At 69.5% G+C, this 56,681-nt stretch carries 47 protein-coding genes and 2 pseudogenes (2 of these 49 running past the window's edge); 13 read left to right on the top strand and 36 right to left on the bottom strand.

Going from position 1 to position 56,681, the window contains the following annotated elements:
- The 12 genes from ACZ3H8_RS03375 to ACZ3H8_RS03320 all read right to left on the bottom strand — a co-directional run.
- Window positions 1–35, bottom strand: partial view of an SCO3242 family prenyltransferase gene (locus tag ACZ3H8_RS03375; protein WP_467396787.1) — the 5' end (the start) only. Its footprint begins 1,105 nt before the window's first position; 35 of the gene's 1,140 nt are visible here — the first part of the coding sequence; it begins with the start codon at window positions 33–35; its stop codon lies beyond the left edge, outside the window.
- Window positions 36–76: 41 nt separating this feature from the next.
- Entirely contained in the window at window positions 77–1,213 is a 1,137-nt protein-coding gene (locus ACZ3H8_RS03370; protein WP_467396785.1) for an inositol-3-phosphate synthase, read from the bottom strand.
- A gap of 70 nt (window positions 1,214–1,283) precedes the next feature.
- On the bottom strand, window positions 1,284–4,982 hold the full coding sequence (locus ACZ3H8_RS03365) for a ThuA domain-containing protein (RefSeq protein ID WP_467396783.1): 3,699 nt from the start codon (window positions 4,980–4,982) through the stop codon (window positions 1,284–1,286).
- Window positions 4,983–5,322: 340 nt separating this feature from the next.
- On the bottom strand, window positions 5,323–6,327 hold the full coding sequence (locus tag ACZ3H8_RS03360; protein WP_467396781.1) for a sugar phosphate isomerase/epimerase family protein: 1,005 nt from the start codon (window positions 6,325–6,327) through the stop codon (window positions 5,323–5,325).
- A 9-nt stretch (window positions 6,328–6,336) separates the two neighbouring features.
- Window positions 6,337–7,575, bottom strand: coding sequence for a Gfo/Idh/MocA family protein (locus ACZ3H8_RS03355; protein WP_467396779.1), 1,239 nt, complete (start codon window positions 7,573–7,575; stop codon window positions 6,337–6,339).
- Between the two features lie 46 nt (window positions 7,576–7,621).
- Complete coding sequence (locus ACZ3H8_RS03350; RefSeq protein WP_467396777.1) at window positions 7,622–8,668, bottom strand: substrate-binding domain-containing protein; 1,047 nt, start codon at window positions 8,666–8,668, stop codon at window positions 7,622–7,624.
- Window positions 8,669–8,741: 73 nt separating this feature from the next.
- Entirely contained in the window at window positions 8,742–9,776 is a 1,035-nt protein-coding gene (locus ACZ3H8_RS03345; RefSeq protein ID WP_467396775.1) for an ABC transporter permease, read from the bottom strand.
- Window positions 9,773–11,296, bottom strand: coding sequence for a sugar ABC transporter ATP-binding protein (locus ACZ3H8_RS03340; RefSeq protein WP_467396773.1), 1,524 nt, complete (start codon window positions 11,294–11,296; stop codon window positions 9,773–9,775). Before ACZ3H8_RS03340 ends, ACZ3H8_RS03345 begins: the two co-directional genes overlap by 4 nt.
- Before the next feature lie 118 nt (window positions 11,297–11,414).
- The gene (locus ACZ3H8_RS03335) at window positions 11,415–12,596 is read right to left on the bottom strand and encodes an ROK family transcriptional regulator (protein WP_467396771.1); all 1,182 of its coding nucleotides are present in this window, start codon (window positions 12,594–12,596) and stop codon (window positions 11,415–11,417) included.
- Window positions 12,597–12,877: 281 nt separating this feature from the next.
- Window positions 12,878–14,107, bottom strand: a complete 1,230-nt coding sequence (locus ACZ3H8_RS03330) for an XdhC family protein (protein ID WP_467396769.1) — start codon at window positions 14,105–14,107, stop codon at window positions 12,878–12,880.
- Window positions 14,108–14,146: 39 nt separating this feature from the next.
- A complete protein-coding gene (locus tag ACZ3H8_RS03325; protein ID WP_467396767.1) occupies window positions 14,147–15,121 on the bottom strand; it encodes an FAD binding domain-containing protein in 975 nt (324 codons plus the stop codon).
- The gene (locus ACZ3H8_RS03320; protein WP_467396765.1) at window positions 15,118–17,703 is read right to left on the bottom strand and encodes a molybdopterin-dependent oxidoreductase; all 2,586 of its coding nucleotides are present in this window, start codon (window positions 17,701–17,703) and stop codon (window positions 15,118–15,120) included. The genes ACZ3H8_RS03325 and ACZ3H8_RS03320 overlap by 4 nt, the downstream gene beginning before the upstream one ends.
- Before the next feature lie 395 nt (window positions 17,704–18,098).
- Between ACZ3H8_RS03320 and ACZ3H8_RS03315 the strand changes: the two genes are divergently transcribed.
- Together ACZ3H8_RS03315 and ACZ3H8_RS03310 are read left to right on the top strand one after the other, a co-directional pair.
- A complete protein-coding gene (locus ACZ3H8_RS03315) occupies window positions 18,099–18,647 on the top strand; it encodes a TetR/AcrR family transcriptional regulator (protein WP_467396763.1) in 549 nt (182 codons plus the stop codon).
- 76 nt (window positions 18,648–18,723) lie between these two features.
- The gene (locus tag ACZ3H8_RS03310; RefSeq protein WP_467396761.1) at window positions 18,724–21,498 is read left to right on the top strand and encodes a LuxR C-terminal-related transcriptional regulator; all 2,775 of its coding nucleotides are present in this window, start codon (window positions 18,724–18,726) and stop codon (window positions 21,496–21,498) included.
- 23 nt (window positions 21,499–21,521) lie between these two features.
- On the opposite strand, the gene ACZ3H8_RS03305 is transcribed toward ACZ3H8_RS03310, so the two are convergent.
- The 3 genes from ACZ3H8_RS03305 to ACZ3H8_RS03295 form a co-directional block, all read right to left on the bottom strand.
- Complete coding sequence (locus ACZ3H8_RS03305; protein ID WP_467397927.1) at window positions 21,522–22,196, bottom strand: GntR family transcriptional regulator; 675 nt, start codon at window positions 22,194–22,196, stop codon at window positions 21,522–21,524.
- A 92-nt stretch (window positions 22,197–22,288) separates the two neighbouring features.
- On the bottom strand, window positions 22,289–22,765 hold the full coding sequence (locus tag ACZ3H8_RS03300; protein WP_467396760.1) for an NUDIX hydrolase: 477 nt from the start codon (window positions 22,763–22,765) through the stop codon (window positions 22,289–22,291).
- Window positions 22,766–22,804: 39 nt separating this feature from the next.
- Window positions 22,805–23,752 carry a beta-ketoacyl-ACP synthase III gene (locus tag ACZ3H8_RS03295; protein ID WP_356220528.1) on the bottom strand — a complete coding sequence of 316 codons (948 nt, stop codon included), beginning with the start codon at window positions 23,750–23,752 and terminating at the stop codon, window positions 22,805–22,807.
- Window positions 23,753–23,909: 157 nt separating this feature from the next.
- Between ACZ3H8_RS03295 and ACZ3H8_RS03290 the strand changes: the two genes are divergently transcribed.
- Complete coding sequence (locus ACZ3H8_RS03290) at window positions 23,910–25,010, top strand: 2-dehydropantoate 2-reductase (RefSeq protein WP_467397924.1); 1,101 nt, start codon at window positions 23,910–23,912, stop codon at window positions 25,008–25,010.
- A gap of 54 nt (window positions 25,011–25,064) precedes the next feature.
- A complete protein-coding gene (fdhD, locus tag ACZ3H8_RS03285; RefSeq protein WP_467396757.1) occupies window positions 25,065–25,904 on the top strand; it encodes a formate dehydrogenase accessory sulfurtransferase FdhD in 840 nt (279 codons plus the stop codon).
- 77 nt (window positions 25,905–25,981) lie between these two features.
- Here the strand turns inward: fdhD and ACZ3H8_RS03280 are convergent, their stop codons facing one another.
- The 4 genes from ACZ3H8_RS03280 to ACZ3H8_RS03265 form a co-directional block, all read right to left on the bottom strand.
- Window positions 25,982–27,661 carry a PHP domain-containing protein gene (locus tag ACZ3H8_RS03280; protein WP_467396755.1) on the bottom strand — a complete coding sequence of 560 codons (1,680 nt, stop codon included), beginning with the start codon at window positions 27,659–27,661 and terminating at the stop codon, window positions 25,982–25,984.
- Window positions 27,662–27,693: 32 nt separating this feature from the next.
- Window positions 27,694–29,598 carry a LamG-like jellyroll fold domain-containing protein gene (locus ACZ3H8_RS03275; RefSeq protein WP_467396753.1) on the bottom strand — a complete coding sequence of 635 codons (1,905 nt, stop codon included), beginning with the start codon at window positions 29,596–29,598 and terminating at the stop codon, window positions 27,694–27,696.
- Between the two features lie 139 nt (window positions 29,599–29,737).
- Window positions 29,738–30,145 carry a (2Fe-2S) ferredoxin domain-containing protein gene (locus tag ACZ3H8_RS03270; RefSeq protein WP_467396751.1) on the bottom strand — a complete coding sequence of 136 codons (408 nt, stop codon included), beginning with the start codon at window positions 30,143–30,145 and terminating at the stop codon, window positions 29,738–29,740.
- Window positions 30,146–30,201: 56 nt separating this feature from the next.
- Window positions 30,202–31,272, bottom strand: coding sequence for a bile acid:sodium symporter family protein (locus tag ACZ3H8_RS03265; protein ID WP_467396749.1), 1,071 nt, complete (start codon window positions 31,270–31,272; stop codon window positions 30,202–30,204).
- A gap of 124 nt (window positions 31,273–31,396) precedes the next feature.
- Here ACZ3H8_RS03265 and ACZ3H8_RS03260 point away from each other — a divergent pair, with 124 nt between their 5' ends.
- Complete coding sequence (locus tag ACZ3H8_RS03260) at window positions 31,397–32,269, top strand: LysR substrate-binding domain-containing protein (protein WP_467396747.1); 873 nt, start codon at window positions 31,397–31,399, stop codon at window positions 32,267–32,269.
- 322 nt (window positions 32,270–32,591) lie between these two features.
- Window positions 32,592–34,391 (top strand): AMP-dependent synthetase/ligase, encoded by a 1,800-nt coding sequence (locus ACZ3H8_RS03255; RefSeq protein WP_467396745.1) that lies wholly within the window; start codon window positions 32,592–32,594, stop codon window positions 34,389–34,391.
- A gap of 121 nt (window positions 34,392–34,512) precedes the next feature.
- On the opposite strand, the gene ACZ3H8_RS03250 is transcribed toward ACZ3H8_RS03255, so the two are convergent.
- The 12 genes from ACZ3H8_RS03250 to pqqA form a co-directional block, all read right to left on the bottom strand.
- The gene (locus ACZ3H8_RS03250) at window positions 34,513–35,631 is read right to left on the bottom strand and encodes a PQQ-dependent sugar dehydrogenase (protein ID WP_467396743.1); all 1,119 of its coding nucleotides are present in this window, start codon (window positions 35,629–35,631) and stop codon (window positions 34,513–34,515) included.
- A gap of 44 nt (window positions 35,632–35,675) precedes the next feature.
- Window positions 35,676–35,888 carry a hypothetical protein gene (locus ACZ3H8_RS03245; RefSeq protein WP_467396741.1) on the bottom strand — a complete coding sequence of 71 codons (213 nt, stop codon included), beginning with the start codon at window positions 35,886–35,888 and terminating at the stop codon, window positions 35,676–35,678.
- 103 nt (window positions 35,889–35,991) lie between these two features.
- The gene (locus tag ACZ3H8_RS03240; RefSeq protein ID WP_467396739.1) at window positions 35,992–37,725 is read right to left on the bottom strand and encodes an alpha-galactosidase; all 1,734 of its coding nucleotides are present in this window, start codon (window positions 37,723–37,725) and stop codon (window positions 35,992–35,994) included.
- Window positions 37,726–39,897: a discoidin domain-containing protein gene (locus tag ACZ3H8_RS03235; protein ID WP_467396737.1), complete on the bottom strand. Its 2,172-nt coding sequence runs from the start codon at window positions 39,895–39,897 to the stop codon at window positions 37,726–37,728.
- Window positions 39,894–41,897 carry a glycosyl hydrolase family 28 protein gene (locus tag ACZ3H8_RS03230; RefSeq protein WP_467396734.1) on the bottom strand — a complete coding sequence of 668 codons (2,004 nt, stop codon included), beginning with the start codon at window positions 41,895–41,897 and terminating at the stop codon, window positions 39,894–39,896. The genes ACZ3H8_RS03235 and ACZ3H8_RS03230 overlap by 4 nt, the downstream gene beginning before the upstream one ends.
- Window positions 41,898–41,907: 10 nt before the next feature.
- On the bottom strand, window positions 41,908–42,690 hold the full coding sequence (locus ACZ3H8_RS03225; RefSeq protein ID WP_467396732.1) for a heparin lyase I family protein: 783 nt from the start codon (window positions 42,688–42,690) through the stop codon (window positions 41,908–41,910).
- A 6-nt stretch (window positions 42,691–42,696) separates the two neighbouring features.
- A complete protein-coding gene (locus tag ACZ3H8_RS03220; protein ID WP_467396730.1) occupies window positions 42,697–44,241 on the bottom strand; it encodes a glycoside hydrolase family 88 protein in 1,545 nt (514 codons plus the stop codon).
- A complete protein-coding gene (gene pqqE, locus ACZ3H8_RS03215) occupies window positions 44,238–45,359 on the bottom strand; it encodes a pyrroloquinoline quinone biosynthesis protein PqqE (RefSeq protein WP_467396728.1) in 1,122 nt (373 codons plus the stop codon). Before pqqE ends, ACZ3H8_RS03220 begins: the two co-directional genes overlap by 4 nt.
- A complete protein-coding gene (gene pqqD, locus ACZ3H8_RS03210) occupies window positions 45,356–45,610 on the bottom strand; it encodes a pyrroloquinoline quinone biosynthesis peptide chaperone PqqD (RefSeq protein ID WP_467396726.1) in 255 nt (84 codons plus the stop codon). Before pqqD ends, pqqE begins: the two co-directional genes overlap by 4 nt.
- Window positions 45,607–46,305 carry a pyrroloquinoline-quinone synthase PqqC gene (gene pqqC, locus ACZ3H8_RS03205; RefSeq protein WP_467396724.1) on the bottom strand — a complete coding sequence of 233 codons (699 nt, stop codon included), beginning with the start codon at window positions 46,303–46,305 and terminating at the stop codon, window positions 45,607–45,609. Before pqqC ends, pqqD begins: the two co-directional genes overlap by 4 nt.
- Complete coding sequence (gene pqqB / locus ACZ3H8_RS03200) at window positions 46,302–47,198, bottom strand: pyrroloquinoline quinone biosynthesis protein PqqB (protein ID WP_467396722.1); 897 nt, start codon at window positions 47,196–47,198, stop codon at window positions 46,302–46,304. The genes pqqC and pqqB overlap by 4 nt, the downstream gene beginning before the upstream one ends.
- 11 nt (window positions 47,199–47,209) lie before the next feature.
- Window positions 47,210–47,320, bottom strand: a complete 111-nt coding sequence (gene pqqA / locus ACZ3H8_RS03195) for a pyrroloquinoline quinone precursor peptide PqqA (RefSeq protein ID WP_307660192.1) — start codon at window positions 47,318–47,320, stop codon at window positions 47,210–47,212.
- A 274-nt stretch (window positions 47,321–47,594) separates the two neighbouring features.
- On the opposite strand from pqqA, the gene ACZ3H8_RS03190 reads away from it, so the two are divergent.
- The 3 genes from ACZ3H8_RS03190 (at window position 47,595) to ACZ3H8_RS03180 (ending at window position 49,697) form a co-directional block, all read left to right on the top strand.
- Window positions 47,595–48,431 carry an aldo/keto reductase gene (locus ACZ3H8_RS03190; protein ID WP_467396719.1) on the top strand — a complete coding sequence of 279 codons (837 nt, stop codon included), beginning with the start codon at window positions 47,595–47,597 and terminating at the stop codon, window positions 48,429–48,431.
- Window positions 48,432–48,697: 266 nt separating this feature from the next.
- Window positions 48,698–49,126 carry a hypothetical protein gene (locus ACZ3H8_RS03185; RefSeq protein WP_467396717.1) on the top strand — a complete coding sequence of 143 codons (429 nt, stop codon included), beginning with the start codon at window positions 48,698–48,700 and terminating at the stop codon, window positions 49,124–49,126.
- Between the two features lie 112 nt (window positions 49,127–49,238).
- Window positions 49,239–49,697, top strand: a complete 459-nt coding sequence (locus ACZ3H8_RS03180; RefSeq protein ID WP_467396715.1) for an RICIN domain-containing protein — start codon at window positions 49,239–49,241, stop codon at window positions 49,695–49,697.
- Here the strand turns inward: ACZ3H8_RS03180 and ACZ3H8_RS03175 are convergent.
- From ACZ3H8_RS03175 to ACZ3H8_RS03160, 4 genes and pseudogenes are all read right to left on the bottom strand, one after another.
- Entirely contained in the window at window positions 49,687–50,046 is a 360-nt protein-coding gene (locus ACZ3H8_RS03175; protein WP_467396713.1) for a hypothetical protein, read from the bottom strand. The two genes, ACZ3H8_RS03180 and ACZ3H8_RS03175, sit on opposite strands and share 11 nt — an antisense overlap.
- Before the next feature lie 20 nt (window positions 50,047–50,066).
- A complete protein-coding gene (locus ACZ3H8_RS03170) occupies window positions 50,067–50,930 on the bottom strand; it encodes a class I SAM-dependent methyltransferase (RefSeq protein ID WP_467396711.1) in 864 nt (287 codons plus the stop codon).
- 27 nt (window positions 50,931–50,957) lie between these two features.
- Window positions 50,958–51,077 (bottom strand): annotated as a pseudogene (locus tag ACZ3H8_RS03165) (AraC family transcriptional regulator); the annotation flags it as partial.
- 100 nt (window positions 51,078–51,177) lie between these two features.
- The gene (locus ACZ3H8_RS03160) at window positions 51,178–51,483 is read right to left on the bottom strand and encodes a 4a-hydroxytetrahydrobiopterin dehydratase (RefSeq protein ID WP_356220472.1); all 306 of its coding nucleotides are present in this window, start codon (window positions 51,481–51,483) and stop codon (window positions 51,178–51,180) included.
- An 85-nt stretch (window positions 51,484–51,568) separates the two neighbouring features.
- Between ACZ3H8_RS03160 and ACZ3H8_RS03155 the strand changes: the two genes are divergently transcribed.
- Window positions 51,569–52,075, top strand: coding sequence for an FBP domain-containing protein (locus ACZ3H8_RS03155; RefSeq protein WP_467396709.1), 507 nt, complete (start codon window positions 51,569–51,571; stop codon window positions 52,073–52,075).
- Window positions 52,076–52,089: 14 nt separating this feature from the next.
- Here the strand turns inward: ACZ3H8_RS03155 and ACZ3H8_RS03150 are convergent, their stop codons facing one another.
- A complete protein-coding gene (locus ACZ3H8_RS03150) occupies window positions 52,090–53,625 on the bottom strand; it encodes an ATP-dependent DNA ligase (RefSeq protein ID WP_467396707.1) in 1,536 nt (511 codons plus the stop codon).
- 188 nt (window positions 53,626–53,813) lie between these two features.
- Here ACZ3H8_RS03150 and ACZ3H8_RS03145 point away from each other — a divergent pair.
- The 3 genes and pseudogenes from ACZ3H8_RS03145 to ACZ3H8_RS03135 form a co-directional block, all read left to right on the top strand.
- Window positions 53,814–54,369 (top strand): annotated as a pseudogene (locus ACZ3H8_RS03145) (TetR/AcrR family transcriptional regulator).
- Window positions 54,370–54,580: 211 nt separating this feature from the next.
- Window positions 54,581–55,642: a phosphatidylinositol-specific phospholipase C domain-containing protein gene (locus tag ACZ3H8_RS03140; protein WP_467396705.1), complete on the top strand. Its 1,062-nt coding sequence runs from the start codon at window positions 54,581–54,583 to the stop codon at window positions 55,640–55,642.
- A 253-nt stretch (window positions 55,643–55,895) separates the two neighbouring features.
- Window positions 55,896–56,681: the 5' portion of a helix-turn-helix domain-containing protein gene (locus tag ACZ3H8_RS03135; protein ID WP_467396703.1), read on the top strand. 24 nt of this gene lie beyond the right edge of the window; the window shows 786 of its 810 coding nt (coding positions 1–786); it begins with the start codon at window positions 55,896–55,898; the stop codon falls past the right edge of the window.

Here is a 56,681-nt window from a genome sequence, read left to right as displayed (position 1 = left end):
AGGCGCCCCAGCGCCGAGCCGCGCGAGAGGCACATCGAAAAAGGTGCGCGCAGCAGTTCCCCCCAGGCCCGTAGGGTCACTTGGCCTCCCGCAGCCGGTCGGCAAACGACAGCAGTTGCTCGAACTGCTCCGAGAGCCCCGCCGGGCCGCCGTCCGGGTCCTTGAAGTAGAAGCCGAGTTCGGGCAGCGGTCCCGACAGGCCCACCTCGTGGGCCCGGGACACCAGTCGCGCCAGGTCCAGGACCAGCGGCGCCGCGAGCGCCGAGTCGCAGCCCTGCCAGATGGTCTGCAGGATCATCCGCGAACCGAGGAAGCCCTCGAACGCGATGTGGTCCCACGCGGTCTTCCAGTCGCCCAGCGCCGGTACCTCGTCGATGTGGACCTCGCCCTCCGGGGTGTGGCCCAGCGTGTCGGCGAGGACGCGTTCCTTGCCGGCGTTCTTCGCGGCCGCCGCGGCCGGGTCGGCCAGCGCCGCTCCGTCCCCGCCCCCCAGCAGGTTGGTGCCCGACCATGCCCGTACGGACAGGGCGCGTTGCACGAACATCGGGGCGAGTACGGAACGGAGCAGCGTCTGGCCTGTTTTGCCGTCGCGGCCCGCGTGGGGAAGTCCACTTGCCGCGGCGGCGTCTTTGAGGGCCGCGGTGCGCAGCCCGGTGGAGGGGGTGAAGTTGACGAAGGGGCAGCGGACCCGCAGTGCCGCGGCCGCGTACAGGGAGCTGGGCGGCAGCCGAACGGCGTCCGGCGCGGGCTGCGGCTCGGTGGAGGAGACGTTGACGACGACCACCCGGGCAAGACCCCTCCGCGCCCGGAAGTCGACCAGGTCCGCGGCGAAGGCGGCGATGAGCTCCTCGTCGGGCCGCGTGTCGCCGGACTGCGGCCCACCGGGACGTATCTCACTGTCCGCGGCGGTCAGTTCGCCACGCACCGCCGCCGCCAGACCGTGCGGAAGCACCCCGGCCGCGGTGAGTTCCTCGGCCCGCTTGGGCAGCGGACAGTGCGCGGTGTCGTGACCGCCGAAGACCAGCGACGACAGGGCAGGGAGCCCGGATTCGGCAAACGGCGCCGTCTCGGTGACCATGCCGGTCGGCGGATGCAGCCCGGCGGTGACCGCCGCGCACCCCGCGACAGCCGTGGTGGCCACGGAGCCGCGGCCTCCGACGAACCAGACTCCGGTGCGTACATTCCCATTCGTCACGGGCTGCCTCCCTGCCATGTCGGTGTGGTGGAGGACGGCGGGCGGGGGGTACGGCGCCACCCCGCCCGCCGTCGTCTGACGGGCGCGCCTAGGAGGGCAGCTCCCTGAGTTGGATGTTCCGGAAGGACACCTGGTCCTCGGCACCGTGGTTCTGGATGCCGACGTAGCCGTCCTTCAGGCTGCGTACCGGGTCGGTGTTGGTGAAGTCGTTGATCTTCACGCCGTTGAGGAAGACCTGGAGCCGTTCACCCTGCACCCGGATTTCGTAGCTGTTCCACTGGCCCGGCGGCCGCAGGACGCGGTCGCGGGCCTCGATGTCGGCCGACTTGAAGCCGTAGACGGCGCCGGTGGTGCGGTCGGCCGCATCCGTCGCGTCGATCTGCACCTCATAGCCGTTGTTCACCGCCGACCAGGGGTCGTCGGAGGACGGGAAGCCCACGAAGACACCGGAGTTGTCGTCGCCCGCCAGCTTCCAGTCGAGCTTCAGCGAGTACGACTTCAGCTCCTTGGCCTGGTACCAGAGCATGCCCATGCCGCCCTCGGTGCGCAGTTCGCCGTCGACGACGTTGAACTTTCCGGGCCCGGCCTGCTTCCAGCCGTCCAGCGTCTTGCCGTTGAAGATCGGCCGGTATCCGGTCTGCGGCTTGCAGTCGGCCTTGACCTGGCCCGATGCGTAGCGCAGGCCGCCCAGCAGATGCTGGCGGAAGGCCGGCTCGGCGTACGACTCCTTGGTGTGGCCACCGCCGGTGTAGAAGGCGCGGCCGCCCTCGTATGTCTGGCACCAGGCGATCGGGTGGTCGCCCTTCATCGTGCCGCACTGATAGGTGGTTTCGTCCAGGGTCGCCAGCACCCGGGCCTGGCCACGCGGGTTGGTGCGGTAGTTGTACCACTCGTCGGTGCGCTCCCAGGCGTCGTCCAAGTGCGTGGTCGACGGGTGGGTGTGGTCCTCGACCCGCACGGTGGCGGGCTGGATCTGCGGGTGGGAGGCGAAGTACGCGCCGACGAGCCCGCCGTAGAACTTCCAGTCGTACTCGGTGTCGGCTGCGGCGTGCACGCCCATGTAGCCGCCGCCGGTGGCGACGTAGTTCTCGAATGCCTTCTGCTGCTCGGCACCCAGCACGTCACCGGTGGTGGACAGGAAGACGACCGCGTCGTACCGGGCGAGGTTGCTGGTGGTGAACTGGTCCGCCTCCTCGGTCGCGTCGACCGTGATGTTGCCGTCCTTGCCGAGTTCCCTGAGTGCCGCGACGCCGGCCGGGATGGAGTCGTGGCGGAAGCCGGCGGTCTTGGAGAAGACCAGGACGCGCTTGGCGGTCCGGTCGGGTGCGCTGTTGGAGAGCTCGAAGTCGTCCACGTCGTAGAGCGCTCCGTCGCCGCCCTTGAAGACCAGGAACAGTTCGGTGGTCCGCTTCGGCACCGCCCGCAGCGGTACGTCGATGTCCTGGAAGTTGTCCCAGCTGCCGGTGACGGGCACCGGTGCGGAACCGAGGATCTGGCCGTCCGCCGATCCGGTGCGCACCTCGAGGAAGCCGCCGACGCCGCCGACGCCGCCGGAGGAGATACGGGCGGTGAGCTTGGTGGATCCGGTCAGGTTGTAGGGCTTGAAGGAGATCCAGTCGTTGTTGTGGATGTCGCCGACCGTCTTGCCGCCGTGGGCACTGCCCTTGTTCTGGAGCGTGACGCCCGAGGAGTTGTTGTAGTGCTCGGCCTGCCGGTGGCGCGGCTGGAGCTGCGCCTGGTCGTGGCTGGTGAGCGCGGCCTGGCCGCCGCCCCCGCCGTCGGTGTACTCGGCGTCGAAGACTCCGAAGATATTGGCGTTCGGGTCGTGGCCGCCGTCGGCCGAGGTCTTGATGGTGCCGGTGCAGCCGTTGGCCGAGGTGACCGGGTGGCCGTGGCTGTCATGGCCGAGGATGTACGTCACCTTCACCTTGGCGCAGTCGATCGTCCCGTCCTCCGGGTCGGTGACCTTCACCTTGAAGGGGATCTCGTCGCCGAAGCTGAACAGCGCTCCCTCTGCCGGGAGTTCGAGAGTCACCTTGGGGGCGGTGTTGCCGACGACGACATGGACGCCGGCGGAGCCGGTGCGGCCGCTGGGGTCCTTGGCGGTGACGGTCGCGGTGTAGGTGCCGTTCTTCTTGTACGTGTACGTGGGGTTGGCCTCGGTGGACCTGCCGCCGTCGCCGAAGTCCCAGGCGTAGGTCAAGGCGTCTCCGTCGCCGTCGGTGGTGCCTGCCGAGGAGAACGCGACCCGCAGCGGGGCCTTGCCGGAGGTCTTGTTCGCGGCTGCCTCGGCGACCGGGGAGCGTCCGCCGGTGGCATTCTCGATGCGGTAGAGGCCGGAGTTCTCGTCGCCGCCGAACCAGGCGGTGCCGTAGTCGAGTACGTACAGCGCGCCGTCGGGTCCGAAGGCCATGTCCATGATCTGGGTGCCGGTCCACGGCACGGGGTTGATGGACTGGACCGCGCCGTCGGCGCCCTGCTCGATCCGCTTGATCCAGCGGCGGCCGAACTCACCGGCGAAGAAGTCTCCGTCGTACGCCTCCGGGAACTTCACCGGGGATGTGGAGGCCGCGTCGTAGCGGTATACGGGTCCGCCCATCGGGGACTCTGAGCCGGTGCCGAACTCGGGCACGGAGCCGCCGTCGTAGGGGATCCAGGCCGGCTGCGCCGGCGGCAGGTCGACCAGACCGGTGTTGTGCGGCGATTCGTTCTTGGGTGCCGCGCAGTCGAAAGTGGCTCCGGACGTCTTGGTCGCGAAGTCGTAGTCGACGTAGGCGTTGTTGTTTCCGGTGCAGAAGGGCCAGCCGAAGTTGCCGGGCTTGGTGACCCTGGCGAACTCGACCTGTCCGCCCGGGCCGCGCTTGGGGTCGGCCGTGCCCGCGTCGGGGCCGTAGTCACCGACGTAGACGATCCCGGTCTTCTTGTCGACGCTGAACCGGAAGGGGTTGCGGAAGCCCATGGCGTAGATCTCGGGCCGGGTCTTGGCGGTCCCGGGCGCGAAGAGGTTGCCGTCGGGGATGGAATAGCTCGCGTCGTCGTTGACCTTGATCCGCAGGATCTTGCCGCGCAGGTCGTTGGTGTTGCCCGAGGTGCGGCGGGCGTCGTACGCGGGGTTGCGGCCCGGCCGGTCGTCGATAGGCGTGTATCCGTCGGAGGCGAAGGGGTTGGAGTCGTCGCCGGTCGACAGATAGAGGTTGCCCTGCGCGTCGAAGTCGATGTCGCCGCCGACGTGGCAGCAGATGCCGCGGGTCGCCGGGATGTCGATGATCTTCTTCTCACTGGCGTTGTCGAGGGTGCCGTCGGCCTTGAGCACGAAGCGCGAGAGCCGGTTGACGCCGTCGAACTTCGCGAAGTCCTCGGCGGTGCCGTCGTTCGGGGCATCTCCCGCGGGGGTGCTCAGCGGGGGCGCGTAGTACAGGTAGATGAAGCGGTTCTCGCCGAACTTGGGGTCGAGGCCGATGCCTTGGAGACCTTCCTCGTCATGCGAGTAGACGGGGATGGTGCCCACCACACGGGTGTTGCCCGCGCTGTCGGTCATCCGCAGCTCGCCGTTGCGTGAGGTGTGCAGCACGCTGCGGTCGGGCAGTACGGCCAGGGACATCGGTTCGCCGGTCTCCTCACCACCCTTGGCGAGGGTGACCTGCTGGAACTGCTCGGCTTCCGCGGCCGGCCCGGGGTCGGCGGCGGCCGCGATCCGGGGCGCGGTGAGGGCGAGAGAGGTCGCGGCGAGAAGACTGCTGGTGAGGAGTGCGAGTGCCTTGCGGGCTCTGAGCCTTTTCCTGTGCACGAATGTCCTCCGGGATGGGCCGGTCGAACGGGCGGGGCGGTGTTCTGCCCTCAATCGCCGGTCGGGCTGGGGGTGGAGCGCGTTCGTTCCGCTCTCGGGACGGTGCTCGTCCTGCACCGCGCACCGGGCTGATCGCCGTGGGAACCGGAGTGCGCCGTCACGCCGGGGACCACCTATGTCCTGTACACCTCATGGACCGTATCGGGGTTCGTCCGGGACGGAAAGCCCTTGTGCATCAGGGAACTTCAACTTTTCCCTACCGCAGGACAAAGCCGTCACCGGGCAGGCCGAACCGGCCCGGCGGCGGATCCACCACCGGGCTCGGAGCTGGACCGATGCCCTAGTCGCCACCTCCGAAGGCCGCGTCGAAGGAGGCCGTGGGCGGGTCGAAATCGAATCGCTTCAGATCGGCAAGCGCTTGTGGGGCACCCGCCAGGCGGTCCATGCCCGCGTCCTCCCACTCCACCGAGATCGGGCCGTCGTAGCCGATCGAGCGCAGCATCCGGAAGACGTCCTCCCACGGCACGTCACCGTGTCCGGCCGAGACGAAGTCCCAGCCGCGCCGGGGGTCTCCCCACGGCAGATGCGAACCGAGTCTGCCGTTGCGGCCGTCGAGGCGTTTGCGCGCCTCCTTGCAGTCCACGTGGTAGATCCGGTCCCGGAAGTCGTACAGGAATCCGACCGGGTCCAGGTCCTGCCAGACGAAGTGGCTCGGGTCGAAGTTGAGCCCGAAGGCCGGCCGGTTGCCGACCGCCTCCAGCGCGCGCTTGGTGGTCCAGTAGTCGTACGCGATCTCACTGGGATGCACTTCGTGTGCGAACCGCACGCCCTCCGCGTCGAAGACGTCGAGGATCGGGTTCCACCGCTCGGCGAAGTCCTCGTATCCGCGCTCGATCATCCGCTCGGGCACCGGCGGGAACATCGCCAGCAGATGCCAGATCGACGATCCGGTGAAACCGATGACGGTACGCACCCCGAAGGCGGCCGCGGCCCGCGCGGTGTCCTTGATCTCGGCGGCTGCCCGCTGCCGTACGCCTTCGGCCTCGCCGTCGCCCCAGATGCGGGCGGGCAGGATCGCCTCGTGGCGTTCGTCGATGATGCTGTCGCAGACCGCCTGGCCGACCAGATGGTTGGAGATCGCCCAGCACGTGAGGCCGTACTTCTCGAGCAGCGCGTGCCGCCCGTCGAGGTACGAAGGGTCGGCGAGCGCCTTGTCGACCTCGAAGTGGTCGCCCCAGCAGGCGAGTTCGAGGCCGTCGTAACCGAAGTCGCGGGCGAGCCGGCAGACCTCCTCCAGCGGCAGATCGGCCCACTGGCCGGTGAAGAGCGTGAACGGACGTGGCATTCGGACCTCCTAGACCTGTGCCTGTACGGATGTCTCTGCGGATGCTGGTACGGATGTCGGTACGGGTGTGTAGACGGCGCTCTTCTCCGCGCTTTCCTCCACCGCGGCGAGCACCCGCTGCACCTGCAGCCCGTCCGCGAACGACGGCGCGGGGTCGGTACCCGTGGCGATCGCCACGACCAGATCGCGCGCCTGGTGGGCGAAGGTGTGCTCGTAGCCGAGTGCGTGGCCGGGCGGCCACCACGCCTCCAGATACGGATGCTCCGACTCGGTGATGAGGATCCGCCGGAAGCCGGATGAGGCGGCGGGCTCGGTGTGGTCGTGGAAGGACAGCTCGTTGAGCCGCTCCAGGTCGAAGGCCAACGACCCCAGCTCGCCGTTGATTTCGAGTCGCAGCGCGTTCTTGCGGCCGGACGCCATCCGAGTGGCCTCGAAGGAGGCGAGCGCACCCGACGCGAGCCGCCCGGTGAACACCGCCGCGTCGTCGACGGTGACCGGCCCCCGCTCGGCGCCGCCCGAGGCGGAGAGACCGGCCGAAGCGCCGGCGAGCAGCGGACGCTCCCGTACAAAGGTCTCCGAGAGCGCCGAGACCCCGACCAGCGGCTCCCCCGCCAGATACTGCGCCAGGTCCACGATGTGCGCGCCCAGATCGCCCAGCGCGCCCGAGCCCGCGTGCTCGCGCTTGAGCCGCCAGGTGAGCGGGAACTGCGGGTCGACCAGCCAGTCCTGGAGATAGGTGAAGCGCACATGCCGCAGGGTGCCGAGCCTGCCATCGGCGATCAGCCGGCGTGCGTAAGCGATCGCGGGCACCCGCCGGTAGTTGAAGCCCACCATCGCCAGCTGACCGCGTTCCCTGGCGCGTTCTGCCGCCGTGACCATCGCCTCGGCCTCGGCGACGGAGTTGGCCAGCGGCTTCTCGCACAGGACGTGCTTGCCCGCCTCCAGCGCCGTGATCGCGATCTCCGCATGGCTGTCACCCGGTGTGCAGATGTCGACGAGCTGCACATCGTCGCGGGTCACGAGGTCGCGCCAGTCGGTCTCCGCCGCAGCCCAGCCGTGTCTGTCGGCCGCGGCCCGCACGGCTGCCTCGTCACGGCCGCCGATCGCGGCGAGGACCGGCCGCAGCGGCAGGTCGAAGACGCGTCCGACGGTGCGCCACCCCTGTGAGTGGGCGGCTCCCATGAACGCGTATCCGACCATGCCGACGCCTAGTGTCGGCACAGCGGCCTCACTATCCCTCTGTTCCATACGGGTTCCTCCTCTTCGGTCTGCTCGGTGGGGGCGGGCGCGCCGGTCAGCTGAAGCCGGTGGGCAGGTACTCGTCGACGTTCTCCTTGGTCACGACGGCCGAGTAGAGGGTGATCGAGGCGGGGATCTCCAGCTCCGACATCCCGCTGACGCCCTTGCCCTGCCCGAGCACGCGGGCGAGATCGATTGCGGAGGCAGCCATGGTCGGCGGGTAGAGGACGGTGGCCTTCAGGACACTGTTGTCGGCCTTGATGGCGTCCATCGCGGACTTGGCTCCGGCACCGCCGACCATCAGGAAGTCCTTGCGGCCGGCCTGTGCGATGGCGCGCAGCGCGCCCACGCCCTGGTCGTCGTCGTGGTTCCACAGTGCGTCGAACTGACTCTGCGCCTGGAGGAGTTGAGCCATCTTCGCCTGGCCGGACTCGACGGTGAAGTCGGCAGCCTGGCGGGCCGCTTTCTTGATGTTGGGGTAGTTCTTCAGGGCGTCGTCGAAGCCCTGGGTGCGCTGCTTGGTGAGCTCCAGATTGTCCATCCCGGCCAGTTCGATGACCTTGGCGTTCGGCTTGTCCTTGAGCTGCTCGCCGATGTAGTTGCCGGCGTTGAGGCCCATGCCGTAGTTGTCGCCGCCGATCCAGCAGCGGTAGGCCTGCGGGGAGGCGAAGATCCGGTCCAGGTTGATGACGGGGATGCCCGCCTTCATGGCCTGCAGGCCGACCTGGGTCAGCGCCTTTCCGTCGGCGGGCAGAATGACGAGTACGTCGACCTTCTTGTTGATCAGCGTCTGGACCTGGCCGATCTGGGCGGCGGTGTCGTTCGAGCCCTCGGTGATCTCCAAGGTCACCTCGGAGTACTTCTTGGCACGTGACTTGGCGTTCTCGTTGATGGCGTTGAGCCAGCCGTGGTCGGCCTGGGGTCCGGCGAAGCCGATGGTGACGGCCTTGCCGGGCTTGTCGTCGGCGGCCGGGGCATTGTTGGTGGCCGCCTCCGACTTCTTGGGCTCGTTGCTGGTGCAGGCGGTCAGCAGCGCGCCGGCCGAGACGGCGGCGGTGCCGAAGAGCAGGCCTCTGCGGCTCGTGGCCGGGATTTCTGGCATGACGGATCAACCCTTCAGCTGGGCGGTTCGACAGATGGAGAAGTGGAGGGGTGGAGTGGGGGTGGGGCGGGGGTCAGGCCTCGCCGCCGCGCAATGTTCGGCGCTGGACCAGGACGGCGGCGACGATGATCGCGCCCTTGGCGATCTGCTGGACGGCGCTCTCCAGGTTGTTGAGAGCGAAGATGTTGGTGATGGTGGTGAAGACGAGGACGCCGAGGACCGAGCCGACGATGGTGCCCCGGCCGCCGCTGAGCAGGGTGCCGCCGATGATCGCCGCGGCGATGGCGTCGAGTTCGTAGAGATTGCCGTTGGTGTTCTGTCCCGAGCCGGCCAGCACGATCAGCATGAAGGCGGCGATTCCGCAGCACAGTCCGGAGAGCAGATACAGATAGAGCCGCTGGCGGCGTACGTCGATGCCGGCGAGGCGGGCGGCTTCCGCGTTGCCGCCGACCGCTACGGTCCGCCGCCCGAAGGTCGTACGGTTCAGCAGCAGCCAGCCGATGACCGTGACCGCCGCGAAGACCAGGACCAGCGGCGGGATGCCGAGGATGTACGCGTCCTTGATGCCCAGGTCCAGTACGGAGTTCACGGTGACCATCTGGGTCTTGCCGTCCGTGATCTGCAGGGCGAGTCCGCGGGCGGATGCCAGCATGGCCAGGGTCGCGATGAACGGCACCATCCCGCCGTACGCGATGAGCAGTCCGTTCACCAGACCGCAGCCCAGTCCGACGATCACCGCGGTGAAGAGGATGCCCGCGAAGCCGTACTCCTGTGTGGCCACCGTCGTCGCCCATACCGAGGCCAGCGCCACGATCGCGCCGACCGACAGGTCGATGCCGCCGCTGGTGATCACGAAGGTCATGCCGACGGTGACGACGCCGATGATGGAGGCTTGGGTGAGGACGAGCTGAAGATTGCTGATGGCGAGGAATTCATCGGGCTTGGTGATGCCGCCGACCGCGATCAGTACGGCGAGAACGCCGAGCAGCGAGAGATTGCGGACATCGGCGCGCAGTCCGAGCGGACGACGCCAACCTCCGCCTGCCGGTGCGGACTTGGCGGTGGGTATCGGCGCGTCCTGCCGCGCCGGAGAGGCTGGCTGCGTCATGCCGTCGGGCTCCCTTCCATCACAAGGTCGAGTACGCGGTGCTCGTCGAGCTCCCGGGCGTCGGCCGTGTGCACGACGCTGCCCTCGCGGAGCACCAGCACCCGGTCGGCGAGGCCCAGGACTTCGGGCACTTCGCTGGATACGAGAAGTACGGCGAGGCCTTCGTCGGCCAGCCGGCGGATCACGGCGTACAGCTCGGCGCGGGCACCGACGTCGACGCCGCGGGTGGGCTCGTCGAGGAGCAGCACCCGGCAGCCGCGCAGCAGCCAGCGGGCGAGCACGGCCTTTTGCTGGTTGCCGCCGGAGAGGGTGCGGATGCGGGCGTCGGGATTGTCGGGGCGCAGCGAGAGTTCCCTGGTCGCCCGCTGTGCGGCGGTGCGCTCCTGGCTGCGGTCGAGCCAGCCGCCGCGGGAGAAGCGGGAGAGGGAGGAGACGGAGACATTGCGGGTGACGGACTCCAGCATCAGCAGCCCCTGCGCCTTGCGCTCCTCGGGGGCGAGTCCGACTCCGGCGCGGACGGCCGAGCGGACGCTGCCGGGGCGCAGCGGGCTGCCGTCGACGAGGACGCGTCCGGCGCTGGGCTTGCGGGCGCCGTAGATCGTCTCCAGGATCTCGGAGCGTCCGGAGCCGACGAGTCCGGCGAGCCCGACGATCTCGCCGGGGCGCAGTTCCAGGTCGACGGGCGCGAACTCCCCTTCTCTGGCGAGCCCTTCGACCCGCAGCACCGGTTGCTGGTCCGCCGCGCGGGCCGGGTCGGGCCGCTCGGGGAAGACGTACTCGACATTCCGTCCGGTCATCATGGCAACGATGTCGCGGGTGGGAGTGTCGCGTGCGGGCAGGCCGACGGCGACCGCCCGGCCGTCCTTGAGTACGGTGACCCGGTCGCCGATGCGGCGGATCTCTTCGAGCCGGTGGGAGATGTAGACGACGGCGACGCCCTCGGCGGTCAGATTGCCGACGATACGGAAGAGGTTGTCGACCTCGTCGGGGTCGAGGGCGGCGGAGGGCTCGTCCATCACGATGAGGCGTACCTCGTGGGAGAGCGCTCGGGCCATGGAGACGATCTGCTGCTGGGCGGCGGAGAGGTCGCCGACGTGGCGGGACGGGTCGATCTCCGGGTGCCCAAGTCGCTTGAGAATCACGGCAGTTGTCGAACGGGCTTCTTTGCCGCGTACGACGAAACCGGCCGAGGTCGGCTCGTGCCCGAGGAAGACGTTCTCGGCGACGGACAGTCCTTCGACCAGGTCGAGTTCCTGGTAGATGGTGGCGATGCCGAGGCTCATGGCGGCGATGGGAGATTTGAGGGCTACCGCGTCGCCGCGCCAGGTGATCTCTCCGGTGTCGGGCTGATGGGCTCCGGCGAGCACCTTGATCAGGGTGGATTTGCCGGCGCCGTTCTGGCCGAGGAGGCAGTGGACCTCGCCGGCCTGGACCTCCAGGTCCACACCGTCGAGGGCGCGGACGCCCGGGAAGGACTTGGTGATGCCGGACATCGTGAGCAAGGGTGGTTCTGGTGCCATGACGAATCCCCTCGGCGGGTGCGGCCGGTGAGCGGGCAGGGCGCTGTGCTGTGCTGTTGCGGGTGGTGCTCACGCCTTGCGGCGCGCCTGGCGTGGTGCGATCGTCCGGCCCGGTGTGTCAGGCCGGCGAGAACAGGTGGTCGCTGATGAGCCTGGCCGCGCCGATCACTCCGGCGGTCGGCCCCAACTCGCCCAGCACGATGGGGAGATTGCCGGTCGCCAGCGGCAGCGACTGGCGGTAGACCTGGGTGCGTACGCTCGCCAGCAGCGTGTGACCGAGGCCGGTCACCCCGCCGCCGATCACCACAAGACCCGGGTTGAAGAAGCTGACCAGTCCGGCGATGACCTGTCCGACGCGGTTGCCGCCCTCGCGGATGAGGTCGAGCGAGGTGGCGTCCCCGGCGGCAGCGGCGGCCGCCACGTCGGCGGCGGTGAGTCGTCCCGCGCTCTCGAGCCGGGCGGCGAGCTCCTCCGACCGGCCGGTGCGGGCCGCGTCCGCGGCATCGCGGGCCAGCGCGGCACCGCTGAAGTGGGCTTCCAGGCAGCCCTTGTTGCCGCAGGCGCAGGCGCGGCCGTCCGGTTCGACCTGGATATGGCCGATGTCGCCGGCGCTGCCCGTCGTTCCGCGGTAGACCTCACCACCGACGACGATACCGCAGCCGATGCCCGTACCGATCTTGATGCAGAGGAAGTCGCCGACGGAGCGTGCGACGCCCGCGTGCTGCTCCCCCATCGCCATCAGGTTCACATCGTTGTCGACCATGACCGGGCAGCCCAGGTCCTGGCTGAGCGCCTCACGCACCGGGAAGCCGTCCCAGCCGGGCATGATCGGCGGCGCGACCGGCACGCCTTCGGGGTAGCGGACCGGGCCGGGGACGCCGATGCCGGCGCCGTCGAAGCCTTCGGCAAGTCCGGAGGCCCTGAGCTTGGCCGCCATCGACAGCACCTGCTCGAAGACGGCGACCGGGCCCTCGCGTACGTCCATGGGGTGGTTGAGGTGGCCGAGAACTTCCAGCTCGGCGTTGGTGACGGCCACATCGATCGAGGTGGCGCCGATGTCGACGCCGAGGAAGCGCAGCGCGGGGGCGAGGCGGATGTTGTGGGAGCGCCGCCCGCCGCGCGAGGCGGCAAGGCCGTCCGCGACCACGAGCCCGGTCTCAAGGAGCCGGTCGACCTCCACGGCGAGCTTGGAACGGGACAGGTCCACCTGATCGCCCAGCTGGGCACGGGAGTTGGGCCCACCGTCGCGCAACAGCCTGAGCAGTCGCGCCTGGTGCGCGTTCGCGGGTCGAGCGGTCATGCGTCTCACGTGCCCCTCCCCGCCATTCCAGGCCGTCTCCGTCGGGCTTTCGAGGGGAACGTAGCAGCGCTTTCCCCGAGTGGGAAGAACTTGCGCAGTGTTCCAGCACAACTTTCTCCACACTCGGGACAAAGGTCGACGCCTTCTTCAGCTTCTACTCCGACGGCACGCTCGACGAGTCGCGGGTGCTGCCGACGGTACGCGAGGTGACGGGCAGGGAGCCGCGTACGTTCCGGCAGTGGGCGGAGGTCAACACTGCCGCGTTCGCCCGGGTTCTGGCATCAGCGGGCCGCTGTGTACACCGCCTCCGGACCATTCCCGGCGGCGTCGGCATGGACGGCTTCGGCGGCTGTGGGGACATGCCGTACTCGGTGGATGGGGCCGACACCGCCGGTGAGCGGCAGGCAGCCTCCGCCGCGGTTGCGCGCGACGATCTCCGCCGCGATGGCGACGGCGGTTTCCTCAGGCGTGCGGGCACCGAGGTCCAGGCCGATGGGCGAGTGAAGTCTGCCGATCTCGGATTCGGTGAGGCCGGCCTCGCGAAGCCGGTCGAGGCGGTCGTGGTGGGTGCGTCGGGAACCCATGGCTCCGATGTAACCGAGCGGCATCCGCAGGGCCCGCTCCAGCAGCGGGATGTCGAACTTGGGGTCGTGGGTGAGAACGCAAACCACGGTGCGGCCGTCCAGCGTGCCCGCGGCGGCCTCGCGGTCGAGGTAGAGATGCGGCCAGCTGACCACGACCTCGTCGGCGTGCGGGAAGCGCGCCTCGGTGGCGAAGACCTCCCGGGCGTCGCAGATCGTCACCCGGTAGCCCAGGAAACCTCCCAGGCGTGCGACGGCGCCGGCGAAGTCGATGGCGCCGAAGATCAGCATCCGGGGTGCGGGCACGTGGGACTCGACGAAAAAGGTGACGGTCTGTTGCGTGTGCGGGTCGCAGGCGCGGCCGTCCGGGGCGAGCTCGAATGTCGCTGTCTTTCCTGCTCCGAGGAAGGCGCGGGCCTGCGCCACGGCGGCGTGTTCGAGAGCGCTGCGCTGCTCGGCCCGGTCGAGGCCGTCGGGGAGGCTCCCGACGTGACGGCCGGGCTGAACCCCGAGTGCGGCCCCCAGCAGGAGGGTCGGGCCCTGGATGACCCGCAGCAGAGCTACGGGCTCGTCCCCGGTGATGGAGTCCAGTGCGGCGTCGAAGGCCGGCTCCGGGGCCGGCGGCACCGGCTGGACGAAAATGTCGATGATCCCGCCGCAGGTCAAGGCGGCCGCGAAGGCGTCCTCTTCGCTGTATCCGAAGCGCTGCAGCACCGGCTGTCCGGTGCGGAGCGCTTCGAGACACAGCTCGTACACGGCCGCCTCCACGCATCCTCCGGAGACACTGCCCACGGTCTGGCCGTCCGTGCTCACTGCCAGCGCGGCACCGGGCGGGCGAGGCGCGCTGCCCGAGACCGCCACGACGGTGGCCACGGCGAAGCCGCGGCCTGCGGCTCGCCAGGCGTGCAATTGCTGGGCAATGTCGCGCATCGACGAACTCCGGTTCTCCGGGTCGGTTCTGATTGGTTGTCAGGTGCTTTCGGCTCCGATCGGGGTCTCGGCCCCGATCGCCTTTTCCAGTACGTCGAGCACGGTGTCGCGGAGCAGCTCCACCTTGTAGCGGGTCTGCGGAAGGGGCGAGCATCGTTCAGTGGCCGCGGTCGCGGCGGTGAACAGGTTCTCGGGTGTCGGCTCACGCCCGAGCAGGGCCTCCTCGACCTCCGGCAGCCGCAGGGGCGTGTGGGCGATGCCGCCGGCAGCGACCGCGACCGCGGTGACGATGTCGTCGGAGACGGTCACCCGGGCCACCGCTTCGACCAGCGGCCATTCCGCCTTGGCGCGGCTGATGGCCCGGCTGTAGGCGGCCCGTTCGCCGGGGAGCGGAGCCGGCAGGGTGACGGCGGTGAGGATCTGCTGCGGGGCGAGCAGATGGTCGCGGGTGGGGTCGGATCCGTCGCCGTACAGGTCGGCGACGCTCAAGGTCCCGAGTTCATGTACGTCGATCCGGGCGTCATGGCTGAGCAGGGCGATCGCGATCGATGAAGGGTTTGGAGCGATACAGGGCCCTTGGTCGATCACCGCGGCGTGCAGGTGGATCCCGGCGCGTGCGGGACAGTCCTCGCCTCCGTCGCGGTAGCAACTGAAGTGGGTATTGCGGTAGTACCAGCAGCGGTTGTGCTGGAGAAGGTTGCCGCCCAGCGTGCCGGCGGTACGGATCTGCGGCGTCGCCAGGGCACCCGCCGTCTTGGTCAGGGCCGGGTAGTCCGCCTGCAGTCCGGGCGCGGTGGAGATCTCGGCCACACCGGTCAACGCTCCTATCCGCGTGGTCCCGTCGGCTTGGCGGGTGGTGCCGTGCAAGGCGGGAAGCAGTGGAATCTGGACGGAGGCGCTGCGAGTGACTCCGCCGCGTCGGCGGGCGGTGGTGTCGGTGCCGCCGGCCCGCAGTTCCGCGCCGTTGTCGAGAACGACGGCCGCGGCCTCGTCGAGAGTGAGGGGCTGGTTCACGGGCGCAGTCCTTCCAGAAGGCGGTCCGGCCGGATCGGCAGGTGATGGGGGCGCCAGCCGGTGGCGGCGTGGACGGCGTTGCCGACGGACGCGGCCACCGGCATCGTGCAGACCTCTCCCAGGCCGACGCCGCCGCCGTCGACGTGATCGAAACCCTCCTCGTGGAAGTGGATGTCGATCTCGGGAATGTCGCCGATCCCGGGGATGCGGTAGTCCTCCAGGTTGTCGCTCAGCACCACACCGGTTGCCGGGTCGGTGATGCGCTCCTCGTACAGGGCGTATCCGATGCCCTGGACGACACCGCCATGGCACTGGCTGAGGGCCAGAGCCGGCGAGTAGAGGCGGCCGGCGGCGATCCCGCCCCAGACGCGCGTGACGCGTGTCTGGCCGAGGCGGGTGTCGACCTCGACCTCTGTGACATGAACGGCGCCGGTGAAGCCCCTGCCGATGATCACGCCGCCGACCCGTACGGGAGTGGCGTAGCCACGGCGGTCCCGTCGGCGTTTGCCGACAACCCGAAGGCCTTCGGCGTCGGCGAGAAGCTGTTCCACGGCGCCGCCGGTGCCCTGCGCCGGAGCCTTGGCGGCCAGCGCGGAGCGCAGGCGAGCGGCGGCGTCGAGGGCGGCGGGCGCGATCGAGGGGGTGGTCCGGCTGCCGCCCGAGGTGGGTCCGTGGACGGTTCCTGTACGGCCGATGTCGACGCGCACCCGATCCGGAGGCAGGCCCAGTTCGGCCGCGATCACGTCGGCGATGACGGACCGGGCGCCCTGGCCCATGTCCTGGGTGGCCGTGCGGGCTACCACGATGCCCTCTTCGACGGTGAGCTCGACCTGCGTACCCGGGTCGAGGAAGTACATCCAGTTGGCGGCGGCGACTCCCACACCGCGCCGGAAGCGGCCGGTCTGGGAGCCGACGGCGGGCCGCCCGGTCCACAGCGGCAGAGCCGCTGCCACGTCGTACAGGGCTCGCCGCTTGGAGTTGCCGTCCCAGCGGCGGCGCAGCGCGATGGGGTCTTCGCCCCGGCGGTGGGCCGTTTCGTCGACCGCTTGCTCCAGCACCCATGCAAGGGGCGGTCCGCCGGGTCCGCGGAACGGGGTGGCGGGAGGCCGGTTGGTGACGATGTCGAAGTCCCGTAGCCGCCGCGGAGCGTTCCCGTAGATGAACCGTGCCAGCGAGGCGACGCCCGACCCGACGGACACGCCACCGTCTCCGTGCACATCGAGGGTCAGCGCGGCCAGATTTCCGTCTTCGTCGGTGAGCATGGCGATGTGGGCCCGGGTACCGGGGCGGTGGCCGCCGTCGGTGAGTTCCTCGGCCCGGCTCAGGACGACCCGCACCGGGGCCGCGTGCAGCCTGGCCAGTTCCGCCGCGGCGACGATGTCGCTGGTCAAGTTGAGTTTCGAACCGAATCCGCCGCCGACGTGCACCGCGGAGGCATGCACCTGCTCGGGCCGCAGACCGAATCGCTCGGCGGCACGCTCGGCAACCTCGGCCACAGCCTGGGTGGATACCCAGAGATGAAGGTCGCCGTCGCTGTCCCACGACGCCAGGCACGCGTGCGGCTCCAGCGGTGTGTGCACCTGCGGTTCGGCCGTGAACGTGGCCTCGACCAGACGCCGGTCCTCGCCGTGCGCGCGGGCCTGCTCGATCCGCTTCAGAGCGAGAGGGCCACGCCAGTTCATCCGAACAGGGCCTCGTACGTTCCCATTCCACTTGGCGGGCATCACAAGCCCCTCGGCAGAGGCGGGGGCCTGCTTCCGCTCATCCTTGGTGGAATAGACCACCGGACTGTCCGGGAGCTCGGCCCGGCCCAGATCGACGGCAGCCGGCAGAACCTCGTAGTTCACGTGGACCCGCTCGGCGGCAGCCTCGGCTGCCGCCGGAGTCTCGGCCGCGACGGCGGCTATCGGCTGGCCGACGTATCGGACCGTACGGTCCCCCGGCAGCAGGTCGACCAACTTGTCGCCACCGGTCACGGACGTGACGCGGGCATGCGCGTGCCGGGAACGGATGATGACCCCGTCGAGGAGGCCGTCCGGTTGGACGTCCGTCGTGTAGAGGGCCCGGCCGGTGATCTTCTGCATCGCTTCCACGCGGGGTGGCGGAGCGTCATCCGTGTCGTGTGCGCCCGTGCACGCCGCAGCGACAGCCGCGTAAATCCCCTCGTACGCACCGCAGCGACACAGGTGTCCCGCCAGAGCAGCGGCGATCTCGGCCCGCGACGGGGCGGTGTCTGAGTGCTCGGCCCGCCACCGGTCCACGAAACTCGAGGCTTCCATGACGAACCCGGGCGTGCAGTAGCCGCACTGCAGCGCGTCATGGGCCGCGAAGGCCCGTTGCACCGGGTGCTTGCCCTGCAGGCCCTCCACGGTGGTGACGGCCTTGCCCTCCAGGACTGCCGCCGGGGTCAGACAGGCGACCTTCGGGACACCGTCGATGTGGACCGTGCACGCCCCGCACACACCCGCCCCGCAGACCAGTTTCGTCCCCGTGAGGCCCAACGTCTCGCGCAAGAGCTGGACCGCGGTGGCGTCTGGTTCACTCCCGACCTGACGCGCAGATCCATTGACCGTTACATCCATTTGCGAAAATCCTTGGAAGAGGAGCCGGTTACCTGCCGCTTGTCGCTGCCGTGCAGCCCACTTGCTGCAGTCGAGACAACCCTGGTGGCTCAGGAGCGCGACGGGATGAGTAAAAACTGCTCATTTCCGGTTCCGGCGCGGCACCCGCATCAGCTTCGAGTGCCACGTGCTCTTGAGTGTCAGTTTGCTGCCGCAGAGGGTTTCCGGCACGCCGCGCACAAGGCGGGCGACCCCGTTGCACAATCTGACGTTTCATGCATAGAGTGTCAGCATGACAAGTCGGCAGCGGGAACGTCGTGAGTGCCTCACACCGAGGCCGACCGGAACCTGTTCACCTGTCAGAACCCGGCTTCGTCCAGTCCTCTCGCCGATCTGATGCTCAGCACAATGGAGCCATGAACTCCCGACTCGATCAGGTGCTCGACGCGGCGTACGCGACCTTCACCAAGCACGGCGTGCGCCGCACCACCATGGAAGACATCGCCCGGGCGGCGGGCATGTCCCGCGCCGCCGTCTACCAGTACGTACGCAACAAGGACGACGCCTTCCTGCGGCTCACCGAGCGCCTGCACGGGCAGGCGTTGGCCCAGGCCAAACAGGCCGCGGTCGCCGAGGGCACGGCCCATGAACGGGTCCGCGGGATCCTCGGCGCCAAGCTCGACCTCTTCCAGAAAGTCGTCGAGGACTCCCCGCACGCCTCGGAGCTGATCAACACCACCGACCGGCTCTGCGGGCCGACCGTTCAGCAGTTCACCAAGGACCTGCACGACCTGCTCACCGAAGCCTTCGCCGCGGCCGGCACCACGACCGTGACCCCGGCGCAGGCCGCTGACATCGCCATCGCCCTTGTTCTGGGCCTGGAATTGACGCCGGACGGCGCCGCGCTGCTGCGCCCCGCCACCGAAGCCCTCATCGTCGGACTCACCGAGAGAGACACCCCATGAACGCATTGCCCGGGCCGCTCACACCTGATGCGCCACCCCATGCCGCAGTAGAGCGTCGCGGACCTTGAGGGGTGCTGTGACAGTGCATGGTTTTGCGGATGTGTTCGTTGGCCGGGGCGAACAGTTGGGGCTGTTCACCCAAGGGCTGGCGAATCGACGGTGCCAGGGATTCGTCGTGTCCGGGCCGACGGGCGTGGGCAAGTCGCGGCTGGTCGAGGAGTGCCTGGCGCGGGCGGCGGGCAAGGGGTTCCGCGTTGCTCGGGCGACCGCAACCGCGGCGGCAGGGACGGTTCCGTTGGGCGCAATAGCTCATCTGGTGCCGACGGGGGTGGATTTGTCCGATCCGGTGACGGGCTTCGCCACAGTGGCACGGCAGTTGACCGGTCGGGACGGGCGTGCGCTGGTACTGCTCATTGATGACGTACACCTGCTGGATGCCGTCTCGGCGGTGCTTGTGCGGCAGTTGATGGACGCGGGTGTGGTGCGACTGCTCGGGACGATCTGCTCCGGTGCGCCGATGGGGGATGCGGTGGAGGCGCTGTGCCGCGGCGACGCAGTGGGACGGGTGGATCTGGCGGAGCTGGACCGTGGCGACGTCGAGGAGCTGTTGCAGGCGGTGCTGGGCGGGCCGGTGGCGCAAAGGACGCTGCGGGAGTTGTATGCGGCCAGCCGTGGCAATGCGCTGTATCTGCGGGAGCTGGTCATCGGGGCGCTGGACCGGGGTGCCCTGGTCAGCGACGGGGAGATCTGGGAGTTGGCGACGGGCCCGGTTCGCGGGACAACCCGGCTCGTGGAGCTGATCAGTGCGCGGCTGGCCGCGGCCGGGGACGAGGCCCGTCCGGTACTGGAGTTGCTGGCACTGTGCGGACCGCTGTCCCTGACCGACGCGGAGCAGGTCGCGTCACCTGAGGCGGTGACCGGGCTGGAGTACGCCGGGCTGGTGCGGGTGGGACAGGACGGACGGCGCACATCGGTGGCGCTGGCGCACCCGTTGTACGGGGAGGTGCTGCGAGCCGGCCTCCCCGTGACACGTCGGCGGGCGCTGCTGTTGCGGCAGGCCGACAGGGTCGAGGTACGAGGCATGAGGCGTCGTGCCGACGCGCTGCACGTCGCGTCCTGGCGGTTTACGGCAACCGGCACGGCGGATCCTCCGGCGCTGACCGAGGCGGCGGCGCTGGCCCGGTACGCCCACGATTACGGGCAGGCCCGCGCGCTGCTGCAGGCTCTGCCCGAAGAGCACCACACCACCGCCACCCGCCTGATGCTGGGCGAGGCACTGTTCGAGCTGGGCGAACCGCAGCAGGCCGAGACGGTGCTGGCCGCGGCCGTCGCGGGTGCCGAGAACGAGCAGGACAGGCTGGCGGTCACGATGGCGCGCACCTTCAATCTGTTCTGGGGGGCCGCGGAGGCGGACGAGGCGCTGGCGGTCAACGACGCCGCCCGTGCCCAGGCCACGAGTGCTGACGCCCTGCGGATGCTGCAGTACTGCGAGGGGTCCATGCGGATCGCCTCCGGCGAGCCGGTACGCGGGCTGGCCCTGCTGGAGGACATGGAGGAAGACATCCAGCACGCTCCCGACCCGGTGGCCTGGCTCACCGGCGCCCTGATGAAGCCACTCGGGCTGGAACTGGTCGGCCGCACCGGCGACGCAGTGGCCTGGGCGGAACGCGCCTACGCCGCCCACCTCACAGTCGACCACCACACCCTCTATCCCCACCCGGCAGTCCAGCTGATCTCGGTGAACCACGCTCTGAGCAGCCACGGACGGCTGGCCGAAGCCCGCGAGGTGGGCCGGCGCGGCTACGCCGAGCTCGCCCGGGTCACCTCAACTCCCGTACCCCAGATCTGGCTGGCCTTCAGTCTGGGCCGCACCGAGTGGCTGGCCGGGCATCCGGCCAGTGCCCGCCGCTGGTACGCCGAGGCCGCCGCCCTGGCCCGCACACATCACCACATCAGGCCCCTGGGCCCGGCGCTGAGCGGCCTGGCCGCATGTGCGGCGGTACTCGGCGACCTCGAGGCAGCCGAACTGGCCTGCGCCGAAGCCCGGAACTACCTGTGGCCGGACGTCTTCGCGGCCGAGGAGTATCTGGGACGAGCCTGGCTGCATGCCGCCCGGGGCCACCTCGCCCAGGCCCGTACGGTCCTCACCGACGCCGCCCGGTGCGCCCGCACCGCCGGCCTGATCACCCCCGAGGCCCAGCTGCTCACCGACATCGCCCGCCTCGGCGGCGCCAAGAAGGTGGCCGGGCGGCTGGCCGAACTCGCCCGCCAGAGCGACGGCGCGCTCACCGGCGCCGGCGCCCGCCTGGCCGCCGCCCTGGCCGCCGACGCCCCTGACCAACTCCTCGCCGTCGCCACCGCATTCGAGCAGGCCGGCGCCGACCTGCTGGCCGCCGAAGCCGCGGTCGCAGCCGCCGCCGCATGGCAGCGCGCCGGTCAGGCCCGCCGCGCCACCGCCGCCACCAGCCTGGCCGCCACCATCGCCGGCCGCTGCGAAGACGCCCGCACCGCACTGCTGACCGCCGCCACCCCCACTGCCCGGCTCACCGACCGGGAACGCGAAGTCGCCCTGCTCGCCGCCACCGGCACCCGCAGCAAGGACATCGCCGACGCCCTCCACCTGTCGGTGCGCACCGTCAACAACCACCTCCAGCACGCCTACGCCAAACTCGGCGTCACCACACGCCGCGAACTCGCCGACGTCCTGGAACGATCCGAACCACAGCACGGACCCGCCCTCCGCCCCGCCGGACAGGACGCCCCAGGCCACCGCGACGACCTGTTGCTGGATCTCCGAAGTGAACGCCCCGGTGCCCGGGCCGAGTTCACCACGAGCGGATCGCCCGGCTGAGCCGAGGGAGCGGGCGGCCCGCGCTACTGCTCGCGCTGGTGGTAGGTCTTGCGGGTGTGCTCCGTGTGGGCCCGCATGACCTCCGACGCCCGCTGCTCGTCGCGGGCCGAGATCGCCGCGATCAGCTCCCGGTGCTCGATCCACGACTGGCGGCCGCGCTGTCGCGCGACAGGCGTGTAGTACCAGCGCACCCGGCGGTCCACCTGTGCCGCCAACTCGGCGAGTACGACGTTCCCGGCGAGCTCCATCACCTTGGCGTGGAAGGCGGCGTTGGTGGCCACCGCGAGGTCGACCTCGTCGTCCGCGACGGCCTGTTCGCCCTCTGCGCACAGCTCTTCGAGCGCGGCGATGCCCGCGGATCCGGAGTTCGCCGCGGCGAGCCGGGCGGCCTCGGCCTCGAGCAGCGTACGGACCGAGAGCAGTTGGTCCGCCTCCGCCTCGGTCGGCTCATGGACGAACGCGCCCTGCGCCGGGCGCAGATCGACCCATCCCTCGGTGTTCAGCCGTTGCAGCGCCTCGCGCACGGGCTGGCGGGACACCCCGAGATGGCCGGCGAGTTCACTCTCGACCAGATGCTGGCCGGGGCGCAGTGCGCGGGTCGTGATGAGTTCGAGCAGCGCCTCGTAGACCCGCTCACGCAGCGGGCCGGGGCGTTCGAGCTTGGGCACGGTTCCCTGCGGCAGTCCTGCGGACAACATCACGGTCCCCCTCCTGGCCGGCAACGGTGAGCGACAATTGGCTATCGTCTACAGTCTACCGAGCGCAATCCTCTGGCGGGCCGAGATCCGCGTTACCTTCGGCCGGAATCGAGCAGCTCCTCCAGCCGGTCGAGGAACACCCGCTGCCCCGTCACCAGCTTCTCGCTCGCCTCCGCCACGGAGATCCACTCGGCCCGGTCGATCTCGGGGAACTCCTGCATCCGGCCCGAGCCCCTCGGCCACTCCATGGTGAAGGTGCCCGGCACCACCAGGCCCGTGTCGAGGTCGCCCTCGACTGCCCAGACGGTGACGATCTTGCCGCCGCCCTGTCGTGCCTCGCCGAGCGGCAGCCATTCCCCGTCGGGCGGCGGGACACCGAGCTCCTCCACGAACTCCCGCCGGGCGGCGGTCACCGGCTCCTCGTCCGGGGTGTACTCACCCTTCGGCACGGACCAGGACCCGTCGTCACGGGACTGCCAGAACGGCCCTCCCATATGACCGATGAGCACCTCGGTGTCCGAACCCCGCCTGCGGAACAGCAACAGGCCCGCGCTTCGCTTCGCCGCCATGCGGTTCAGTCTGCCCCGGGGACGGCTGCACCGCCGCCCTCAGGGACAGCGGACGACCTGACCCGCGTACGAGAGATTGCCACCGAAGCCGAAGAGCAGCACCGGATCACCCGACTCGATCTCGCCGCGCTCGACCAGCTTGGAGAGCGCCATCGGGATCGAGGCGGCCGAGGTGTTGCCGGAATGCACCACATCGCGGGCGATCACGGCGTTCACCGCGCCGATCTTCTGGGCGACGGGCTCGATGATCCGCAGATTCGCCTGGTGCAGGACGACCGCGGCGAGTTCCTCGGGGGTGACTCCCGCGCGCTCGCAGACCTTGCGGGCGATGGGCGGCAGCTGGGTGGTGGCCCAGCGGTAGACGGACTGGCCCTCCTGCGCGAAGCGGGGCGGGGTGCCTTCGATCCGTACGGCATGGCCCATCTCCGGGACCGAGCCCCACAGGACGGGGCCGATCTCGCCGTCCGAGCCGGGACCGGTCGCCTCGATGACCGCGGCGCCCGCCCCGTCGCCGACGAGCACACAGGTGGTGCGGTCGGTCCAGTCGGTGACCTCGGCCATCTTGTCGGCGCCGATGACCAGGGCACGGGCCGCGGCTCCGGCCCGTACGGCGTGGTCGGCCGTGGCGAGCGCGTGCGTGAAGCCCGCGCAGACGACATTGAGGTCCATGACTGCGGGCGAGCCCATGCCGAGACGGGCCGCGACGCGCGCCGCCGTGTTGGGCGAGCGGTCGATCGCGGTGGAGGTGGCGACCAGGACGAGATCGATGTCGTCGGGCGCGAGTCCGGCGGAGGCGAGCGCCTTCGCGCCGGCGTGCGCGGCCAGCTCGTCGACCGGCTCGTCGGGTCCGGCCACGTGCCGGGTCTCGATCCCGACGCGGCTGCGGATCCACTCGTCGCTGGTGTCGACCATGGCGGCCAGGTCGTCATTGGTGAGCACCTTGGCGGGCTGGTAGTGCCCGAGCGCGACGATGCGTGAGCCGGTCATATGCGGTTCCCCCTCGATGCGGACAGTGGAATTACCCAGTCTTGGCTGCTACCACCCGGTACGACGGCATGTGATCCCACAGGTTCAGGGGCCGGACTTTGGAGCTTTCCCGAAGGATGTGACGACCCTTGACCACCCGAAAGGCATACTGTAGACAATATTCTGTCGACTCAACCCCGGTGTCAACTCCCACCATCCCGCCCTCGCTCGGTCGCTCAACCGAACGGAGAGCCCTGTGAAAGTCGCAGTTGTCGGCGCCGGTGCCATCGGCGCATATGTCGGCGCCGCGCTCCATCGCGCCGGCGCCGAGGTCCATCTCATCGCCCGCGGCCCGCACCTGGCGGCCATGCGCCGTGACGGCGTGCGGGTGCTCAGCCCGCGCGGCGACTTCACCGCGCGGCCGGCCGCCACCGACGACCCGGCCTCGGTCGGGCCCGTCGACTATGTCTTCCTCGGGCTGAAGGCCAATTCCTATGCGGCGTCGGGCCCATTGGTGCATCCGCTGCTGCATGACCGTACGGCCGTCATCGCCGCGCAGAACGGTATCCCCTGGTGGTATTTCCACGGCCTGCCCGGGCCGTACACCGGACGCCGGATCGAGAGTGTCGACCCGGGCGGCGCGGTCAGCGCGACACTGCCGCCCGAGCGCGCCATCGGGTGTGTCGTCTTCGCCGCCACCGAGCTCGAATCCCCCGGTGTCGTACGCCACTTGGAAGGCACCCGGTTCTCCATCGGCGAGCCGGACCTGACCGTGTCGCGGCGCTGTCTCGACTTCAGCGAGGCGATGGTGGCGGGCGGGCTCAAGTGCCCCGTCGAGCCCGATCTGCGCAACGACATCTGGATCAAACTGCTCGGCAATATCTCCTTCAACCCGATCAGCGCGCTCTCGCGGGCCACGATGGCTCAGATCTGTCGCCACCGGGACACCAAGGCGCTGGTCGAGACGATGATGCGCGAGACGCTCGAGGTCGCGGCCGCGGTCGGCTGTCATCCCAAGATCTCCGTGGAGCGGCGCATCGCCGGCGCCGAGCGGGTCGGCGACCACAAGACCTCCACCCTCCAGGACCTGGAGAAGGGCAAACCGCTCGAACTGGACGTGCTGCTCGCGGCCGTCGTCGAGCTGGCCGCTCTGACCAGGACTCCCGTACCGAAGCTGTGCGCCGTCCACGCGCTCGCCGATCTGCTCGCGACGACCACCACCGCGACCGCGTCGCCAGGGAGACCACCGCAGCATGAGTCTGCCTGTGCAGGAGAATGAAGTCGTCAAAGGTCGCTTCGGCTTCCAACACGTACAGAATCGGAATTGATCGCCATGGGACGGGTCACCGAGCGCCGCCGCACCATCCGCATCAGGGACGGGGCGGTGTCGACCCGTCCCGACACCCTTGTGGCCGAGGAGCCGCTCGAGATCCGCCTCAACGGCAAGCCGCTCGCCATCACCATGCGCACCCCGGGCGACGACTTCGCGCTCGCGGCGGGCTTCCTGGTCAGCGAGGGCGTGATCGGGGCGGCCGCCGAGGTGCGGAACATCGTGTACTGCGCCGGGGCCACGGACGACGGATCGAACACCTACAACGTGGTGGACGTGCAGCTGGCGCCCGGCGTGCCTGTCCCCGACATCACGCTCGAGCGCAACGTCTACACCACGTCCTCGTGCGGGCTGTGCGGCAAGGCCAGCCTCGACGCCGTGCGCACCACCACCCGCTTCCCGATCGCAGACACTCCCCCGGTCCGCGTCGAGCCGGCCCTGCTCGCCCGCCTCCCCGACCGGCTGCGGGCGGCACAGCGGGTCTTCGACCGGACCGGGGGGCTGCACGCGGCCGCGCTGTTCTCCGAGGAGGGCGAGCTGCTCGACATCCGGGAGGACATCGGTCGGCACAATGCGGTCGACAAGCTGGTCGGCCGAGCCATCCAGGACGGCCGGCTGCCGCTGTCCCGGGTGATCCTGCTGGTTTCTGGACGGGCGTCGTTCGAGCTGGCACAGAAGGCGGTGATGGCCGGAATCCCCGTGCTGGCCGCGGTTTCCGCGCCGTCATCGCTCGCCGTGGACCTGGCTGCCGAGACGGGTCTGACCCTGGTCGGCTTTCTGCGCGGCGCCAACATGAACGTGTACGCGGGCGACGAGCGCATCGCCCTGAGCACCGGGGTCTGAAGCGCCCCCGCTGCACGGGATACGGGCCCGGCCGGCGGGGAGCGCCCCCTGCGCCGGCCGGGCCCCTCCGTGACAGGTCAGTGGACCACGTCCACGAAGACCGGGTTGGTGTAACACCAGGTGTCCAGCCACGCATCGCCGTTGCCCGGCTCGTGCGGAATCGGCCCGTGCGGGTCGATCGCCTCGCCCAGGAAGCCGGGGCCGTTGCGCCTGCCGTCGCTGCCGCGCAGCCGGAGGTAGAAGGACTCCTCGGCCCTCCCCAGCGGGATGCGCAGCGTGTACCGGCCCGTGCGGCCCTCGACATCGGCCGTGTGCACGACCTTGGTGCCGGGTGCGCGCCACTCGTCACGGTCGGCGGCCGGGCCGCACACCGCGCCGCGGATCACGTCGAGGTGGGCGAGGCGCGGCACTTCACCGTGATGGTTGGGGCGGGATGCGGTGGTGACGGTGACGTTGAGGACGATCTTCTCGCCGCGGCGTACGCGCAGTCGGCCGCCCAGCGTCACGCCACGGCCGATGCCGTGCTCCCTGTTCACGCGTACGTCGATGCCGTCGATCAGCTGGCCGTGGTCGACCCAGACGCGGCCTGCCCGCAGTCCGGCCATCACATGCCGATAGCCGTAGCGGGTCACACCCACATGCGTACGGCTGAACTGGCCCGGCCAGAAGTCGCTGCCGGGCTGCGGCTCGGTGGTGTTGACGGGGTCCGGGAGGCGGCCGGTGTTGTCGAAGTTCTGGCCCGGCAGCCAGTCGCCGTTCTTCCAGGTGTCGAAGGTGACCCGGTGTACGTCCGAGTTGGACGTGACCGAGAAGAGTTTGCCCTCGGCCAGCATGGCGTCCCACAGTCCGCCGACGGTCGCGGTCGCCCAGTCGAATCCGCCGTGAGTCAGATAGGCCTCAGGCGGATAGCCGGGAAAGGAGTTCGCGGAGGGAGAGTTCTCGTAGTCGCCGCGGATGCTGGTCGGGGCGTGCCGGCCGGGCGACGCGGCGGCCTGCGCGCCGGGAGCGCCCTCCATGCCGATCATGATGCCGGGGGCGGCGTCGCGCCAGGCGCGCATCTCGTGCGGGGAGTCGATACCGAGGCGCAGCGGGTGGTTGGCGAGGACGAGGACGTCGTCGACGTAGCCGCAGCGGCGCTGCTGGTCGAGCCACTGGAGGGCCTTGACGGCGTGGGCCTCGTTGCGCGCCGTGTCCGGATGGCCGGGGCCGCCCGCGGTGTAGCCGAGGAGTTTGCCGTCGTAGGCCTGCTCGAATTGGGTGAGCAGCTCGACCTCGTGGCGGCCGGGCAGGGAGAAGACGGTGGCGTGCTCGGCGCCGGGGATGTACCACTCCAGGCCCTGGAAGAGCAGCATGCGCCGGTTCTCGGCGCGGGCCTTGAGGATCTCCTCGTGCTCGGCCTGGGCGCCGCCCGCCTTGTGGTGGCCTATGTTGCTGTGCTCGGTGAGGACCATCCAGTCCAGGCCGTACTGGGAAGCCGCGGCTGCGAGCTGGGAGAAGGTGTACTTCGCGTCATGGCTGTAGACGGAGTGCACATGGTGGTCGCCGACGAGATAGGAGAGGGCGGGGTCGCCCAGGGACGGGGTGTGCGCCTCGGCGGCGGTCGGCGCGAGCAGGGCGCCGCCGGCGAACGCGGCGCCGAACAGGCCCGCGCTGCGCAGCAGTCCGCGGCGGGAGAGTCCCTGCGGGTCGAGCGAGTCGGCGGGTACGTCGGGGTCCGCCCAGCGGGGCAGGGGCTGAATGGGTCTCCGGCTCGGCATGAGGTGCTTCTCCTTCGGCGGCGCTCGGCAGGTCAGGCGATCATGAAGTCGCGTACGGGCAGGGCGCGTTCGACGATGCGCACATCGCCGAGCCAGCCGTGCAGCAGCTGGTCGAGGGTGCCGCCGTACTCGTAGCCGCCGACCAGCCAGGGCAGGCCGAGGGTGGCGAGGCCGCTGGTGCGGGTGGCGGGGTTACGGGCGACCGGGCAGCCGTCGACGTACATCGTGGTGTGCTTTCCGTCGTTGACGATGGCGAGGTGCCACCAGACCTCGCGCTCCAGCTCATGGCCCCAGTTGGTGACGGCTCCGGGCTGGTTGAGCGGAGCGGCCGCCCACTGCGGGCCGGGTCCGTCGGACAGGGAGAGGGTGGCGACGGGCTCTTCCGGGTCGCCTTCGGTCTTTCCGGCGGCGCCGAGTGTGCCGCGGCGGCTGAGGATCGAACCCCAGGCGTGGTGCCCGGCGTCCCAGTCGGCGGGGAGCTTGATGAACGCCTCGATCGTGTAGCCGGAGCGGAACGTCTTGGCGTTGAGCGGGGCGTTGCCCGCCGTACGCAGATACGCGCCGCGCAGCGGGGGCTTGCCGCCGTCGAAGTAGAGGCTGCCGTGGCCCGGCTGGTCGGGATGGTGGCTTCCCGACCAGCGCAGGGCATCGGCCGGGGTGCCGGGGACCGTCTCCCGCGTCAGGTCGTTGCGGTTGCCCGACAGGTCGGGGACGCGGAGCGCGGCGTCGGCCGGGGAGCCGTCCTGGTGCGGGCCGTCGAAGCGCCAGTAGGCGACGGTGCCGGGAAGGAGCATCTTCGCGGCGGGGCGGGGTCCCCGGGCGGGGACCGGCGCGAATCCGGCGAAGCGCTTCTCGAAGTCGATGGGGACGGAGAAGCTGTCCTGGGGGCCGGTCATTTCGATCTCGCGGCGCTCCAGTTCGTTGAGCCCGTCGCCCGCGCGGCCGAGGATCCACGGGGAGATCGTTTCCACGTCGATGGTGTTCCTGGCGAGGTCGAAGCGGTAGAGGCGGATCATCGCGCTGCCGCCGTAGTAGCGGTTCTGGTAGTTGGTGATGTGCAGATGCACGTCGTGGCCGGCGGTGTTCTTGCGGGTGGTGCGGGCGGCGGGCCAGTAGTGGCCGTTGAGCGTGAGGAAGATCTGGTCGTGGTCGGCTATCAGCTCGTCCCACAGGTGCTTGCCGTGCGGGGAGAACTCGGCCTCGTCGCCGTACTGGTCCGCGTACACGAGCTCGTGCGTGGTCAGGACGACCGGCGTCTTCGGGTGCCTGGCGATGACGTCCCTGGCCCAGGCGCGAGAGGCCGCCGACGGCCGCCAGTCGAGGGCGAGGACCAGCCACTCGCGGCCGGCGGCGCGGAAGAGGTGGTACGTGTTGTAGCCGTCGGGTGTGGCCCCGCCGAAGGTGGGCAGCCTGCGCATCCGCTGCGGGCCGAAGGCGTCCAGGTAGGGGGTGCGGCCGCGTTGGTCGTCGGTCGAGGACTTGATGTCGTGGTTGCCCGCGACGACGCTGTAGCCGACGCGGCGCCGGTCCAGGAGCTCGAAGGCCTCGCTCAGTGGTCCGAATTCGCGCGGCTGCCCGTTCTCGGTGAGATCGCCCAGATGGGACAGGAAGACGATGTTCTCGTCGCGCCCGTGGTCGAGTATGTAGCGCAGGGATGCCTCGACGGGCGCGGAGTTGATGCTGGCGCCGTCGAAAAGGTACTGGGTGTCCGGCATGACGACGAGCGTGAATCTGGGGCTGTCGGGGTCGGGACGCCAACTGGCAACGTTGTCAGCGGACTTCTGCTGCGGCAGGGCCGCGGCGGGCGCCGCGGTGGCCAGTCCCCCGGCGGCTGCGGCAGCGGTGGCCGCGCCTGTGAGTCCGGTGGCACGCAGGAACGTACGACGGCTGGCGGCGGGTGCGAGGGGGCCGTCGGGCCGGTGGAGCGGACTGCACATGGACGTCTCCGCGGTGCGTTCGTCGGGGTGAACGTGTGCACGGTAGGCGAGGGTCCGGGGCGCGACGGGGCCGGGTCGGCGACGTCCCGGCAAAGAAACCATGAATGACTCAGGCCGCGCGGGGCGGGGTGACGGTGACTCAGCGGGCACGGCGGCGCGCGTCGGAGGGCGGCGGGATCAGCTGGAGGGCCAGGGTGGCCGGGGGTTCGGCGAGTCCGGGGCCCCCGGCGATGGCCCACGCCAGGACGTCGTCCGTGGCATCGTCGTCGAGCGCCCAGCCGACCCAGGCCGCGCGGGCCCCTCTGCGTCGGCCCTCGCTGGAGGGCTGGACCACGATCACATTGGCCTGCCCGCAGGGCCCGAGGCAGTCACTGGTCCGGACGGCAAGCCGCCCTGCGGAGCCCGCGGCGGCGGCGCGCAGCCTGGCCAACTGCCCTTCGTGGTCGGTGCCGGGGTTCTTGCGGCCGTCGCCGCAGCAGCATCCGCGGCAGACGACCAGAGTGCAGGGGCGGGCATGGAAGGGGCGTATGGCGTACGTCGTCGTCACGGGGCGATCTTGTCAGACGAGGGGCGCGGTTTGCCGGGGTGCGTGGGCGGCGGCGCTCACTGGGGCACAGGGGCGTCAGCGCCCGCGTACTGCGGCCGGGAAGGGAACGGGGAGGGGATCGGGGAGGGGATCGGGGAGGGGAAAGACACCGCCTCCGTATCCCGCGCCCGCCGCTTCGCGATCACCGCGCACACCATCAACTGCATCTGGTGAAAGAGCATCAACGGCAGCACGGCCAAGCTCGCCTGCGCCCCGAACAGCACGCTCGCCATCGGCAGCCCCGCCGCCAAACTCTTCTTCGAGCCCGCGAACTGGATCGCGATCCGGTCCGCCCGCCCGAAGCCGAGCCGCTTCGAGCCGTACCACGTCAGCCCCAGCATTGCCGCCAGCAGCACCGCCTCGACCAGCAGCAGCGCCCCCAGACGCAGCGGCGTCACCTGGTGCCAGACGCCCGCGACCATGCCTTCGCTGAAGGCCGTGTAGACGACCAGCAGGATCGAGCCGCGGTCGACATACCCGAGCGCCTTCTTGTAGTGGGTCAGGAAGCCGCCGATCCACCGCCTCAGCAGCTGCCCCGCCAGGAACGGCACCAGCAGCTGGAGCACGATCTTCAGCAGCGAGTCCGCTGAGAAGCCGCCCGCGCCGCCGCCCAGCAGCAGGGCCGCGAGCAGCGGTGTCACGAGGATGCCGGCGAGGCTGGAGAAGGAACCGGCGCAGATCGCCGCCGGGACGTTGCCGCGGGCCATCGAGGTGAAGGCGATCGACGACTGGATGGTCGACGGGACCAGGCAGAGGAACAGCAGACCGCTGTAGAGCTGCGGGGTGAGCACGAGCGGCTCGAGGCCTCGCGCCGCGAGGCCCAGCAGCGGGAAGAGCAGGAACGTCGCGGCCAGCACCGTCAGATGGAGCCGCCAGTGCCTGAGCCCGTCGAGCGCCTCGCGCGTCGACAGCCGCGCCCCGTACAGGAAGAACAGCAGCGACACCGCGCCGGTCGACGCCCCGCCGACCATATCGGCCGTCGCGCCCGACGCCGGGAGCAGAGCCGCGAGGACCACGGTTCCGAGCAGCGCCATGATGTACGGATCGATCGGCAGCCAGGACGGGAACTGCAACGCGCGGCGGCTCATGTGCTCCACTTGCTCTCGGTTCAGATCGTGCCCTCCCCATGCTCCTCCGGATCGGCGCGATCGGGAATCCCACATACCACTCTGACTGTCATCACGAATCGCGATGAGCCGCTAGCCTAGAAGGATGTACGACCCGGTCCAGCTCCGTACCTTCCTCGCGGTCGCCCAGACCCTGAGCTTCACCCAGGCCGCCCGCCGGCTCGGGCTGCGGCAGTCGACGGTGAGCCAGCATGTGCGGCGGCTGGAGGACGCGACCGGGCGGCAGTTGTTCACCCGGGACACGCACAGCGTGGAACTCACCGAGGACGGCGAGGCGATGCTCGGCTTCGCCCGGACGATCCTGCAGGCGCACGAGCGCGCGGCCGCGTTCTTCACGGGCACGCGGCTGCGCGGTCGGTTGCGTTTCGGGGCGTCCGAGGACTTCGTGCTGACCCGGCTCCCGGAGATCCTGGAGTCGTTCCGGCGCGATCACCCCGAGGTCGATCTGGAGCTCACCGTCGAGCTGTCCGGCACGCTGCACGAGCAGTTGGCGGCCGGCCGGCTGGATCTGGTGCTCGCCAAGCGCCGGGCGGGCGAATCCCACGGCGAGCTGGTCTGGCGCGATCGCATGATCTGGATCGCGGCCGACGGCGTACGCATCGATCCGGATCGCCCGGTCCCGCTGATCCTCTTCCCACCGCCGGCCGTGACCCGGGCCCGTGCACTCGACGTCCTCGAGCGGCACGGCCGCCCGTGGCGCATCGCATGTACGAGTGGCAGCCTCAGCGGCCTGGTCGCCGCCGCCCGCGCGGGTCTCGGCGTGATGGCCCACACCCGCGGACTGGTCCCGCCGGGCCTGGTGCCGGTCCCCGACCGCGCCGGGCTGCCGGAGCTGGGCACGGTGGACTTCGTACTGCTGCACGGCCGCCGCCGGAACGCGGCACAGGAGGCCGCGGACGCGCTGGCCGCTGCGATCCTGGCGAGCGGCGACCGGCTGCACGGACCGGTCGGCCGCTGAGTACGACCATCGCCCGCACCGCTCGCCCCGGTTGTCCCGGTTGTCCCGAGCAGGTACGGACCAAGATCCCGCCCCCCGTACAGCGACAGTGATCGCACCGTACAGATTCGGTGGAGATTCTGGCGCAGCTTACTTACCCTACGGTCAGAAACTCGCCCGAGCCTTCCCCATGTGGTCGGATATGCGCCGCTGACCTGTGGTGATGCCATTCGTCCACAGTTCTGGCAGGCTCTCCCGCCCGGTGGCCGGGTGGGGTACCGTCACGGCGCTGTGCGGGGAGCGCCACAAGGAGCAGCCATTGCGCGAGTTCACTGTCCCACCCATGGCCGCAGCGCCTCAGGTCGGCGGACTTGCGGACGCGGTCTTCGACTACGCCGCGGACGATCCTGACCGGGTCGCGCTCGGCCGCAAGGACGCGGCGGGCAACTGGCAGAACGTGAGCTCCGCGCAGTTCCGCGACGAAGTGCTGGCGCTGGCCAAGGGACTGATCGCGCACGGTGTGCGGTTCGGGGACCGCGTCGCGCTGATGTGCCCTACGCGCTACGAGTGGACGCTCTTCGACTTCGCTCTCTGGACGGTCGGCGCCCAGTCCATCCCGGTCTACCCCACCTCGTCCGCCGAGCAGGTCTTCTGGATGCTGCACGACGCCGAGGTGTCCGCGTGCATGGTGGAGCACGAGGACCACGCCATGACCATCGGCTCGGTGATCGACCGGCTGCCGCAGCTGAAGCGGTTGTGGCAGCTGGACGCCGGGGCCGTCGACGAACTGTTCCAGGCGGGCGGCCACATCGACGACGAGGTGGTGCACCGGCACCGGCGGGCCGTGACCCCCGACTCGATCGCCACCGTGATCTACACCTCCGGCACCACCGGCCGTCCCAAGGGCTGTGTGATCACCCACGCCAACTTCATGTTCGAGACCGACACCCTGATCGACCGATGGGAGCCGGTCTTCCACTCCAAGCCCGGCGACGAGGCAGCCACGCTGCTCTTTCTGCCGCTCGCGCATGTCTTCGGGCGGATGGTCGAGGTCGCGGCGGTACGCGGCCGGGTCAAGCTCGGCCATCAGCCGGTGCTCCAGGCGAGCGCACTGCTGCCGGATCTGGCGACCTTCCGGCCGACGTTCATCCTGGCCGTCCCGTACATCTTGGAGAAGGTCTTCAACGCCGCCCGCCGCAAGGCCGAGGCCGAGGGAAAGACGGGCCCCTTCGACAAGGCGGTCGATGTGGCGGTGAAGTACGCGGAGGCGATGGAGCACCGGGCCTTCGGCCTCGGCCCCGGCCCGTCCGCCGGACTGCGGATACAGCACCAGCTCTTCGAGAAGCTCGTGTACGGCAAGGTCCGCGACGCGATGGGCGGCCGCGTCCGGCACGCGATGTCCGGCGGCTCCGGCATGAACCGGCAACTCGGCCTCTTCTTCGAGGGTGCGGGCGTCACCGTCTTCGAGGGATACGGACTCACCGAGTCGACCGCGGCGGCGACGGCAAACCCGCCCGAGCGCACGCGGTACGGCACGGTCGGCCAGCCGATCCCCGGCACCACAGTGCACATCGCGGAGGACGGCGAGGTGTGGCTGCACGGCGCCCATATCTTCTCCGGATATCTGGGCGACCCGAAGTCCACCGACGCCGTGCTGCACGACGGCTGGCTGGCCACCGGCGATCTCGGGGCACTCGACGAGGACGGCTATCTGACCATCACCGGGCGCAAGAAGGAGATCCTGGTGACCTCGGGCGGCAAGAGCGTCTCGCCCGTGGGCCTGGAAGAGCGGGTGCGCGGCCATCCGCTGGTCGCCCAGTGCATCGTCGTCGGCAATGACCGTCCGTACATCGCGGCCCTGGTCACCGTGGACCAGGAGGCCGTCGACCACTGGCTCGCCATGCAGAACAAACCGCCGCTTCCACCGGCCGAGCTGGTGCGGGACCCGGATCTGGAGAGGGAGATCCGCCGGGCGGTGGTGGCCGCCAACACCCTGGTGTCGAAGGCCGAGTCGATCCGTACGTTCCGGATACTGGCGCACCCCTTCAGCGAGGAGCTCGGTCTGCTCACCCCCTCGCTGAAGCTCAAGCGGAAGGCGATCGAGGCGGCGTACGCGGTCGAGGTGGACGCGCTCTACACCTGAGCACGCAGTGGCGCGGCGGCCGAGGTACGCGCCGACCCGAAGGGCCTCGACACGTACCTCGACGCTTGCCTCGGCACGAACACCGCCCAGTTCTGTACAGCAGGGCAGCAGGGCAGCAGGGCTAGCTGATCGTCACCCGGAAGATCTTGTCCGAGCCGGCCGGTTCACCTCCGTTCCCGTCCGCGTTGGTCGTGGAGAGCCACAGCTGGTTCGAGCCGGGCACCTTGGTGACCGCGCGCAGCCGCCCGTACGTGCCGACGTAGTGCGCCTTCGCCGTGCCGACGTTCTCGTTGCCTGCGTTGATCGGGATCTGCCAGAGCCGCTCGCCCCGCAGCGCCGCCATGTAGACCGCGCCGTCGACGACGGCGATGCCGCTGGGCGAGGCCTCGGCGACGCCCCAGGTCTTCTTCGGGTTGGTCATGCCGGAGACGGAGCAGTTGCCCTCGCAGGTCGGCCAGCCGTAGTTCTTGCCGGACTTGATGAGGTTGAGCTCGTCCTTGGAGCTCTGGCCGAGCTCGGCCTCCCACAGGCGGCCCTGGGCGTCGAAGGCGATGCCCTGCGGATTGCGGTGGCCCAGGCTGAAGACATGGTTGTTGAACGGGTTGCCCGGCGCCGGCTTGCCGTCCTTCGTCAGCCGGAGGATCTTGCCGTTGAGGGAGTTCTTGTCCTGCGCGAGGCTGGTGGTCTGGGCATCGCCGGTGGTGGCGTACAGATAGCCGTCCGGACCGAAGGCCAGCCGGCCGCCGTTGTGGTACTTCGCCTTCTTGATCCCCTGAAGGATGGCCTTGTAGCCGGTGAGCGACGTGCCGTCGTACGTCATACGCGCGATGCGATTGCCGTCGGACGAGGTGTGCATGAAGTACACGTAGTGGTTCGACGCCCAGTCCGGGTCGACCGCGACGCCCATCAGCCCGCCTTCGCCGCCTGTGGTCTGGGAGTTGGGGACGGAGCCGACCTGGGTCTTCGCACCGGACGGCGTCACCTTGAAGACCTTGAAAGAATTGCGCTCGGTGACCAGGGCGGTGGAGCCGTCGGGCATCCAGTACGTGCCCCAGGGGATGGACCAGCCGGTGGAGATGGTGGTGATGGCGGTCGGCGCGCCGGCCGCGCCGACGTCCTTCGGCTCGGTGGCATTCGGCTCGGTGGCGCCGGCGGACTGGACGAGACCGGCGACGAGCGCCGCGGCGCCTGCCGCGGCGGCCGTGCCGAGCAGGGCCTTCTTCGACTTGCTGCGGTGCATGTATTCCTCCGTGGGGGGTGGGGGGTGTGTCGGCTCGTGCGGTGTCAGCCCGCGTACTGGGAGACGATCTTGGTGTAGGCGTACGGCGACTGGGAGACGCTGCAGGCGTCACCGGCGCCGCCCGAGCCGCAGCTGCGGTCGCGGTTCACGGACCAGAAGGCGTAGCGCGCGATGTGGTGCTGCCGCGCGTGGGCCAGGATCGTCTTGAAGTCGTTCAGGGTGACCGTCTCGCCGGCCACGTCCGTTTTGCCGTTCATCGAGGAGACGCCGATGTGCTGGTAGGCGACGGTGTCGCTGTAGCCGTACGCGCCGCGCCGAGCGCGGACCTGCGGAGCGCAGTGGTGGGGGGTCGCACGTCTGTTAGCCCCTGTCGAGGTAGTCGAGGTTGGGTGCGCCGTTCGCCGTGGTGGCGGTGACCCGGACGGTGTTGGCGCCTGCCTTGAGCGGGACGGTGAGGCTGGAGTCGGCCCAGGTGGTCCAGGCGCCCGTGCCGTTGAAGGCCCGGCCCGCCGAGACGACCGCGCCGTTGACGGAGACGTCCATCGGGCGGCCCGCCGTGGTGCCGTTGGCGTATCGGATGGTCAGTGCCGCGTCGCGTGCGGTCGCCGATTCGACCGTCCACTCCACATAGGAGCCCGCCGCGTTCGGGGTGTTGACGAAGCCGGTGCCGCTGAAGCCACCGTGATCGGCGTCGACGGTCGATCCCGCGATGTACGAAGCGTTCTCGGCCTCGTACCGCACGGTGGTGCCCGACTGCGGTGTGGCCCGGATCAGCCGGGTCTCCCCCGGCCGCAGGGTCACGCTGTAGGAGCCGTTGACGGTGCCGCCGCTCTGGCCGGACCACAGGTCGGTGACGGCGGCGGCCCCGGAGAAGCCGACCTGCGACCAGTTCACGCTGACGGTCTGGTTGCCCGAGGTGCCGGTGTTGAAGAGGGCGACGATGTAGTCGCCGCCCGCCTCACGCTTGCTCCAGACCTGTTTCGGGCTGGAGTTGACGATCCGTTTGGCGGCGACGCCGTCCTGGTTGACCGCGATCAGCAGGTCGTTCGTCAGCATCGCCTTGTCGGTGGCGGTGAGCGCGGTGAGGTCGGTGCCGAGCAGCAGCGGGGACGCGGCCATCGCCCACAGCGTCATGTGCGAGCGCCGCTGGTCGGCGGTGAGACCGACCTGATCGCCGTTGCCGATCTCGAGGGAGTCCAGATCGTTCCAGCCGCCCGGCCCCGCGTACTGCTGCCAGTTCGCGGCCGAGTTAAAGCGGGAGGTCACCTTGTCCCACGTGGTGAGCGGAAAGCCGCTGCCGTTGGGCCCCGGGCCGCAGTAGCACTCGACATCGCCCTGGGTGCGCCAACTGTTGGCGAGCTGTCGCCAGGTGGGCGCGTCCGCGATGGCGAGGTTGTTGGAGAGCGCGTAGTTGATGGGCCGGCCAGAGGCGCGCAGGGCCTTGTCCCAGGCGCGGACGTCGGGGATGTCATGGCTGCCGACGCCGTCGATCTTGAGGTAGTCGACTCCCCAGGAAGCGAACTGGCGGGCCCAGGAGTTGACGAATTCCTGGGAGCCGGGCTTGCTGTAGTCGATGTAGTACATGTTCCTGCAGTTGTAGTTCTTCTCCTGCTTGGACGTGTCGGCGATGTCCTTCGCGCGGTACGAGGTGCCCTCGACCGGCGTGTTCCTGGTGACGGCGTTCTTGGCGATGCCGGGGGTGACGTAGAAGCCGAACTTCAGCCCTTTGGAGTGGATGTAGTCCGCGAGCGCCTTGATACCGGAGGGGAATTTCGCCTCGTCGACGGCCCACCGTCCGTACTGGTCGACGACGAAGCCGTTGGAGTCGCACTTCTGGTAGAAGTCGTCGAGGTTGACATAGACGTAGCCGTGGTCCTTGAGACCGCTGCTGACCAGCGCGTCTGCCTGGGCCTTCATTTTGGCCTCGGTGGGCCAGCGGCGTACGAAGCTCCAGCTGGACCAGCCCATCGCGGGCCGGACGGACAGTCCGTTGTCGGAGGCTGCGGCCTCCTGATGCGGCGGTGCCATCAGGAATCCCGCCGTGGCGAGCGCGAGGCCGAGCGCCCCGGTGAGGAGAGTTCTCAGACGTTTCATCTACGGCTCCACGTCGAGGTGGTCGAGGTTGGGCGCGCCGCCCGCACTGGTGGCGGTGACCCGGATGGTGTTGGCGCCTGCCGTGAGCGGGACGGTGAGGGTGGAGCCGGTCCAGGTGGTCCATGCGCCGGTCGGGCCGAAGGATCTGCCCGCCTGGACTGCGCTGCCGTTGACGGACACGTCCATCGGGCGGTCGGTGGTACCGCCGTTGGCGTACCGGATGGTCACGGCGGCGCTGCGCGCCGCCGTCGAGCTCACACTCCACTCCACATACGCGCCGGCCTCATTGGCGGTGTTGACAAAGCCGGTTCCGGAGTAGCCCGCGTGATCGCTGTCGACGGTGGACCCGGCGGAGTAGGTCCCGCTCTCCGCCTCGTACCGGTTTGGTGCGGGCGGCGTCCCGCCGCCCGAGTACGCGGTCCCGATCCACGCCTCGTCGATCCGCAGCCGCTTGTAGCGGGTCGAATCGCTCGACGCCGCATGGGTGTTGACGACTTCGAGGCGCACATGGCGGGCCGTGGTCGCCGGAATGTCGATGACGGCGACGCCTCGGCGGCTGGGCAGGCTGCCGGTCTTGACCGGGCTCCCCCAGTTGGCGCCGTCGCTGCTGACGTAGACGCGGTAGTCCCTGATCCGCGCGGACTGCTCGGTCCCGGAGCGTGCGTAACTCACCGAGTCCTCACGCTGGTTGACGCCGAGGTACTGCACCCGCTTGGCCGATCCGAGGTCGAAGCGGAGCGAGACCGGGGTGGACTTGTTGCTGTCCCAGTAGGTGCGGTAGTCGCCGTCGGCCGCGGCCGCGGCGCCATGACCGCTCGCCGACGCACTGGCGCTCATCGTGTACGAGGAGGCGGGGATGATCCCTTCGCGGCCGCCGGTGGTGACCTTGAAGACGGTGTCGTACGCATCCCAGCCGCCGAGGCCGGTCAGGCTGAGCGTGCCGCCGCCCTGGCTGTACGCAATGGGCGCGCCGGTACGGAGGTTGGTCACGCCCGTCACCCGGTAGCCGTTGTCCCGCAGCCGCAGGGTGGAGGTGGACGGCGGGGTCAGCACATGGATGTAGTGCTTGCCGGGGTCGGTCTTGCTGATGGTGGTGACGCCGTGCGCGCCGTCGTTCCAGAAGCCGGGCGCGAGACCGCCGTGCAGATAGCCGCCGCCTTCGGTGCCGTTCAGCGACTCCCAGATCTGGTCGAGATAGCCGTCGGCGAAGTTGTTGAAGCTCGCCTGGTTCGACGGGAATCTGCCGTTCAGCATCGCCGTCTCGGCCATCAGGGCCTTGACCGACGAGCCGGCGTTGGTGATCAGCCGGCCGAGGGTGAGCTTACGGTCGACGGACGAGTCGGAGCCGGTGTACCACCAGGAGCCGCTGGAGGGGAGCTTGAAGTCGGCCTCGATCAGTCGGGGGGCCGCCGTGTAGACCGCCTGCGGGTAGTCGTACGCCGGGGACATGCCGGTCTTCTGCTCATTGCTGATCATGTCCATGATCGGCGTGTCTTCGTTGTTGTTGCTGATGGTGTAGTTCGGCCGGCGCTCGTAGACCTTGGCGTAGAGGTTGTTCCGCTCCCAATAGGCGTTGTCGTTGTCGATCCAGAAGCCGCCGAGCTCCGGATAGCGGTCCATGACCTCGAAGAAGAGGTCGTAGGAGTACTCCCCGAAGCCGTCCCGGGTGTGCAGATCGACGGTGCGGCCCTTGTAGTCCGAGTACGCCTTGGAGTTGAGCCATTCGTTCCCGCCCTCGGCGTGCCACTGCGGGTCGTCGGTCATATAGAGGATCGTCTTGAGCCCCTTGGCCTTGGCCGCCGCGATCAGCTCACCGAGGAAGTCCCGTTTGGTGGCGCAGCTGCCCGGGATCTTGGACGGCCAGGGGCGTGCGTAGCCGAGCCGGCTGTGGAAGGTGGCGAGGACCAGATACTGAGCGTGCAGCTTCTGGGCCTCGGTCACCCAGTAGTCGGCGTTCCAGCCGCCGTTGGTCACATCCGTCTCCCAGCCGCTGCAACTGGTGTGGGAGGGGGCGGTGCGCTGGCCCCAGTGCAGGAACAGGCCGGATACGGAGGAGCGCAGGAAGTCCTGGCGCGGGTGCTGCAGGTCGGCGCGTGCGGGTCCCGGCAGGGTGAGCGCGCCGAGGAGAAGCGCGCCCACCAGCAGCAGACGCGCCCAGAGGCGTCTGGTCATGCCGGGCCGTCCAGGTAGTCGAGATTGGGTGCGCCGCTCGCCGTGGTGGCGGTGGCCCGTACGGTGTTGGCACCCGCCTTCAGTGCGACGGGCAGGGTGACGGTTCGCCAGCTGGTCCAGGCGCCGGTGCCCGCGAAGGGGGAGGCGGCGGCGACAGTGACGCCGTTGACGGTGATGTCCATCGGGCGGGCGGAGCTGGTGCCGTTGGCGTAGGCGAGGACGATGTCGGCGGTGCCCGCCGTCGTGGCGTTGACCGTCCACTCCACATACGCACCCACCGCGTTGGCCGTGTTGACGAAGCCCGTGCCGGAGAAGCCGGTGTGGTCGGAGTCGACGGTCGAGCCCGCGGAGTAGGCGGCGTTCTCCGCCTCGTACCGGGTCGGCGAGGGGCCGCCGCCGTCGCAGTTCTGGCTGGAGCCGGTCTGGCTGACGCGCAGCGCGCCGCCGCCGGTGTTGGCGCTGTTCGCGACGCAGTAGCCGTTCACGGTCTGGAAGAGGAGGTCCGACGGGCTGTTGCTGCCGCGCTGGGCCGTGAAGCGGTCGAAGCGGATGCCGGTGCTGTTGTTGGCGATGACGGCGGGCCGGCCGTCGTTGGCCGCGAACCGCACCTCGCTGTCGGTGAAGCGGACGTTGTCGGCGTTACGGATGTACCAGCCGTAGGCGGGGCGGGTGCCGATCGCCTTGGGGTTGTAGTCCTTGGGGTCGTTGCCCGGCGGGTTGGTGGACATGGTGCCGTTGCCGCCGGGCACGGTGATGTCGACGTTGGTGAAGGTGATGTCGTGGATGCGGCCGCTGCCGGACTCGCCCCACAGGGTGGGCGAGAAGGACGGGGTGGTGCCGGTGGCCTTGATGTTGGTGTACGTGATGTTGCTGATGGAGCCGACGCCGGGGTTGTTCCCGCACCGTTTTCTCGTACCGACCTTCTGCATGATCGGCGAGCGGACGTCGGTCATGGTGATGTCCTTGTAGTGGACGTCGGAGATCTTCGCGCCGTCCATGGAGACCAGACCCAGGCCGGACTTGTCGGAGCCCTTGATGGTGATCCGCTCGAAGCGGTAGTCGGTGAAGTCGCCGCAGGTCTCGGAGCCGAACATCAGGGCGTTGCAGCAGCCGGCGGAGAGATAGGAGTCGGTGACGGTGACATGCCCGTTGTTGATCTTGGCGCCGAGCGCGTAGTCGCTCTTGAAGGCGAGCGCGTCGTCGTTGGCCTCCAGGTGAGCGTTAGTGATCTTGACGTTGGTGGTCGAGATGATGTTCCAGCCGTCGCGGTCCATCGCCGTGTCGATGACGAGCCGGTCAGACACGACGTTGTCGCAGTTGTTGATGAGCGCCGCGAAGTGGCCGCCCTCGCGCAGGGTGATACCGCTGAGGGTGAGGTTCTTGCAGCGGGTGAGCGAGATGATCTTGTCGGCCTCGCCCGACTTCGGGTTGCCGGTGATCAGCGCGCCGTCGCCGTCGATGACGCCGGAGCCGGTGAAACCGATGTTGGTGAGGTTGTCGCCGTAGATCATGGCGTTGTGGAAGTGACTGTGGCCGTAGTCCTGGTAGTCGTCCCACTGGTTCGACTCGGGCGGGTCATAGGTGTCCGCGCCGTTGCCGCTGATCGTCGACCCTGCGTCCAGTTGCAGGGTGACATTGCTCTTCATCTTGATGGTGTTCTTGGACTCGTACGTCCCCGAGGGGAAGCGGACGATCCCGCCACCGGCCATGTTGGCGGCGGTGATGGCCTTGTTGATAGCCGAGGTGTCGTTGGTGGAGCCGTTGCCCACCGCGCCGTAGTCACGGACGTTGAATTCGGCCGCGGCGGGTGCGGGTGCCGTCGCGGCCGCCGGTGCGGCGAGCGGGGGTGGTGCGGCGAGTGGGGATGGTGCGGCGAGTGGGGGTGGTGCGGCGAGCGGGGGTGGTGCGGCCGGTTCCGCCACGGCCGGCGGCTGGGCCACGCCCAGCGCGACCAGGAAGCCCAGTAAGACGGTAGCGGCTGTTCTCCGTAATCCGGTCATGTCGTCCTCCTCAGACGAGCTGATAGCCGCGCAGATTGGTGAGGAGCATGTGGCAGTTCTGCAGGGAACCCGAACTGTCGCCGAGGGAGCGGTAGATGCCCCACTTGGGGCGCACCCGTTCCGCGAGGACGGTGTCGACACCCGACTTCGACTTGTCGATCACCGTGGTGCCGCCGCTCTTGAGGATCCAGCGGACGGAGCCCGAAGTGCCGTTGCCGATCTTGATCTGGAAGTCGACGTCGGTCCACTTGTTGTGCAGCGGTTCCAGGTTCGTACGGCCGACGAGGACATCCCCCTCGATGACCTTGAGCTCGATGGTCTGCACTCCGTTGACGCGTCGCAGCGACTGCACGACGATCGGCGACGAGCCGGTGCCCGGCTGCTTCATCTGCATGATGTGCGTGAAGCTGGTCGTCGCCTTCAGCGTGCTGGGGATGTACATGGAGTACGTGACCCGCCAGGTCTGGCCGGACTTCCACTGAAGGTAGGAGCTGCCGGTGCGGCACCCGGTGACCTCGTGGCGCTGCCGGTCGGTGCTGGTGTCCCGGTCCTGGGTGTGCATGTTGAACCGGAAGTTGTCGCCCTCGGCGAAGATGTGCGGGGCCGCGGCCGGGTGGGAGTCCGCCCGGTCGTCCTCGATGGTCTCGAAGGCCTTGAGCTTGTCGCTGCTCGCGGACGGCGACCAGCGCAGTTGCCAGGAGGCGGCGCTCGCCGGGGTCGCGAGCTGCGGCAGTCCCGCCGCGACGGCGCCGCCGACGGCTGCCCCCAGTACGGCCCTGCGTGATGCGGTCATTTCCCTTTACCTCTCCCGGAGTTGTTCGTTCATGATGAGAAAGGCGCCGAGACCGTGGAAATCATTGGTCTTCCGGTCGCGCTTGATGTAGTAGCTGTAGTTCCCGACATTCGTTCCGATGGAGATGTCGGTGAGATTGGTGCGGCCGTCGCCGCCGACCGAGATCTTTCCCAGCACACCCTGATATCCGCGCTGCGCGACCTGTGCGTAGTGCGCGTCGACATATCCCTGCTGCACCGAGCGGGACAGGGCGAAGGTGAACATGGAGGAGCAGGAGGTCTCGGTCCAGTTGTCGCCCTGCGATCCCTTGTCGACGACCTGGAACCAGCGGCCGGTGGCGGGGTCCTGGTACTTCTCGATGCCGGCCGCGAGATTCCGCAGCAGAGCGAGGAGCTGGGCGCGGCGCGGATGGTCCGCAGGCACGGCGTCCAGGACGTTGACGATCGCCATGGAGTACCAGCCGATCGCGCGGCACCAGTGCTCGGGCGCGAGACCGGTCTTCGGGTCGGACCAGCTCGCGTCGCGCGATTCGTCCCAGGCGTGCTTCAGCAGCCCGTTCGCGACCTGCAGATGGCTTCCGTAGACGGCGAGTTGTTTGGTCGCCTCATTGCTCGCATACGCCGAGTCGCCGAATTCCTTTCCGTACTCGACGAGGAACGGATTCACCATGTAGACGCCGTCGGCCCACAGCTGGCTGCGCCGGGAATCCGATGTCGAATGCCAGAAGCCGCCCTCCGAGGTGCGCGGATAGCTGTTCAGCCGGTCCCGGATCTTCTTCGCCGCTTTCTGGTACCGCGGCTGGCCCGTCTCGTGGTGGAGGATGTTCAGCAGCCGTCCCGCCTGCATGCTGTCGAGATTGTTGAAGCCCTGCCCGATGTTTCCGCCGCTGTCGACGAAGCGGTCGACATAGCTCTTGATGTAGGCGAGATAGCGGGCGTCGTGGGTGCGCTGATAGACGAGGTACTGGCCGTAGAGATACAGCCCGACCGGATAGGACCAGCCGCCGATGGAGCTGGGTGAGTAGCGCGCCATCGTGGACTCGACCATCGCGACCGACCAGTCGGTGACGGACGGCCCGTCGCCGACGGTGAGCGAGTCGAGGTTGGGGCCACCGGTCGCACCGGCGGAGGTGGCTCGTACGGTATTGGACCCGGCCTTCAGAGCGGCGGTGACGTTCCTGGTCTGCCAGCCGGTCCAGCTGCCGGTGGAGCCGAAGGCCAGGCCGCCTGCGACCAGTTGGCCGTTGACCGTGATGTCGAGGGGGCGGTCCGCCAACGTCCCGTTGGCGAATCTCAGGCCCAGCACGGTGGTCCCCGCCCGGTCGGAGTCGACGGTGAATTCGACGTGGCTCCCGGCCGTGTTCGCGTAGTTGACGAATCCGGATCCGGTGAAGCCGGTGTGGTTGCTCTCCACGACGCCCTGGTGGACGACGGCGTCCTCGGCTTCGTACCGTACGGCTGCTGAGGCGGCGGGCTCCGCCGCCGCGGGCACGGCGGACAGTGTGCTGCCGGCCAGCGCGGCCGCCAGCACCAGGGTGGCTAATCGCTTCATGGTCCTTCCTTGCGGTAGGCGTAGACGGGCGCGGCCACCGGCTCGGGGAGCCGCGTGCGGTCGACGAGGTCGCGTACGAGCGCGTGGTCCGGCGAGAGGTGGCAGGCCGGGTCCGTGCGGGTGGCGTCGCCGGTCAGGGCGTACGCCTGGCAGCGGCAGCCGCCGAAGTCCTTGGTGCGCAGCTCGCAGCTGCGGCACGGGTCCCGCATCCACTCCTCGCCGCGGTAGATGTTGAAGGTCTTCGACTCGCGCCAGATCCACTCCATGCAGTGGTCCTTGACGTTCGGGGCGTCCAGTCCCGGCAGCGCGGCGGCGGCCGGGCAGGGATAGACCGTGCCGTCGGGCGCGACGGTGAGCGAGAGCGCACCCCAGCCGCCCATGCAGGGTTTGGCGGTGCCGTCGACGTAGTCGGGCACGACCCACACCAGCTCCATCCGGCCGGCCAGCCGTTCCCGCCACCGCTCGACGCCTTCGCGTGCCCGCGCGATCTGTTCACGGTCCGGCAGCAGGGCGTCCCGGTTGCGCAGGGCCCAGCCGTAGAACTGCGTGTTGGCGAGCTCGATCCGTTCCGCGCCCCAGGCCAGGCCGAGTTCGACGAGGTCGTCGAGCGCGTCGAGATTGGCCCGGTGGAGTACGACATTGAGGCCCAGCGGCAGCTCCGCCTCTCGTACGAGCCGGGCCGCGCGCTCCTTCGCGGCGAAGGAGCGGGCTCCCGCGATGAGCTCCGAGGTACGGGGGTCGGCGTGCTGGACGGAGAGCTGCACGCTGCGCAGACCCGCCGCCGTCAGGGCCGCGAGCCGCTTCTCGTGCAGCCCGACACCGCTGGTGACGAGCTGGGTGTGGATGCCCGCGCCGTCAGCGGCTGCGACGATCTCGGTCAAGTCGCGGCGCAGCAGCGGCTCTCCTCCGGACAGATGGGACTGCACGACGCCCAGGTCAGCGGCCTGCCGGAACACCTCGGCCCACTGTACGGTGGTCAACTCCTCTGACCGACCGACCAGTTCGACGGGATTGGAGCAGTAGGCGCAGTGCAGCGGACAGCCGTGGCTGAGCTCGGCGAGCAGCGCCCACGGCGGCTGGACTCGGGTGACTCCGGTGACTCCGGTGAGCTCGGTCATTTCAGCCAGCCCTCCTTGCGCAACCGACCGAGAAACACCGGGACTTCCTCGGCCACGGGCGCTCCCGGATGCTGCTCGGCGAGCGCCGCGACGATCGCGTCGACGTCGCGTACGCCGTCGCAGAGCCGCACGATGGATCCGGCGTTGCCCTGGAGCACGACCACCCGCTCGGGCAGTACGAGCAGATCGGCGCCGCGCACGCGATCGTGCCGGAAGACCACGGACCGTGAGAGCACGGGCTTCCAGGTCATGGCCGCTCCCCGGCGCAGTCGACGGCGTCGAGCAGCGACCACAGCACGTCGCACTTGAAGGCGAGCGCCGCGACGGCCGCCTCCTGCTGATCCCGGGTGCGAGCCCACTCAAGGACCAGGGCGAGCGCCTCCTCGCTGTCCCGGCTGCCCTGCCCGATCCGGTTGCGGAAGTAGGTGAGCCCGTCGGAGTCGATCCAGCGGTAGTGCTCCTCGAACGCGGCGATCCTGGTGCGCATGATGCCGGGCGCGGACAGCTCGGTGAGCGAGGCGGCGACGGCCTCCAGCGGGCCGTGGAGCCGGCAGAAGTTGACGTATCCATCGACCGCGAGCCGTACGCCGGGCAGTACTTCGTCCCCCGATTCGAGCCGCGCGCGATCGATTCCGGCGGCCTCGCCGAGCCGCAGCCAGCGCTCGATGCCGCCGTCGCCGTCCTTCTCCCCGTCGTGGTCCTGGATCCTGCGCAGCCAGGAGCGGCGCAGCTCGGAGTCGTCGAACTTGGCGAGGATCAGGGCGTCCTTGACGGGGATGTGGCGCTGGTAGTGGAAGCGGTTGAGAATCCAGCGGCGCAACTCGGCCGGGGCCAGGGTCCCTTCGTGCATCCGTACGTTGAAGGGGTGGCGGTCGTGGTAGCGCTCGGTGGCCACGGCGCGCAGCCGCGCCGTGAACTCCTCCCGGCTCCAGATCGTGGTGCTCACAGCTCGATCACCATTCGGTCGGCGGCGACCTCGAGTCCCCATCCGCCGAGCAGCGCGTGCTGTGGGGCGTCCGGGTCGGCGAGGGGGTTGGTGTTGTTCAGGTGCGTATAGAGGCAGCGGGCGTTCAGCCCGGAGAGCCGTCGTGCGGTGCCGTTCGGCCCGGCGATCGGCAGATGACCCATTCCGGTTGCGGTCTTGGCCGAGATCGACGTCCGTACCGGCTCGTCGTCGTCCCAGAAGGTGCCGTCGAGGATGACGCAGTCGGCTTCCTCGACCGCTTCCTGGAACTCGTCGGTCCAGCGGGCGAGGGCGGGCGCGTAGAGCAGGCTGCGGCCGGTCGTGGTCTCACGCAGCCGCAGCGCGACCACCCAGGTGCGCTCGTCGGGTCCGCTGCCGACGGCGTACCGCGGCCGTTTGGCCGAAACGGGTACGGCATCTATTTCCACGGTGCCGCCCTTGACGAGCGGTTCCGCTTCGCGGCCCAACTCGCGCCATTCGATACGGGTGTACGGGGCGAGTACCTCGCCCAGGCGCAGCCGGCCGAGCAGTGCGTCCCGTACCGGCCGGGTGGCGAGGATGTCGAAGCCGTCGGCCTCGCGCAGCCGGGCGATGCCAAGGGTGTGGTCGAGTTCGGCGTCGGTGAGGATCACTCCGGCCACGGGGGATTCGCGCGGCCCGGGCCCGGGCCGCAGCGCGTGGCTGTCCTCGATCTGGTCGCCGATGTCGGGGGTGGCGTTGACGAGATACCAGCGGCCCTCGTCCGCGCGCAGGGCGAGTGAGGCATGACGACGGCGCCGGTGCGGGTGTGCGCGTGCCCCGGCACAGCCGGGACACGCGCAGTTCCACTGGGGCAGTCCGCCGCCCGCCGCGGTGCCGAGCACCTGCAGCAGCATGGCGGCGGGGTCTACCGGTCGGTGAGCGCGTAGGCGGTGACTTCGAGCGCGGTCTCCACGACCTCGAACTCGGGAGTCTGCCAGTTGATGGTCTCCTCCGATGTTTCCTTGCTGTCGTGCATGAGCTGTACCTGCCTTCCTGAGATGTGGGGGTCAGGAGTGATTCAGGAGTGATTGCTCTGTAACGCATGATTGAGCAAGACTGAACGTCCGTTCACATGAGTGTCCGGCGTTCAGTTATGTGCCATAGAGTTGCGTCTTGATGAGACGCGGTCAATGGTCCGGACCGATAAGGTCGGAGCTGTATCAGGCCAACTTCGGGGTCGGGAATGCGTCCGCACGGGTGATCGTTGATCCTGGGGGAGTACCAATCGACAACGTAAGGATCGACCGCTCGTGAGCAAGGTCCCCTCCATCTCCCTCAACAATGGCGTCGCCATGCCGCAGCTCGGCTTCGGTGTCTGGCAGGTACCGGATGACGAGGCGGCGAAGGTGGTTGCCACGGCCCTGGAGGCCGGCTACCGCAGCATCGACACTGCGGCCATCTACGAGAACGAAGAGGGCACCGGCCGTGCCGTCGCCGCCTCCGGCATCCCCCGCGAGGATCTGTTCATCACCACGAAACTCTGGAACAGCGACCAGGGTTACGACTCGACCCTGCGCGCCTTCGACGCCTCGCTGGACAAACTGGGCCTCGACTACATCGACCTGTACCTCATCCACTGGCCGCTGCCGTCCAAGAACGCCTATGTGGAGACGTACAAGGCCTTCGAGAAGATTTACGCGGACGGCCGTGCCAAGGCGATCGGCGTCTCCAACTTCCTTCCGGAGCACGTTGAGCGCCTGATCGGCGAGACCTCGGTCGTCCCGGCCGTGAACCAGATCGAGCTGCACCCCCAGCTCCAGCAGAGCGAGCTGCGCGCCTTCCACGACAGGCACGGCATCATGACCGAGGCCTGGTCCCCGCTGGGCCAGGGCAAGGGCCTCCTGGAGGTCCCGACGGTCGTCGCCGTCGCGCAGAAGCACGGCCGCACTCCCGCCCAGGTGGTGCTGCGCTGGCATCTGCAGATCGGCAATGTCGTGATCCCCAAGTCCGTGACCCCGTCCCGGATCAAGGAGAACCTCGACGTGTTCGACTTCGAGCTGGACGCCGACGATCTGGCGGCTCTCGCCGCGCTGGACGAGGGCAAGCGTCTTGGCCCCGACCCGGCGACGTTCGCCTACGGCGCCTGATCGCTGCCTGAACGACCCCGTCGCCGCCCGGCTCGTGCCGGGCGGCGATGTCGTTCTTGCAGGCGCGCTCCTGCGTGCCGAGTGGCGGAATCCAGTCGGCAGGGCACGTCGATGGCGGTGACGCGCCCAAGCCATGCGCAGCTTGCACTGTTGATCCGTAATGCAACCAAAGGTCATTTCGAGCTGAGCGCGTCGATTCCTCATATTTCCGAGCAATATGCCTAGGGTTGGTGATCCGCAGTCCCTTCCCCGTGGAGAGAGTCCAAATGGAGCGTTTCAGACGCGCGTCGGTGACAGGAATCGCGACGGCCGTTGTGCTGGCCGGGTCGGTCGGCATGGCCATGCCCGTGGCCGCCCCGACACCTCCCGTACAGACAGCCGACGGCTCGGGCAGCTCGGGCGATGAGCGACCAGCGCCCGAACGACCAGAGCTGTCGGCGAGAGTCGCGGTGAGCGAAGTCCCGGCGTGGCATGAGTTCCGGGTGTACGGGGCCTCCAAGCTCCTGCCCCCGGGTACCAAGGTGACCCTCCAGCAGAAGCAGGGCACAGAGTGGGTGACCCTGCCGGCGTCCATGAACACGACGCACAAGTCGACCTTCAAGATGCGCGTCCTCCTCGGCATCAAGGGTTACAACACGCTCCGGATCATCGGCGGCGGCACCGTCTCGCCCGAGTTCACGGTCACGGTGCACTGAGGCGGGCCCGGCTCATCGCGCGGGACATAGCCCTCGCCGAACGCCTTGCGGCGGCGAGGGCTACGTTCATGGTGTGCGCGAATGCCACACCGCCGACCGAGGAGTACGGACATTGAGCGGGGCACTGACACCTGGCCGCTACCTGGTGCGCAATATCGGCAGCGGGATGCTGCTCGAGGTGTACGGCGGTGCCAAGGGCAGCGGGGCCATTGTCCAGCAGGGCAAGGAGACCGGAGCCCCGGCCCAGCAGTGGCAGATCGACCCCGTGCCGGGCGGCAGCGGGCTCTACCACTTCGTGAACGCCGGGAGCGGCAAGCGCCTGGACGTCGCGGGCGCCGCGACCGAGAACGGCGTCAACATCCAGCAGTGGAAGGCCAATAACTTCGGCGCCCAGGAGTGGATCATCGAGCAGCACCTGGACGCGCCGGGCACCGTCGCCATCGTCAGTTTCATCAGCGGGCTGCTGCTCGAGGTCGCCGACGGCAGCACGGACGACGGCGCGAATGTGCAGCAGTGGGAGGACACCGACTCACCCGGTCAGTGGTGGCAGTTGGAGCCCGTCACTCCCTGACCAGCAGCACCGCTCCGGCGACGGCTACGGCGAGCGCACCCGCGCCGACCGCTCCAGCGGCCAGGAAGCCGTGGGAGGAGCGCCAGGAGAGCGCGGACCACCGCGACTGGGCGGACAGCAGCGACCCCGTGCTCATCCACGACCCCGCCGAGAACAACGACTGGGTGGATCCGATCGAGCCGACCGACAGCGCGCTGCCGACCGAGCCGACCGACAGCGCCGAGCCGACGGAGCCGATGGAGAGCACCGACCCGACGGAGCCGATCGACAGCACGGAGTCCTGAGACCAGAGGGACAGCAGCGAGGTGGACCTCATGGACTTGGTGGACTTCTTGCACTTCTTGGCCATGAGGTCATCCTGCCCCTGATTCAGCCCCGGCGGGCGGTGTGCACCGTGCGTGCGGTGAGCAGATACGCGTCCGGGCGATGCCGCAGTCCCTGCGGGTCCTCCGGATCCAGCAGCCGGTCGAGCAGCGCGAGGTCCTCGGCCGGCAGCAGGCCGTCCAGGATCTTGCGCTGCCAGGCGAAGGCGGAGACCAGCTGTTCGCGCACCACCTCAGGCACCGGCGCGGGGATGTCGAGCAGGAAGGTACGGGTCCCGCTCGGCGTGAGACCTGCCGCGCCGAGCAGCGCCCTCCAGTCCTCGACCTCGTCCTTCGTGCCGGACAGCTCTGCCCGCATCCGGGTGAACCACTCGCCCGCGGCCGCGTCGATCCGGCCCTCGAGCCCCGGTCGGCCGATGCCGATGTCGCGCGGGAGGTGACGCGAGGGCAGCCCGCCCTCGACCACCGCGACCAGCCCGCCCGGGCGCAGCAGCCGGGCGAAGTCGGCGAGCGCGGCCCGCTGGTCGCCCATGTGGTGCACCGCGTTGCCCGCCCAGATCAGGTCGGCATCGCCCAACTCCTCGATTGTGTCCGGGAGTTCGGCATGGCGTGTACGGATGCGGTCGCCGAGCCCGGCGCGCTCGGCCCGTGCGCGGGCCCGGGCGAGGAGCGGCTCGGTGGCGTCCACGGCGACCACTTCGGCGTACGGGAACGCCTCGGCGAGCAGCGTGGTCAGCACTCCCGGGCCACTGCCGATGTCGAGGACCCGCCGGACGCCGGCGGCAGGCAGCAGCTCTCCCAGCCAGGCCGCCGCCCGGCGGTACAGAGGACTCTGGAGCTCCGCGCCGCGCTCCAGCAGCGGGCCGAGTTCGTCCCAGTCGATATGCGTCGTGTCATGGTGATGGCTCATGGACCTAAGGTTCGCGCGGCGGTGCGGTTACGGCGACTGATGTTGCGGTTCCGGCAAAACAACGCCTCCACGGTGTTCCTGCGGACTGATGCCGCGTACCCGCTTGAATGCCGCGCTCAGCGCGAACGAGCCCCTGTAGCCGACCTGGCCGACCCCGCGGGGTCGTTGCCCCAGCTCCGGGCCCGTACTGGCCCGGGCCCCTGACCGTCATCCGGAGGCGTACCGCTCGGCCGGCGCGTGCGGCTCGTCAGTTCGCGCCGTGCCCGGGGGCAATCTGCTCCACCCGCTGGGCGAGCTCGAAGTCCTTCTCGGTGACCGCGCCGCCCGCGTCATGGGAGTTCACTGACAGAGCGAGCGTGTTGTAGCCGAGGGTCAGATCCGAGTGGTGGTTCAGCTCGTCCTGGATCTGCGCGATGTGCACGACCATCGCGGTCGCCGCGAAGTGCGTGGAGAGGCGGTACGCGCGGGCGATGCGGTCGCCCTCCAGGGACCAGCCGGGAAGTTCGCTCAAGCGGTCCTCGATGTCCTTCTGCGACAGCGGCTCTGTGGGCATGAACAGGATCCCTTCAGAAAACGGCGGCGGCTTCGGCCACCATAAATGGGATGCCCGTCCGAGGCGCTCTGTGTACGTTCCACCGGTGGAAGCTCTGACCGAAAAGCAGATACGCGGATCCTTCGTCAATTGCACGAAGGGCGAGGCGACCCGCCTGAAACTCCCCATGGACTTCGCCGAACTCCCTTGGGAGGACCTCGACTTCCTCGGCTGGACCGATCCGGGTGCCCCGCTGCGGGCCCATATCGTCCTCCCCCGGGCAAACGGCCCTGTCGGCGTCACCCTGCGGGTGCCGTCGACCGGACGGACCAGCGCCGTCAAGTCGAGCATGTGCCATGCCTGCCTCACGGGACACGCCTCGTCCGGGGTGACCCTCTTCGCCGCCCCACTGGCCGGCGCGGCGGGGCGGGAGGGGAACACCGTGGGCACGTACCTCTGCGCGGACCTCGCCTGCTCGCTGTACATCCGCGGCAGGAGACAGCCCAAGCTGCGCGGTGGCCTCCACGAGGAGACCCTCACCCTGGATGAGCGGATCACCCGTACGGTCGGCAACCTGAGCGCCTTCGCCGACAAGGTGATGGGCCTGCGCTGAGTCCGGGGGTGCGGTCAGCGCGTGTCCAGGACCTGCTCGATGGTGTCGGCCTGCTGAGCCGGCTTGTCGGGACGGTGGCTCAGTACCCGGGCAAAGCGAAGGGTGACGCCGGCCGGGTAGCGCGGGGAGCGCTGCACGCCGTCGAAGGCGATCTCCACGACGAGTTCGGGACGGACCGTGACGGTGAACCCGTCGTCGTCGACGGCCAGTTCGCGCAGTCGCTGCGTCTGCCAGCGCAGCATCTCGTCGGTGAGGCCCTTGAAGGTCTTGCCGAGCATGACGTACGTACCGTCGGCGGCGCGTGCGCCGAGGTGGAGGTTGGAGAGCAGGCCGGTGCGTCTGCCGTGACCCCACTCGGCGGCGAGGACGACGAGGTCGAGGGTGTGGACGGGTTTGACCTTGAGCCACGAGCGGCCGCGGCGGCCCGCGACGTACGGCGAGTCGAGGGCTTTGACGAGGACGCCCTCGTGGCCACGGCGCAGTGTCTCGGCGAAGAACTCCTCGGCGGCAGCGACCTGTTGGGCGGATGCGGGGTCCTCGACGACCGCGCGGCGCACGCGCATCGGCTCGGGGACGAGGCGGACGAGGACGGTGCGCCGTTCGCTGCCGGGCAGATCGAGCGTGGGCTCCCCGCCGGCGGCGAGGACATCGAAGAAGACGGGCGACAGGGGCAGCGCGGCGCGTGCCGCATCCACGTCGACGCGGGAGCCGACACGGGAGGCGATGTCCTGGAAGGGGAGGGGTCGGCCGGTGGCGTCCAGGGCGATCACCTCACCGTCCAGGATGAACCGGTCGCCCGTCATCTGGCGCGCGGCGTCCGTGACTTCGGGGAGGCGGTCGGTGATGTCGTCGAGGGACCGCGTGTAGATCCGGATGTCCTCACCGCTGCGGTGCACCTGGACGCGGATGCCGTCGAGCTTCTCCTCGACCACGCAGGCGGTGCCGAGCGCCTCGACCGCTTCGGTGACCGATTTCGCGGTGTGGGCGAGCATCGGCAGCACGGGGCTGCCGACGCGCAACTGGAACCGCTGGAGCGCGTCGGGCCCCTCGGCGAGCAGGTCACGGGCGACGCGGGGCAGCGACCCGTCCAGCATCACGGCCCGGCGCACATCGGCGGCCTGCGCGCCGGCGGCCCGGGCGACGCCCTCCAGCGCGATCGCGTCGAGCGCGCCCTGTCGTACCTCGCCGATCAGCAGCCGCATCACAAACTCCTGCTCCTCGGCGGTGGCGCGGGCCATGAGCTCCCGCACGAGGCGCTTGCGCTCGGCCTGGGACCCGGATCCGGTGACCTCGGCGAGACGGGTGAACGCGGCGTCCGCGTCGGCGACGCTCAGACTGGGGACGCCGGCGGGCGGTACGGCTTCCTTGAGCACGCTCCAGCCGACGCCGATGCGGCCTTGCGGGACGCGCCCGGCGAGGTACGAGATGACGAGGGCGACGTCGTCGGGCTGCGCGTCGGCGAACAACCCGGCGAGCGCGGCGATCTTCCGCGACCGCGCGGAGGTGGCGGCGACTGCTCGGGACACGTCGACGAGCCGGGCCAGCAGCATGTGGCCATGGTGGCACGACGGGGGCGGGGGGCGCACGTGTCGCGTGGGCCTGGTGAGCGGGCCGTGCTGCCCGGCCGGTGTTACGGGGTAGCTGGGCAGAAAACGTGGCGGGCGGGGCCGCGGGTGCCCCGAACGTTCTTGGTGTGCACCCCTTGATGCGGGGGTGAGAGCGCCCCTCCCTTCCGGGAATCGAGCGGGCCGACGCGCAGCGGAACCGCGACAAGATCCTCTCCGCCGCGGTGCACGTCTTCGCAGAACAGGGACTGGACGCGCACCTGGAGCGCATCGCCAAGGAGGCCGGCGTAGGCACCGGCACCCTCTACCGGAACTTCCCGACCAGGGAGGTCCTGATCGAGGCCGCCTATCGCAATGAGCTGAGCCGGCTGTGCGACGCCGCCCCCGATCTCCTGGCCACGATGGAGCCACGGGAGGCGTTGCGCGCCTGGATGGGCCGCTTCATCGACTACGCGACCGCCAAACTGGGCATGGCCGACGCCCTGCGGGCCCTCGTCGAGTCGGGCGTCAATCCATACACACAGAGCCACGAGATGATGCTGGCCGCCCTGACCTCTCTTCTGGACGCCGGCGTCAGAGCCGGCACCATCCGGTCGGACATCGGCGCAACCGATATGTTCGCCGGGCCTCACCGGCATCGCTCTCGCCTCCGGAAAGCCCGAACAGCGAGAGCCGGCCGAACGCCTCCTCGACCTCACCCTGGACGGACTGAGCACCAACAGGCACTGACACCGTGGCGGTCTTGAGTTTCTGACGCGCCGCCCTTCGCCCGGCCGGCCGGGCTCGTAACGCTCACCGCCGCGACGAATTCCTGGACCCCGGCTCGCATTCAGCCCATCCGTAACGGCCGAGTCCAGTCTCCCCAGGGTTCACTCAACTCCCCTAGTCTTCCGTCGACTTGATCGATCAGACGATCGAACCGACGTGAAGGCAGGAGACCATGGGGAAGCTCACGCGCGCGGCCGTGACGACGACAGTCGCGGCCGGGCTGCTCGCCGCCGCACTCGCCCCGGCGGAGGCGGCCACGCCCCTGTCGGCGGACCCGGGGCAGCTGCCCTACTCCTCCGCCACCTGGGTGGGCGTTCACAACGCCTACGAGAAGGGGAAGTACTCGTACTTCGCCGACGCTCTCGACTCCGGCGCCGGAATGCTCGAACTCGACGTCTGGACCAATGTGTTCGGCCGGTCGTGGCGGGTCTCGCACAACAATCCTCTCGGCAACAACAACAACTGCGAGAACGCGGCGAACGCCGCAGAACTGCGCACCAAGTCCAGAAACCAGGACCTCGGCGGCTGCCTCGCGGACATGAAGGCGTGGCACGACGCCCACCCCGGCCATCGTCCGATTCTGATCAAGATCGAGATGAAGGACGGCTTCCAGAACAACAACGGACGCGGCCCCGCCGCGCTCGACGCGCTGCTCTCCGCCCGACTCGGCAACGCCCTGTTCCGCCCGGCCGACCTGGCGGGCTCTCACCCTGAACTCGACACGGCGGTACGCACGAACGGCTGGCCCGCACGGTCCGCCCTCGCGGGCAAGTTCGTGGTCGAGCTGATCCCCGGCACGGTCGAGGAGGGCAACCCCGCCGACACCCTGTGGACCGACCGCGAGTACGCCACGCACCTGCGCAATCTCGCGGCCGCGGGCAAGCTCCGGGATGCGGCCGCCTTTCCTGCCGTCCATGGCGCGGCCACCGGCGACCCCCGCACCCGGTACGCCGATGCCGGTATCCGCCCCTGGTTCGTCCTCTTCGACGGGGACGCCGGTACGTACGCGGGCGGCACCGTCGACACCGGCTGGTACGACCGGAACCACTACCTCGTCGTCATGACGGACGCACACAATGTGGCGCCCGCGATCGACGGCACGAACCCGACCGAGACGCAGGCCCGGGACCGGGTCGCGCTGCTGGCGGGCCGCCACGCGAGCGTGGTCTCGGCCGACTGGTACCCGCTGCCGTCGGTGCTGGCGACGGTGGTGCAGCGGGGCGTCAGCCGGTAACGGGCGTAACACATGTCACAGCGGGGCCCGGGGGTCCCGCGGAACACAGCACGATGGTTTACCGTTCATCTACACCTGGGTGTGGATGGGACAGTGTCCCCGGGCCTCACCTTTTGCCCACAGGGACGATCGTTCGGCTGAAGCCCTGTGGAGCGTTTCGCCGAGAGGCGACCGCCATTCGCGCCCACCTCTTGCCGCCCCGGCCGGAAACCCCCGTCCGGCCGGGGCTTTTCCTGCGTATTACCGTCGGGGTATGACAACTGTCGCGTCCGGCACGGGAGCAGGGCCGCTGCTGCGCGGCTGGCGCGAGCGGCGCCGGATCAGCCAGCTGGAGCTGGCCCTGCGTGCCGACTCGTCGGCCCGCCACATCAGCTTCATCGAGACGGGACGCTCCCGCCCGAGCGCGGAGATGATCCTGCGCCTCGCGGAGCACCTCGATGTCCCCGTACGGGAGCGCAACGCCCTCCTGCTGGCGGCCGGTTACGCGCCCCAGTATGCCGAGACGCCCCTCGACGACCCGGCGATGGGGGCGCTGCGCGAGGGCATGGAGCGGCTGTTGCAGGGCTACGAGCCGTATCCGGCGGTCGTCGTCGACGGCACGTACACCGTGCTGGCCGCGAACCGCGGTATCGCGATGCTCCTCGAAGGCCTGCCGGAGCATCTGCTCACGCCGCCGTTGAACGCCATGCGGATCACGCTCCACCCGGAGGGGCTGTCCTCGCGGATCCGCAGTCTGCGGGAGTGGCGCGGCCATCTGCTGACCCAGATGGAACGCGAGATCGCACTGGCCCGCTCCGAGCCGCTGCGCGAGCTGTACGACGAGGTCGCTGCCTATCCCCTTCCGGAGATCCCGGAGACCGGCGCCGGACCCGAGGACCGTCATGAACCCCCTTATTTCGCGCTTCCGCTGCAGATCGAGCACGACGGCCGGGTGCTGTCCTTCGTGTCGTCCATCTCGACCTTCAACACCCCGCTGGATGTGACCGTCGCCGAGCTGGCCATCGAGACGTTCCTCCCGGCCGACCCGGCGACGGCCAAG

It is taken from the genome of Streptomyces sp. NPDC002868 (assembly GCF_055563295.1).
This window is presented reverse-complemented; position numbering and strand designations above follow the sequence as displayed.

What these genes read in the sequence shown, in the direction of transcription:
- pqqA (WP_307660192.1), bottom strand. Translation starts at nt 47,320, where the DNA reads ATGCACGACAGCAAGGAAACATCGGAGGAGACCATCAACTGGCAGACT.
- ACZ3H8_RS03250 (WP_467396743.1), bottom strand. Translation starts at nt 35,631, where the DNA reads ATGCACCGCAGCAAGTCGAAGAAGGCCCTGCTCGGCACGGCCGCCGCG.
- pqqD (WP_467396726.1), bottom strand. Translation starts at nt 45,610, where the DNA reads ATGACCTGGAAGCCCGTGCTCTCACGGTCCGTGGTCTTCCGGCACGAT.
- ACZ3H8_RS03160 (WP_356220472.1), bottom strand. Translation starts at nt 51,483, where the DNA reads ATGCCCACAGAGCCGCTGTCGCAGAAGGACATCGAGGACCGCTTGAGC.
- ACZ3H8_RS03265 (WP_467396749.1), bottom strand. Translation starts at nt 31,272, where the DNA reads ATGAGCCGCCGCGCGTTGCAGTTCCCGTCCTGGCTGCCGATCGATCCG.
- ACZ3H8_RS03185 (WP_467396717.1), top strand. Translation starts at nt 48,698, where the DNA reads ATGGAGCGTTTCAGACGCGCGTCGGTGACAGGAATCGCGACGGCCGTT.
- ACZ3H8_RS03330 (WP_467396769.1), bottom strand. Translation starts at nt 14,107, where the DNA reads ATGCGCGACATTGCCCAGCAATTGCACGCCTGGCGAGCCGCAGGCCGC.
- ACZ3H8_RS03340 (WP_467396773.1), bottom strand. Translation starts at nt 11,296, where the DNA reads ATGGCACCAGAACCACCCTTGCTCACGATGTCCGGCATCACCAAGTCC.
- ACZ3H8_RS03275 (WP_467396753.1), bottom strand. Translation starts at nt 29,598, where the DNA reads ATGTGCAGTCCGCTCCACCGGCCCGACGGCCCCCTCGCACCCGCCGCC.
- ACZ3H8_RS03230 (WP_467396734.1), bottom strand. Translation starts at nt 41,897, where the DNA reads ATGACCGGATTACGGAGAACAGCCGCTACCGTCTTACTGGGCTTCCTG.
- ACZ3H8_RS03355 (WP_467396779.1), bottom strand. Translation starts at nt 7,575, where the DNA reads ATGGAACAGAGGGATAGTGAGGCCGCTGTGCCGACACTAGGCGTCGGC.
- ACZ3H8_RS03335 (WP_467396771.1), bottom strand. Translation starts at nt 12,596, where the DNA reads ATGACCGCTCGACCCGCGAACGCGCACCAGGCGCGACTGCTCAGGCTG.
- ACZ3H8_RS03305 (WP_467397927.1), bottom strand. Translation starts at nt 22,196, where the DNA reads ATGTTGTCCGCAGGACTGCCGCAGGGAACCGTGCCCAAGCTCGAACGC.
- ACZ3H8_RS03315 (WP_467396763.1), top strand. Translation starts at nt 18,099, where the DNA reads ATGAACTCCCGACTCGATCAGGTGCTCGACGCGGCGTACGCGACCTTC.
- ACZ3H8_RS03300 (WP_467396760.1), bottom strand. Translation starts at nt 22,765, where the DNA reads ATGGCGGCGAAGCGAAGCGCGGGCCTGTTGCTGTTCCGCAGGCGGGGT.
- ACZ3H8_RS03245 (WP_467396741.1), bottom strand. Translation starts at nt 35,888, where the DNA reads ATGAACGGCAAAACGGACGTGGCCGGCGAGACGGTCACCCTGAACGAC.
- ACZ3H8_RS03280 (WP_467396755.1), bottom strand. Translation starts at nt 27,661, where the DNA reads ATGCCGAGCCGGAGACCCATTCAGCCCCTGCCCCGCTGGGCGGACCCC.
- ACZ3H8_RS03150 (WP_467396707.1), bottom strand. Translation starts at nt 53,625, where the DNA reads ATGCTGCTGGCCCGGCTCGTCGACGTGTCCCGAGCAGTCGCCGCCACC.
- ACZ3H8_RS03255 (WP_467396745.1), top strand. Translation starts at nt 32,592, where the DNA reads ATGGCCGCAGCGCCTCAGGTCGGCGGACTTGCGGACGCGGTCTTCGAC.
- ACZ3H8_RS03360 (WP_467396781.1), bottom strand. Translation starts at nt 6,327, where the DNA reads ATGCCACGTCCGTTCACGCTCTTCACCGGCCAGTGGGCCGATCTGCCG.
- ACZ3H8_RS03225 (WP_467396732.1), bottom strand. Translation starts at nt 42,690, where the DNA reads ATGACCGCATCACGCAGGGCCGTACTGGGGGCAGCCGTCGGCGGCGCC.
- ACZ3H8_RS03350 (WP_467396777.1), bottom strand. Translation starts at nt 8,668, where the DNA reads ATGCCAGAAATCCCGGCCACGAGCCGCAGAGGCCTGCTCTTCGGCACC.
- ACZ3H8_RS03320 (WP_467396765.1), bottom strand. Translation starts at nt 17,703, where the DNA reads ATGGATGTAACGGTCAATGGATCTGCGCGTCAGGTCGGGAGTGAACCA.
- ACZ3H8_RS03240 (WP_467396739.1), bottom strand. Translation starts at nt 37,725, where the DNA reads ATGAAACGTCTGAGAACTCTCCTCACCGGGGCGCTCGGCCTCGCGCTC.
- ACZ3H8_RS03295 (WP_356220528.1), bottom strand. Translation starts at nt 23,752, where the DNA reads ATGACCGGCTCACGCATCGTCGCGCTCGGGCACTACCAGCCCGCCAAG.
- ACZ3H8_RS03345 (WP_467396775.1), bottom strand. Translation starts at nt 9,776, where the DNA reads ATGACGCAGCCAGCCTCTCCGGCGCGGCAGGACGCGCCGATACCCACC.
- pqqB (WP_467396722.1), bottom strand. Translation starts at nt 47,198, where the DNA reads ATGCTGCTGCAGGTGCTCGGCACCGCGGCGGGCGGCGGACTGCCCCAG.
- fdhD (WP_467396757.1), top strand. Translation starts at nt 25,065, where the DNA reads ATGGGACGGGTCACCGAGCGCCGCCGCACCATCCGCATCAGGGACGGG.
- ACZ3H8_RS03140 (WP_467396705.1), top strand. Translation starts at nt 54,581, where the DNA reads ATGGGGAAGCTCACGCGCGCGGCCGTGACGACGACAGTCGCGGCCGGG.
- ACZ3H8_RS03175 (WP_467396713.1), bottom strand. Translation starts at nt 50,046, where the DNA reads ATGGCCAAGAAGTGCAAGAAGTCCACCAAGTCCATGAGGTCCACCTCG.
- ACZ3H8_RS03235 (WP_467396737.1), bottom strand. Translation starts at nt 39,897, where the DNA reads ATGACCAGACGCCTCTGGGCGCGTCTGCTGCTGGTGGGCGCGCTTCTC.
- ACZ3H8_RS03220 (WP_467396730.1), bottom strand. Translation starts at nt 44,241, where the DNA reads ATGAAGCGATTAGCCACCCTGGTGCTGGCGGCCGCGCTGGCCGGCAGC.
- pqqE (WP_467396728.1), bottom strand. Translation starts at nt 45,359, where the DNA reads ATGACCGAGCTCACCGGAGTCACCGGAGTCACCCGAGTCCAGCCGCCG.
- ACZ3H8_RS03370 (WP_467396785.1), bottom strand. Translation starts at nt 1,213, where the DNA reads ATGGCAGGGAGGCAGCCCGTGACGAATGGGAATGTACGCACCGGAGTC.
- ACZ3H8_RS03260 (WP_467396747.1), top strand. Translation starts at nt 31,397, where the DNA reads ATGTACGACCCGGTCCAGCTCCGTACCTTCCTCGCGGTCGCCCAGACC.
- ACZ3H8_RS03170 (WP_467396711.1), bottom strand. Translation starts at nt 50,930, where the DNA reads ATGAGCCATCACCATGACACGACGCATATCGACTGGGACGAACTCGGC.